This window comes from Desulfocurvibacter africanus subsp. africanus DSM 2603 (assembly GCF_000422545.1).
In the GTDB taxonomy this organism is placed as follows: Bacteria; Desulfobacterota; Desulfovibrionia; order Desulfovibrionales; family Desulfovibrionaceae; genus Desulfocurvibacter; species Desulfocurvibacter africanus.
The window spans coordinates 167,913-224,592 of sequence record NZ_KE383874.1 but is presented as its reverse complement, the minus strand read 5'-3'; the positions used below and the strand labels follow the sequence as shown (position 1 = coordinate 224,592).

Annotated in this window: 56 protein-coding genes (1 of these 56 running past the window's edge); 29 read left to right on the top strand and 27 right to left on the bottom strand. The window is 58.8% G+C overall.

Annotated elements, in window-relative coordinates:
- Positions 1-314 precede the first annotated feature (314 nt).
- Complete coding sequence (locus H585_RS0120480; RefSeq protein ID WP_027369219.1) at positions 315-2,594, top strand: autotransporter family protein; 2,280 nt, start codon at positions 315-317, stop codon at positions 2,592-2,594.
- A 427-nt stretch (positions 2,595-3,021) separates the two neighbouring features.
- On the opposite strand, the gene H585_RS0120475 is transcribed toward H585_RS0120480, so the two are convergent.
- The 13 genes from H585_RS0120475 to H585_RS23350 form a co-directional block, all read right to left on the bottom strand.
- The gene (locus H585_RS0120475; protein ID WP_027369218.1) at positions 3,022-4,179 is read right to left on the bottom strand and encodes a hypothetical protein; all 1,158 of its coding nucleotides are present in this window, start codon (positions 4,177-4,179) and stop codon (positions 3,022-3,024) included.
- A 625-nt stretch (positions 4,180-4,804) separates the two neighbouring features.
- Positions 4,805-5,605, bottom strand: coding sequence for an EFR1 family ferrodoxin (locus H585_RS0120460; protein WP_027369216.1), 801 nt, complete (start codon positions 5,603-5,605; stop codon positions 4,805-4,807).
- Between the two features lie 268 nt (positions 5,606-5,873).
- Positions 5,874-6,626, bottom strand: coding sequence for a hypothetical protein (locus tag H585_RS0120455; RefSeq protein WP_027369215.1), 753 nt, complete (start codon positions 6,624-6,626; stop codon positions 5,874-5,876).
- A complete protein-coding gene (locus H585_RS0120450) occupies positions 6,623-7,141 on the bottom strand; it encodes a hypothetical protein (protein ID WP_027369214.1) in 519 nt (172 codons plus the stop codon). The genes H585_RS0120455 and H585_RS0120450 overlap by 4 nt, the downstream gene beginning before the upstream one ends.
- 280 nt (positions 7,142-7,421) lie before the next feature.
- Positions 7,422-8,297, bottom strand: coding sequence for an NAD(+) diphosphatase (gene nudC / locus H585_RS0120445; protein WP_027369213.1), 876 nt, complete (start codon positions 8,295-8,297; stop codon positions 7,422-7,424).
- Positions 8,298-8,563: 266 nt separating this feature from the next.
- Positions 8,564-9,877, bottom strand: a complete 1,314-nt coding sequence (locus H585_RS0120440) for a TRAP transporter large permease (protein ID WP_027369212.1) — start codon at positions 9,875-9,877, stop codon at positions 8,564-8,566.
- Positions 9,878-10,384 carry a TRAP transporter small permease gene (locus tag H585_RS21945; protein WP_081678729.1) on the bottom strand — a complete coding sequence of 169 codons (507 nt, stop codon included), beginning with the start codon at positions 10,382-10,384 and terminating at the stop codon, positions 9,878-9,880.
- A 201-nt stretch (positions 10,385-10,585) separates the two neighbouring features.
- Positions 10,586-11,632, bottom strand: a complete 1,047-nt coding sequence (locus H585_RS0120430; protein WP_027369211.1) for a TRAP transporter substrate-binding protein — start codon at positions 11,630-11,632, stop codon at positions 10,586-10,588.
- Positions 11,629-12,264, bottom strand: coding sequence for a TetR/AcrR family transcriptional regulator (locus H585_RS0120425; protein WP_027369210.1), 636 nt, complete (start codon positions 12,262-12,264; stop codon positions 11,629-11,631). Before H585_RS0120425 ends, H585_RS0120430 begins: the two co-directional genes overlap by 4 nt.
- 179 nt (positions 12,265-12,443) lie before the next feature.
- A complete protein-coding gene (locus H585_RS0120420) occupies positions 12,444-12,728 on the bottom strand; it encodes a type II toxin-antitoxin system RelE/ParE family toxin (protein ID WP_027369209.1) in 285 nt (94 codons plus the stop codon).
- The gene (locus H585_RS0120415; RefSeq protein WP_027369208.1) at positions 12,718-12,957 is read right to left on the bottom strand and encodes a CopG family ribbon-helix-helix protein; all 240 of its coding nucleotides are present in this window, start codon (positions 12,955-12,957) and stop codon (positions 12,718-12,720) included. The genes H585_RS0120420 and H585_RS0120415 overlap by 11 nt, the downstream gene beginning before the upstream one ends.
- 309 nt (positions 12,958-13,266) lie before the next feature.
- Positions 13,267-13,902 carry a LysE family translocator gene (locus H585_RS0120410; protein ID WP_027369207.1) on the bottom strand — a complete coding sequence of 212 codons (636 nt, stop codon included), beginning with the start codon at positions 13,900-13,902 and terminating at the stop codon, positions 13,267-13,269.
- A 163-nt stretch (positions 13,903-14,065) separates the two neighbouring features.
- The gene (locus H585_RS23350; RefSeq protein ID WP_034628623.1) at positions 14,066-14,260 is read right to left on the bottom strand and encodes a hypothetical protein; all 195 of its coding nucleotides are present in this window, start codon (positions 14,258-14,260) and stop codon (positions 14,066-14,068) included.
- A gap of 668 nt (positions 14,261-14,928) precedes the next feature.
- On the opposite strand from H585_RS23350, the gene H585_RS0120400 reads away from it, so the two are divergent.
- On the top strand, positions 14,929-15,630 hold the full coding sequence (locus tag H585_RS0120400; protein WP_027369206.1) for an outer membrane protein: 702 nt from the start codon (positions 14,929-14,931) through the stop codon (positions 15,628-15,630).
- 229 nt (positions 15,631-15,859) lie between these two features.
- Here H585_RS0120400 and H585_RS0120395 read toward each other — a convergent pair whose 3' ends face one another.
- Positions 15,860-16,906, bottom strand: a complete 1,047-nt coding sequence (locus tag H585_RS0120395) for a virulence RhuM family protein (protein WP_027369205.1) — start codon at positions 16,904-16,906, stop codon at positions 15,860-15,862.
- Between the two features lie 470 nt (positions 16,907-17,376).
- On the opposite strand from H585_RS0120395, the gene H585_RS0120390 reads away from it, so the two are divergent.
- From H585_RS0120390 to H585_RS23785, 3 genes are all read left to right on the top strand, one after another.
- Positions 17,377-18,276: a restriction endonuclease gene (locus tag H585_RS0120390; protein WP_027369204.1), complete on the top strand. Its 900-nt coding sequence runs from the start codon at positions 17,377-17,379 to the stop codon at positions 18,274-18,276.
- Positions 18,277-18,407: 131 nt separating this feature from the next.
- Positions 18,408-19,442: a PDDEXK nuclease domain-containing protein gene (locus H585_RS0120385; RefSeq protein WP_027369203.1), complete on the top strand. Its 1,035-nt coding sequence runs from the start codon at positions 18,408-18,410 to the stop codon at positions 19,440-19,442.
- A 29-nt stretch (positions 19,443-19,471) separates the two neighbouring features.
- Positions 19,472-19,921, top strand: coding sequence for a restriction endonuclease (locus tag H585_RS23785; protein ID WP_027369202.1), 450 nt, complete (start codon positions 19,472-19,474; stop codon positions 19,919-19,921).
- A gap of 167 nt (positions 19,922-20,088) precedes the next feature.
- On the opposite strand, the gene H585_RS21935 is transcribed toward H585_RS23785, so the two are convergent.
- From H585_RS21935 to hsdR, 4 genes are read right to left on the bottom strand one after another with little or no spacing between them, the layout of a single operon-like run.
- Positions 20,089-21,966 carry an AAA family ATPase gene (locus tag H585_RS21935; protein WP_051183250.1) on the bottom strand — a complete coding sequence of 626 codons (1,878 nt, stop codon included), beginning with the start codon at positions 21,964-21,966 and terminating at the stop codon, positions 20,089-20,091.
- A 9-nt stretch (positions 21,967-21,975) separates the two neighbouring features.
- Positions 21,976-23,697 carry a restriction endonuclease subunit S gene (locus tag H585_RS0120370; RefSeq protein ID WP_027369201.1) on the bottom strand — a complete coding sequence of 574 codons (1,722 nt, stop codon included), beginning with the start codon at positions 23,695-23,697 and terminating at the stop codon, positions 21,976-21,978.
- On the bottom strand, positions 23,694-25,160 hold the full coding sequence (locus tag H585_RS0120365) for a type I restriction-modification system subunit M (RefSeq protein WP_027369200.1): 1,467 nt from the start codon (positions 25,158-25,160) through the stop codon (positions 23,694-23,696). Before H585_RS0120365 ends, H585_RS0120370 begins: the two co-directional genes overlap by 4 nt.
- A 24-nt stretch (positions 25,161-25,184) precedes the next feature.
- Complete coding sequence (hsdR, locus tag H585_RS0120360) at positions 25,185-27,563, bottom strand: EcoAI/FtnUII family type I restriction enzme subunit R (RefSeq protein ID WP_027369199.1); 2,379 nt, start codon at positions 27,561-27,563, stop codon at positions 25,185-25,187.
- 471 nt (positions 27,564-28,034) lie between these two features.
- On the opposite strand from hsdR, the gene H585_RS0120350 reads away from it, so the two are divergent.
- The 8 genes from H585_RS0120350 to H585_RS0120315 are packed head-to-tail and all read left to right on the top strand — an operon-like array spanning position 28,035 to position 36,483.
- Positions 28,035-28,883 carry a hypothetical protein gene (locus H585_RS0120350; RefSeq protein WP_027369198.1) on the top strand — a complete coding sequence of 283 codons (849 nt, stop codon included), beginning with the start codon at positions 28,035-28,037 and terminating at the stop codon, positions 28,881-28,883.
- Positions 28,884-29,531, top strand: coding sequence for a phage adaptor protein (locus tag H585_RS0120345; protein ID WP_027369197.1), 648 nt, complete (start codon positions 28,884-28,886; stop codon positions 29,529-29,531).
- Position 29,532: 1 nt separating this feature from the next.
- Positions 29,533-32,127, top strand: a complete 2,595-nt coding sequence (locus H585_RS0120340; protein WP_027369196.1) for a hypothetical protein — start codon at positions 29,533-29,535, stop codon at positions 32,125-32,127.
- 3 nt (positions 32,128-32,130) lie between these two features.
- Positions 32,131-33,735, top strand: coding sequence for a discoidin domain-containing protein (locus tag H585_RS0120335; RefSeq protein WP_027369195.1), 1,605 nt, complete (start codon positions 32,131-32,133; stop codon positions 33,733-33,735).
- A complete protein-coding gene (locus H585_RS0120330) occupies positions 33,735-33,941 on the top strand; it encodes a hypothetical protein (RefSeq protein WP_027369194.1) in 207 nt (68 codons plus the stop codon). The genes H585_RS0120335 and H585_RS0120330 overlap by 1 nt, the downstream gene beginning before the upstream one ends.
- Before the next feature lie 2 nt (positions 33,942-33,943).
- The gene (locus tag H585_RS0120325; protein WP_027369193.1) at positions 33,944-34,366 is read left to right on the top strand and encodes a hypothetical protein; all 423 of its coding nucleotides are present in this window, start codon (positions 33,944-33,946) and stop codon (positions 34,364-34,366) included.
- Entirely contained in the window at positions 34,367-35,068 is a 702-nt protein-coding gene (locus H585_RS0120320; RefSeq protein ID WP_027369192.1) for a hypothetical protein, read from the top strand. It begins immediately after the preceding gene.
- A complete protein-coding gene (locus tag H585_RS0120315) occupies positions 35,068-36,483 on the top strand; it encodes a hypothetical protein (RefSeq protein ID WP_027369191.1) in 1,416 nt (471 codons plus the stop codon). Before H585_RS0120320 ends, H585_RS0120315 begins: the two co-directional genes overlap by 1 nt.
- 5 nt (positions 36,484-36,488) lie before the next feature.
- Here the strand turns inward: H585_RS0120315 and H585_RS0120310 are convergent, their stop codons facing one another.
- Positions 36,489-36,908, bottom strand: coding sequence for a hypothetical protein (locus tag H585_RS0120310; protein WP_027369190.1), 420 nt, complete (start codon positions 36,906-36,908; stop codon positions 36,489-36,491).
- Positions 36,909-36,970: 62 nt separating this feature from the next.
- On the opposite strand from H585_RS0120310, the gene H585_RS0120305 reads away from it, so the two are divergent.
- Both H585_RS0120305 and H585_RS0120300 read left to right on the top strand, forming a co-directional pair.
- Positions 36,971-38,140, top strand: coding sequence for a hypothetical protein (locus H585_RS0120305; RefSeq protein ID WP_027369189.1), 1,170 nt, complete (start codon positions 36,971-36,973; stop codon positions 38,138-38,140).
- A 139-nt stretch (positions 38,141-38,279) separates the two neighbouring features.
- Complete coding sequence (locus H585_RS0120300) at positions 38,280-39,839, top strand: hypothetical protein (RefSeq protein WP_027369188.1); 1,560 nt, start codon at positions 38,280-38,282, stop codon at positions 39,837-39,839.
- Between the two features lie 440 nt (positions 39,840-40,279).
- Here H585_RS0120300 and H585_RS0120290 read toward each other — a convergent pair whose 3' ends face one another.
- Positions 40,280-40,864 carry a hypothetical protein gene (locus H585_RS0120290; RefSeq protein ID WP_027369187.1) on the bottom strand — a complete coding sequence of 195 codons (585 nt, stop codon included), beginning with the start codon at positions 40,862-40,864 and terminating at the stop codon, positions 40,280-40,282.
- 1,061 nt (positions 40,865-41,925) lie between these two features.
- Between H585_RS0120290 and H585_RS0120280 the strand changes: the two genes are divergently transcribed.
- Genes H585_RS0120280 through H585_RS0120265 form a run of 4 tightly spaced genes read left to right on the top strand, consistent with a single transcriptional unit; the run spans position 41,926 to position 44,247 of the window.
- On the top strand, positions 41,926-42,750 hold the full coding sequence (locus H585_RS0120280) for a CsgG/HfaB family protein (RefSeq protein ID WP_244432674.1): 825 nt from the start codon (positions 41,926-41,928) through the stop codon (positions 42,748-42,750).
- A gap of 9 nt (positions 42,751-42,759) precedes the next feature.
- Positions 42,760-43,101 (top strand): hypothetical protein, encoded by a 342-nt coding sequence (locus tag H585_RS21930; protein ID WP_051183248.1) that lies wholly within the window; start codon positions 42,760-42,762, stop codon positions 43,099-43,101.
- Positions 43,098-43,568 carry a DUF4810 domain-containing protein gene (locus H585_RS21925; RefSeq protein WP_051183246.1) on the top strand — a complete coding sequence of 157 codons (471 nt, stop codon included), beginning with the start codon at positions 43,098-43,100 and terminating at the stop codon, positions 43,566-43,568. The genes H585_RS21930 and H585_RS21925 overlap by 4 nt, the downstream gene beginning before the upstream one ends.
- A gap of 19 nt (positions 43,569-43,587) precedes the next feature.
- Positions 43,588-44,247: a GNA1162 family protein gene (locus tag H585_RS0120265; protein WP_476728580.1), complete on the top strand. Its 660-nt coding sequence runs from the start codon at positions 43,588-43,590 to the stop codon at positions 44,245-44,247.
- A gap of 442 nt (positions 44,248-44,689) precedes the next feature.
- On the opposite strand, the gene H585_RS0120260 is transcribed toward H585_RS0120265, so the two are convergent.
- From H585_RS0120260 to H585_RS0120245, 4 genes are all read right to left on the bottom strand, one after another.
- Positions 44,690-45,736: a tyrosine-type recombinase/integrase gene (locus H585_RS0120260; RefSeq protein WP_027369184.1), complete on the bottom strand. Its 1,047-nt coding sequence runs from the start codon at positions 45,734-45,736 to the stop codon at positions 44,690-44,692.
- A complete protein-coding gene (locus H585_RS0120255; protein WP_027369183.1) occupies positions 45,733-45,969 on the bottom strand; it encodes a helix-turn-helix domain-containing protein in 237 nt (78 codons plus the stop codon). The genes H585_RS0120260 and H585_RS0120255 overlap by 4 nt, the downstream gene beginning before the upstream one ends.
- A complete protein-coding gene (locus H585_RS0120250) occupies positions 45,962-46,420 on the bottom strand; it encodes a hypothetical protein (protein ID WP_027369182.1) in 459 nt (152 codons plus the stop codon). Before H585_RS0120250 ends, H585_RS0120255 begins: the two co-directional genes overlap by 8 nt.
- Before the next feature lie 76 nt (positions 46,421-46,496).
- Positions 46,497-46,790: a hypothetical protein gene (locus H585_RS0120245; protein WP_027369181.1), complete on the bottom strand. Its 294-nt coding sequence runs from the start codon at positions 46,788-46,790 to the stop codon at positions 46,497-46,499.
- 86 nt (positions 46,791-46,876) lie between these two features.
- On the opposite strand from H585_RS0120245, the gene H585_RS23195 reads away from it, so the two are divergent.
- The 8 genes from H585_RS23195 (at position 46,877) to H585_RS21915 (ending at position 54,597) form a co-directional block, all read left to right on the top strand.
- Complete coding sequence (locus tag H585_RS23195) at positions 46,877-47,149, top strand: hypothetical protein (RefSeq protein ID WP_138708226.1); 273 nt, start codon at positions 46,877-46,879, stop codon at positions 47,147-47,149.
- A gap of 45 nt (positions 47,150-47,194) precedes the next feature.
- Complete coding sequence (locus tag H585_RS0120235; protein ID WP_034628621.1) at positions 47,195-47,668, top strand: phage regulatory CII family protein; 474 nt, start codon at positions 47,195-47,197, stop codon at positions 47,666-47,668.
- Positions 47,669-47,703: 35 nt separating this feature from the next.
- Positions 47,704-50,463: a toprim domain-containing protein gene (locus H585_RS0120230; protein WP_027369178.1), complete on the top strand. Its 2,760-nt coding sequence runs from the start codon at positions 47,704-47,706 to the stop codon at positions 50,461-50,463.
- Position 50,464: 1 nt separating this feature from the next.
- The gene (locus tag H585_RS0120225; RefSeq protein WP_034628619.1) at positions 50,465-51,052 is read left to right on the top strand and encodes a hypothetical protein; all 588 of its coding nucleotides are present in this window, start codon (positions 50,465-50,467) and stop codon (positions 51,050-51,052) included.
- A gap of 545 nt (positions 51,053-51,597) precedes the next feature.
- Positions 51,598-51,765 (top strand): type II toxin-antitoxin system HicA family toxin, encoded by a 168-nt coding sequence (locus H585_RS0120220; protein ID WP_244432672.1) that lies wholly within the window; start codon positions 51,598-51,600, stop codon positions 51,763-51,765.
- 35 nt (positions 51,766-51,800) lie between these two features.
- Positions 51,801-52,235, top strand: a complete 435-nt coding sequence (locus tag H585_RS21920) for a type II toxin-antitoxin system HicB family antitoxin (RefSeq protein ID WP_051183245.1) — start codon at positions 51,801-51,803, stop codon at positions 52,233-52,235.
- 290 nt (positions 52,236-52,525) lie between these two features.
- Complete coding sequence (locus H585_RS0120210) at positions 52,526-53,617, top strand: nucleoid-associated protein (protein WP_027369175.1); 1,092 nt, start codon at positions 52,526-52,528, stop codon at positions 53,615-53,617.
- Positions 53,614-54,597, top strand: coding sequence for a GTP pyrophosphokinase (locus H585_RS21915; protein ID WP_051183243.1), 984 nt, complete (start codon positions 53,614-53,616; stop codon positions 54,595-54,597). Before H585_RS0120210 ends, H585_RS21915 begins: the two co-directional genes overlap by 4 nt.
- A 40-nt stretch (positions 54,598-54,637) precedes the next feature.
- Here the strand turns inward: H585_RS21915 and H585_RS23190 are convergent, their stop codons facing one another.
- Both H585_RS23190 and H585_RS0120195 read right to left on the bottom strand, forming a co-directional pair.
- A complete protein-coding gene (locus H585_RS23190; RefSeq protein WP_138708225.1) occupies positions 54,638-54,964 on the bottom strand; it encodes a hypothetical protein in 327 nt (108 codons plus the stop codon).
- A gap of 113 nt (positions 54,965-55,077) precedes the next feature.
- Entirely contained in the window at positions 55,078-55,326 is a 249-nt protein-coding gene (locus H585_RS0120195) for a hypothetical protein (protein ID WP_027369173.1), read from the bottom strand.
- A 678-nt stretch (positions 55,327-56,004) separates the two neighbouring features.
- Here H585_RS0120195 and H585_RS0120185 point away from each other — a divergent pair.
- Both H585_RS0120185 and H585_RS0120180 read left to right on the top strand, forming a co-directional pair.
- The gene (locus tag H585_RS0120185; protein ID WP_027369171.1) at positions 56,005-56,394 is read left to right on the top strand and encodes a hypothetical protein; all 390 of its coding nucleotides are present in this window, start codon (positions 56,005-56,007) and stop codon (positions 56,392-56,394) included.
- Positions 56,384-56,584, top strand: a complete 201-nt coding sequence (locus H585_RS0120180; protein WP_027369170.1) for a hypothetical protein — start codon at positions 56,384-56,386, stop codon at positions 56,582-56,584. The genes H585_RS0120185 and H585_RS0120180 overlap by 11 nt, the downstream gene beginning before the upstream one ends.
- Positions 56,585-56,638: 54 nt before the next feature.
- On the opposite strand, the gene H585_RS0120175 is transcribed toward H585_RS0120180, so the two are convergent.
- Positions 56,639-56,680: the 3' portion of a chemotaxis protein CheW gene (locus H585_RS0120175; RefSeq protein ID WP_027369169.1), read on the bottom strand. The gene runs 474 nt beyond the window's last position; the window shows 42 of its 516 coding nt (coding positions 475-516); its start codon lies beyond the right edge, outside the window — the gene reads right to left on this strand; the stop codon is at positions 56,639-56,641.

The following is a 56,680-nucleotide window of genomic DNA, read 5'->3' as shown; positions in this document are numbered from 1 at the left end:
GCCGGCTTCCCTGGCCGGGCGCTCAGGCTCCGAAGCGACCCGGCCTGCCTCCTTGCGCCTGGTATCGGCCTCACGTGCGGAAGAGCGGGAGGGCCAAGCCTTATCCTGTAGGACAAATGTCGGTATATTTTTATCTGGAAGGGTGTTAGGCGTTTTTCCGTTACTGGTAAGCCTCATAAGTCTGCGCTGCATATCGGAAAAGCCGTAGCGTGTGGATCGGTGCACGACTCGGTCCTCTCTTCGTGCGGTGCATGGGCGGGCATCGCTTCGCCACTACGAACCCTTGCGGCCATTCCGGCAGGGGAGGGCTCTTCATGCCCCTGCAGCACGCGTCCTTCCGACGCGGAGCGGCCCGGTCGCGCGAACAAGAGAGGGTAAAACGCATGCAGCATGCATCGATTCGCAGCCTATGCCTCGCCGTGTTAATCCTGTGGGCCGTGTTGCCGCCCCGATGGGCCGCGGCCGAGGACAACCACGGCTACAGGACGACCACCCTGTCCGGCAATGCCGTCAACTACGGGACCATCGCCACCGCGGGCAACGATGAAAATGGCATGCTGGTCGCGAGCGGACAGAGCGCGGTCAATGCCGCCGCAGGCAGCGTCTCCACCACGGGCATGCAGGCCTACGGCATATGGGCACAAAGCTACAGCACGGCGAGCAATTCCGGCAGCATCTCCACCACTGGCTCCTATGCCTACGGCATACGCGTAAGAAGCCACAGCACGGCGAGCAATTCCGGCAGCATCTCCACCACGGGCCTTGATTCCCACGGCCTATTAGCAGGCCAAGACAGCACGGCGAGCAATTCCGGCAGCATCACGACCTCGGGCGAAGGTGCCTTCGGCCTATACGTATCCAACAGCGAGGCCCGCAACTCCGGCAGCATCACGACCTCGGGCGAAAATGCCTCCGGCCTATTCTCATACTACAGCACGGCGAGCAATTCCGGCAGCATCACGACCTCGGGCACGGATGCCCACGGCCTATACGCAAACGACAACAGCACGGTGAGCAATTCCGGCAGCATCTCGACCACGGGCACGAGTGCCTACGCCGTCTATGCGGATAATAATTCCACCGCCATTCTGACCACAGGCACACGCATCCTGAACGGGGACGTGTCCGGGGACAATAGCTCCTCCCTGATCCTGGACGGCAGCGGGGAGGTCGACTTCAACATCACCGGGGCCTGGGCGATGATCCGCAAGACCGGCGGAGGCGCCTGGAGCCTGGCCCGGAACGTGAGCGCGCCGAACGACTTCGAGCTTGCGCAGGGCTCGCTGGTTGTAACCCGGGGCACGGCCTTGAGCGTTGGCGGGAACTACACGCAGGCTGCCGGGACGAGCCTGGTCCTGCCCGGCGGCGTAACGCCCGCCCTGAGCGTGGCGGGCACGGCGAACTTCGGGGGGAACCTGCTGGTGGACCCCTCGGCCGAGGACATCGGCAACACAGTCAGCCTGGTCAGTGCGGCCACTCTGGGCAGCAGCGGCTTCGGCAGCGTGGGCTCATACAACCCGCACTTCCGGCTGACGACCTCCACCACGGGCACGCAGCTGCGGGCCCGCGTCGAGTACGACCCGCAGTACGACTCCGCGGCCCTGGGCCTGGCCTCGACCCTGGCTGCGGGCCGCACATTCACCCTGCTGCCCGCGGCGCGCACGCGCACCCTGCTGGCCCAGGCCGACGACTCGGGCAATACCGGAACCGGCGAGCCCGTGCTGGTGGCCGCCAACGGCTCCCTGAGCGGCCTTTTGTATGGCGGCTCGCGCGTGCAAGAGGGCGGCTTCTACCTGCAGCCAGTGTACAGCCACGCGCGGCGCGAGGCCTATGACGACAGCCCGGGCTACACGGCGGACACGGGCGGGCTGGAGCTTGGCGCCGACACCTTCCTACCCGGCGGCACGCTCGTGGGCGGCTTCGCGGGCTATGCCACGACGGACATCGACCTGACCGGCCCAAGCTTCTCCGAGACGGACCGCGAGGACCAGCGCACGCTGTTCGCCGGCCTCTACGCGGGCCAGGACTTAAGCGGCTGGGTCCTGTCCGGCACGCTCATGGCCGCAGGCACCGACCACGAGACAGAGCGCAACGCGGGCCTGAATGAACGGGCCAGGGCCGACTACGACAGCTGGGCCGCAAGCGTTGACGCGAACCTGGCCTATCCTTTGTACCTCGGCGCCTGGCAGTTGACCCCGGAGGCCGGGCTGTCGGCCCTGTACCTGGACCGGCCGGGCTACAGCGAGCAGGGCGCGACCAACGCGCTTACGTACGCGGACTATGATGAGTGGTTCCTGGACGGCTCCGCGGGCCTGCGCCTGCAGCGCTCCTGGCAGGTGCAAGAGGCCCTGCTGACGCCCTACGCGAGCCTGGCCGTAGTCCAGGCCCTGACCGACAACGACCTGCGCGTCCGCCAGACCATCGCGACAACGGATGCCGAGGTGGTCCAGGACGAGGACGACACGCGCCTGGCCGGCCGCCTGGGCCTGGTCCTGTCCCGTGAGGGCCGGCGCCTGGAGCTGATCTACGCAAACGAGACCAGCGAGCACACCGAGTCCCACGGCCTGCTCGTCAACCTGCGCTTTGAATTCTAGGGCAATTTGCTTTTGAACTGAGACAGGGCGCTGCCTTCTCTTAGAGCGGATTGCTTTTAAGACGCCCGCTCCGGCGTTGACGGCGCAAGTGAATTGCGCCTGCACCGAAGCAAACGGCAAGCCATGCCGAGGCATGGCTTTAGAGCATTTTCAAGATGCCCTAAAGTAGGATTAAATCCTGTTCTGCTCGCCCGAATTGGTCCAGCCTTTTCCCTGACTCCGCAAAGGCCGGCACGCCGGCCGTAGCGGCGAGGCCGACTTTCTGCTTGCTCAGGGGGAACACGGGCTGGGACGTCGGCCTCCCGTTGCGCTATCAAGCCCTACCGGCTGGTGCAGGCTGGTTACTGTTTTCCCGCATGCGCGCCCGTACACGCTTTCGCCTGCACGACGGATGTGCAGCGAAATCCGCAGGATCGGCCCCTCCCGCTCATAGCAGTACACCCGCCAGGCGTTTGAGAATCTCCACCAGGGGAAGCTCTGTCAGCAAAAGCGGCAGGAGCGGGAGAAAGGCGGCCAGGACGAGGACCTTGATCAGGGCCAGGTCCAGAGGCACGACTCGCATGGTCCGGATGTTCTGGAAGGTGGCGTCGAGGTCGGCCAGGGATTGGATGTCCCCGGTTCCCAACAAATCCTCCCGGAGTGGTTGCCCCCGGAGCCATTTCCCTTCGAAACTCAGGGCATATTGGCTGGACAGGGCGCCATACTCCTGCAGCCCCCGGCGCTTGACCGAGGCAAGCCGCGAAATGAAGACGAACAGCGGCAACAGGACCAGGGCGGCATTCAAGATCATAAACACGCTGCCGACTGTCCAGTAGGCCCTGAAGCTCTCGCCGGCATGAAGTATGCGCCCGGCGACGCCTCCTGCGAAGGAACAGGAAAAGGCGAAGACGATCGAAGCAAACGCGGCCTGGCCCTTGGGCAGGAAGCCCAGCCCGCCCATGCGGTCGGGATGGATTGGCTCCAGCCGCAGGCCAAGCCGGGACAAACGCCATAGAAACCTCGCCCAGAGCAGATAGCGCCAGAGCCAGCGCAGCAGAAGAAAACGGTAGACCGGCAGGCTGAGCAGGCTGTGCCACCAGCCTGCGGGCGTGTGCTCAAGCCCGCTTGGCATCAGCAGCATTTTCCAGGTGGACAGCGGCCCGTATAGCTCGGTGCGCGGTTCGAACAGCCCGAGGAGGGCGAGAGCCAGCAGGGCCAGAACCTCGGCCAGCAGGTTTTCCCTGCGGCGCCTGGTCTCGGACACCGCGGCATCGAAAGCCGGCTCGTCCGCCGCCGCGATCAGGTTGTAGTGCGCGAACTGGTCCGCCGTACCCTTGAGCCGCGGCACGATGACCGCCTCGGCTGCCAGCAGCAGGGGCATGACCAGGAGGAACCGGGTCTGGACCACTATGTCCTCCAGGAATGCCACCCGCACGGATTCGCCGAGAAGCGTGCCCTGCAAGGCCGTCAGCAGGGCAAGCGGCAGCCAGCAGAAGGCCAGGATCAGCACGATCCGGGCTCCGACGCCGGACGCGCCGACTTTCCGCAGGACGACCTGGAAGGGGCCGCCGCCGAAGCGGGAGAAACTGTCTGTTTCCGGCCTCATCGTCTCCTCCTCACCGGTCTTCTCAGAGGCCGGTTCCATTCAGTAATTCAGAGCATTTTGCTTTTGAAAATGCTCTGAAGCCAAGCGTCGCAGGGCTTGCCGCTAGCTTCGGCGCAGGCGCAATCCACTTGCGCCGCGGGCGCCGGAGCGGGCGTCATAAAAGCAATCTGTTCCAGGCCATGCGCGCGCGGTGCCATATAGAATGTCCCTCCGTGCTCATCCGCCGGTGAGGAATGGAATTGTAACCCTCGCCTGGAATAGGACCAGTCATAAGTTGAGATTCCCGGCAAAAGCAGCCCCACGGCAACAAAAAAGCCGCCCTCAGGGGCGGCTTTGCTCGTTTTGCTTGTCTTGGCTGATCTTTGCAGATCTGGGCAGCGCTTTTAGAGCATTTTGCTTTTGAAAATGCTCTAAAAGCCATGCGTCGGCATGGCTTGCCGCCGCGTAGGCGTAGGCGCAATTCACTTGCGCCGTCAACGCCGGAGCGGGCGTCTTAAAAGCAATCTGCTCTAGGTCCGGCCGGGCCCAGGCGCAGTGCTGCTGCCTTGGCCTGACCACCCGGCTGATCCTGTTGGCCAGGTTGGAGTCCCTGGCCTGTCAAAAGCATGTTCAAAAGCAAAATGCGCTATAAAAAGCATTCCGACTGCTTGGGTTCCTTGAAAAGGGTAGTCAGCCGTATCGAGGCATCTTTCACCGGGCTTGGCTTCATGCTTCGGGCGCTCTGGGGGCAGCTCTTGATGCAGGCGCAACAGGTGATGCAGATTTCCTGCTGGATCAGCGAACTGTCGTGCGGGTCGACGGCGCCCGTGGGGCAGACCTCCGCGCACAGGCCGCAGTGCGTGCACTGATCATTCACGGCGATGAAATCGACGGTCCACAGCTTCGAATCTCTTGTGTAGGGATAAATGCCGGGCACGTGTACATCAGGGATTTGCGAAATCGAGGCAATGGCTTGCAGCTTCTCACGTATCCGCTGCCCGAACGCCTGTGCATGGCTCAAGTCAGCCTTGTCGGGACGGCCTTGGGCCACCGGCGTCTCGGAACTGGAGAACGAGTGCTCCCCGATGTATGCCGCGCAGGCAATGGGAATGCACCCGCATTGCGTCAGGATGGTTTTCAGTTCGAGCAGGGCGTCCTCATAGGCGCGATTGCCGTAGACCACTACGCAGACCGTGGGGGTATCGTGGGCCTGGAGTGCATTCAGCCATTCCGTCACCAGGGCCGGCACCCTGCCCATGTACACGGGGACCGCGACCACGAGCAGTTCGTTTTCCGAGGTCAGCAGCGGCTGCCTGCGTGCCTCCGGCCTGGTGATGTCGATCGCTTCCAGGCTGCCCGGATTCATGCCCTGCGCAATGGAGCGGGCAACCGCCTGTGTCGTTCCGGTCGGTGAGAAATAAACCAGTTTCACGGATTCCATGTTCATTGCATCTACTCCATTAGGCGTCAGTCCTTGCGTGCATTGCTTCGGAAACATGCTCATGCAGGCCGGCACTGAAAAGAACTCTGATATACTAGCGGCTTGTTGGCAAGCAAGGTATTGCTGCAGGTTGCCTGCAAGGGCGGATCATCCCGCAGGCGCAGGGCTCGATACAGTGTACCGCTGCCCTGGAAATTTAAGCCACGCACAAGACGTGGAGGATCAGGGAGCCCGCTGCCGAAGGCGGGAAATTCCCGTATCTGCCGATTCCTTATCAAAGCGCTGCGATTGCCTGGATGATGGCCTGAATCTTCGGCAAGCGCTCCCGCTGATAAGCGGACGAGCCCATGAGGTGGGCGGCAAGTTCCTCTTCGAGGGTCGGATCGGCCAGAAAACGTCTGCAGTAGTCGCCAAGGCCCTGCTGCAGCACTTGAGGGCTTTGGCTTACTTCATCCAGTAGCTCCTTTCGCCCGTTGAACAGCTCCACGATGTCCTCAAGGTCCTTGCTTATGGTCGGGTCAACGATCCCCCGGTCGAAAAAGGCCTCGAACTTCGATGCCAGGAAAAACGGAGCCCTCGCGTGCCTGATCTCCAGCCCGCATTCCAGGGCCAATGAAGTATGCCCTTGCTGGATGATCATCCCATACCACTTGTTGGTGTGTCCCAGGATATCCGGACTGGTCGGCATGATATCCATGATGATCTTGTCGGGATAGCTCTGGCTCGGGGGGAGCACCCACCTGCAGAGGGGAGCCTGCTTTCCCTCCTCCCATTCTTCGGGTGGCGGCTGCCGAAATCCCAAATCAGCGAGCTGGTGCTGAAGAGTGTAGAAATCCTTTCTGGTCAGGATCTCGATGATCACATCGAGGTCATGGGTGTACCGCACGTCCTTGGGGGTATCTTCCGTGAGCAGGAGGGGCGTAATTGCCCCTCCCAGATAGACGACTTCAGGCAGGACAGGGCCAAGCCTCTGGGCGGATGTCTCGATCTGCGCCCTGATTCGATCGAGGTTTTTGCGGACGATCATGCGGCGCCAAACCTGCGCTCAAGCTCCTTGGAGGCGACCTCGAACTCACGTGCGCTGCCGCTGCGCAGGCTATCCACGAGAGCCAGGACCTCGTACAGCTTCGGGTCCTTTTTGGCAGCGGCCGGGACGCTCTTGTAGAGCGGCTTCACGCTTACACCCTCCATGGAACCTTCCGGGTCCGGCCAGACGTAGGAAGTACCAGCATGGCCCATCTGATTGCTCATGGGCTCAGCCGAGACAGCTGTCGGAATGCCCCGTTGCGGTTTCCCCTCGATCTCCAGGGGAAACGCATACTTCAGGCCATGCTTTAAGAACTCCAATAATCTTAGCTTGTTCGGCCTGCGCAGAGAGCTGCTGTACAGCTTGGATTTCTCGGCGCGCTTCAAGCTGGCATGCACCTCGGACCTGCTCATGAACAGCTCGCCCGAAAGAGAGGTAAACGACCAGTCAGCTATGATTTTCGCATCAGAAGTGGTGAGCTTGAGCAGAACGACGATGTCCTGGGGCTTCAGCATAGGACCTCCTGGACGTCCTGTTCTTTGTTCGCGAATTGCGAATGCCACTCTACCTCACTAATGCCCCATGTCAAATCTTGTTGAGCTTAGGGGCTCGAAAACCTCCCACGCTTAGTGCCAATCGAAAGTTGAAGCCGCCGGCGAGTTGTGGTTCCCCGGATCTCGAACCAGGCACAAGGGACGCAAGGCCTACCTGCGGCTGTTCTCCAGGCTAGAGCATTTGCTTTTGAAAATACTCTGCAAGCCATGTGTCGGCATGGCTTGCCGCCGCGCAGGCGTCTTAAAAGCAATCTGATCTATGGCGGGCGAGTTCGCGCTGGATGAGCCAGCCGGCAATGGACCTGGCGGAGAACGTCAGGGGCAGGGCGTCCAGGGCAAACCAGGCTGCATGCTCCAGCTCGTCATGATCGATGCTGAGCTCACCGGCTGCGTACTGCGCCGTGAATCCGACCATGAGCTGGGACGGGAACGGCCAGCTCTGGCTCCCGGCATAGCAAAGATTCGTGATCCGGATGCCTGTCTCTTCCAGGACCTCCCGGCAGGCGCACTCTTCCAGGCTCTCCGCGAAGTCGCAGAAACCTGACGGAAGGCTGTAGTAGCCCTGCGGCCATTCCCGTTTGCGCACCAGGAGCAGTTCATCGGCGCGGCGCACCAGGACCAGGGTGCAGGGAAAGATGGGCGGGTAGCGCTCGTACCCGCAGGCCGTGCAGCGCTTGCCCCAGGTCCCGGCAAGCCTTTCCGGCTGCCCGCCGCAATGCGGGCACACGTTGCTGTTGCGTTCCCAGCCCAGGATCTGCTGGGCGCGTCCGGCAAGGGTCAGGACATCGTCGGCCAGGGCTTCCCTGGCAAAGAAGTGCAGCAGGGGCGCTGCACGGTAGCCGGAAGGCAGTGGTTGCCTGCCGAGTTCGGCGATGCGCAGGGGTTTGCCGTCCCATGTGCCCATGCGGATGGTCCTGCAGGGCGCCCCGAGGTCATCCGGGAACTGCTCGAACAGGGGGGATGCCTGTCCCGGCGCGCTGCCCAGCACAAGGGCCTCCCCGCTAAACAGGAGCCAGCAGCCCGCCTCGCCCGAGTCAGGGACTGGCGCAGCGGGCTGGAAGCGGTTGCCGAGCACGGAGGAGTTCAGCGGCAACCGGCTTGCATCAGGATATCTCATTGCGTCTCCGGGTTCAGAGCATTTTCAAAAGCAAAATGCTCTAAAAGCAATCTGCTCCAAATTGCAGCGTGAAGAGAAAGGCGGGGATGTTCAAGTGTAGTGCAAGCCGTAGATGGCCGCAACCTGATCTCCCCGCCCGCATATCTGCGAAAGGTTTAGGGCGTTTTGCACAAGAACTGGCATAAACTGGGCAGGGCTTTGCCCTCCCAGACCCTCCCACCAGGGAAATGATTCCCCTGGACCCCCCATTTCAAATGCAATCTGCATTAATACATCAGGCCCGGCAGCAGCAGCACGATCTGCGGGAAGAGCATCATGAGCGCGATGCCGGAGATGATGGCCAGCAGGAAGGGCGTGATGCCCTTGAAGACGGCCTCCAAAGTGACCGACGGCGCGATTTTCTGGCACATGCCGTAGACCACGTATGCGTTGATGCCGACCGGCGGGGTGATGACGCCGATCTGGGTCACGAGCACGATGATCACGCCGAACCAGATGGGGTCGTAGCCCAGGTGCTGCACCACGGGATAGAAAACCGGGATGGTCAGCATGACCAGGGCCAGGGCGTCCATGAAGCAGCCGCCGATCATATAGATGCCCAGGATCAGGGCCATGATGAGCACGTTCGGGAGATCCATGGCCGCGACCCAGCCGGCCACGTCGAAGGGGATGCGCGTCACGGCCAGGAACTTGCCGAAGACCGAGGCGCCGGCAACCAGGAAGAGCACCATGGCCGATGTGCGCAGGGTCTCGTAGAGCGAGTCGGCAAAGGCCTTCCAGCTCAGCTGCCGCTTGAGCAGCGACAGGGCGATGATGCCCAGCACGCCGACGCTGGCGGCCTCCGTGGGCGTGAACAGCCCGAAGAACATGCCGCCGATGACCAGCAGGAAGATGGCCAGGGTGTCGGCCAGGCCCAGCAGGGAGCGCAGGCGCGCCGCAGCATCGCCGCGCTCGCCGCCCCGGCCCAGGTTCGGCCGCAGGCGGCACTGGATGGCGATGGCCACGATGAACAGCAGCGTGAGCACGATGGCGGGCAGGATGCCGGCCACGAACAGGGCTCCGATGGATTGGCCGGTGAGCACGCCGTAGATGATGAGCACGACACTGGGCGGCATGATCATGCCCATGCTGCCGCCCGCGGCAACCGAGCCGGCCGCCAGGGAATCGGCATAGCCGTAGCGCTTCATTTCGGGAATGGCGACCATGGCCATGGTCGCGGCCGTGGCCGGGCTGGAGCCGCAGACCGCGCCGAAGGCGGTGCAGGCCGCCACCGTGGCCATGGCCAGGCCGCCCCGGATATGGCCCAGGAACTGGTACGCGCACTCGTAGAGCCGCTTGCTGATGCCGGAGTTGAAGGCCAGCTGGCCCATGAGGATGAACAGCGGGATGGTCGACAGGGCATAGGACGAGAAGGTGTCGTAGTAGGTGCGCGACAGCATGCTCAGTGCGCCCTGGGGCGAGATGAGCAGGGCGAAGCCCGCGAAGCCGACCAGGGTCATGACGTAGGCCACGGGCATGCGCGTCGTGAACAGGGCCAGCATGGCCACGATGCCGACAATGCCGGCCAGGGTGGGTTCCATCTAGCGGTCCCCCTTGAGCGCCCGCAGCGCGTCGCGCAGCTGGAACAGGGCGAACACCGCGAAGCAGCCCGCCAGGGCGAAAAGCACATAATAAGTGGGCAGGCCCAGGTTCATGGACACCTGGCCGACCGCCCGCTTGTCCAGGCCGTAGGCCCACATCTGCCGCGCGATCTCGCCGAACAGGGCTGCCGAGACAAGACGCGTGCAGAAATCGAGCATCCTGCGGGCGCGCCGTCCCAGCCGCTGGTACACGACCTCCACTCCTATGTGGCTGCCCTGGCTGTGGGCGTAGGGCAGGGAGAAGCCCACGACCAGGGCGGCCAGGATGGAGGTGATCTCCTCGGAGCCGAACAGCGGCGTGTTCATTGCCGCCCGGCCCGCCACATCGAGGCCGGTGACCACGGCCATGCCCATGAGGCATGCCGCGGCCACGACCTTCATGCCGCCCTCAAGGCCGGAAAAGAGCCGGGCCGAGGGCCGGCCGGGGTTCGGAACATGCTCAGTCATCGGGAATCGTCCTTGATGCGTGGTCGAAGTTACGAGCATGGTGCACAAGAGCTGGCAGAAACTGGGCAGGGCTTTGCCCTCCCAGACCCTCCCACCAGGGAAATGATGCCCCTGGACCCCCCATTTCAAATGCAATCTGCTTCAAACCAGAGGCCGGGGAGCTGGCGCCGCCCGGCCTCGCAAGCGTTTGTTACGGAGCGGCTACTGCTGCGCCTTGCGCAAGGCCTGCCTGGCGAAGTTGAGCACGGCCTGGCCGTCGAGGCCCTTGGCCTTGGCCTCCTGGACATACTGGGCCAGCAGCGGCTCGGTGGCCTTGATCCAGCGCTCGGCCTCGCCGTTGTTCAGGGGCAGGACCTTGCCGCCCTTGGACTTGAAGAACTCCATGCCGACCACGTCGCTCGCGTCCCAGGCCTGGGCGTGCTTTTCGGCCCACTCGACGTTGATCGCGGCGATGGCCTGCCGGGCCTTGGGCGAAAGGGATTCCCAGCGTGCCTTGTTCATGACCACGAAGAAGGTCGTGGTGTAGGCCACGGGCTGGGTCTCGGTCATGAAGTGCACGACCTCGGCCATGTTCCAGCCCTTGTTGGTCTCCACCGGGTACATGCCGCCGTTGACCACGCCCTTCTGGATGGCCTGGTAGGAGTCGGGCATGGACATGGCCACGGGCGTGCCGCCCAGGGCCTTGACCAACTGCCCGGAATTGCCGGTGGCGCGCAGCTTGAGCCCCTGCAGGTCCTCGAGCTTGCGGACTTCCTTTTTCGCCGTGTGCAGCAGTCCCGGCCCATGGGCGTGGAAATACATGGGCTGCACGTCATTGAACTCGGCGGGCTTGAAGTGCGCGTAGACTTGATTGGCGACCTGGGTGGCGGCCCAGCCGGACCTGTAGCCCAGGGGCAGGTCCACGGCGGCCATGACCGGGAAGCGCCCGCGGGAATAGCCCAGGACGGAGAAGCCGAGGTCCGACATGCCCTGGACCACGCCGTCGTAGGCCTCTTCGGCCTTGGTCAGGGTGCCGCCGGGGAAGAAGTCGACGGCCACCTCGCCGTTCGTGCGCTTCTCGACCTCCTTGCACCACGCCTCGGCAAGCTGCGACTGCACGTGCGTGGGCGGGAAGAAACAGGAATAGGTCAGGCGCGTCCCGGCCTGGGCAACAGGGGGCAGCGCGGCGCAGAGCGCCATGACGCAAAGAACGCCCAGGGCGGCCAGGGCGGCCAGGGTGGCCAGGGCGGTCGGGCTGGTTCGTTTCATGCCGGTCCTCCGGTCGGTTGAGAGATGGGAGCCTGAGTCGGCGCAAGGCGGCGTACCATGTCCAGGGCCAGGGCCACGGCGGCCTCGCGCACGTCGTGCAGGTCGAGGACCCCGGTCTCAAGGGCATTGTGGACCATGAAGCCCTCGAACAGCGCGGTATTGAGCGCCCCGAGCTTCTCTACGGGAAAGCCGGGCGGGGCAAACGGCCTGATCAGGCGCGCGAAGAGATCCTCGGACAAACGGTGCTGGTCCAGGCGCATGATGCGGCGCAGTTCGGGATCGCGCGCCGCGTGCACGGTGAACTCCAGAAAGACCTTGGCCCAGTTGCGGTCCGCGACCATGTCCTGCAGAAAATCCCAGATGATGCGCATGGCCCCTTCCAGGTCGCCGGCCGTGGCGATGCGCTCGTCCCGGCTGGCGCGGTACTGGGCCAGTTTGCGTTCCACGATCTGCAGGAAGAGCTGGTCCTTGCTCGGCCAGTGGCGATAGAAGCTGCCTTTGGCATAGCCGGCGTGGCGGGTGATCTCGGCTACCGACGTTTCGCGAAAGCCCTTGCGCGCGAAGAGCTCCATGGCCGCGTCCATGAGCTCGACCATGGTCTGGTGAGATTTTTCCTGCTGCTTTGAGCCCATGCGCATGCATCCGCCCGGTGACCGCTGGTCACTCAGTGACCGACGGTCATTTTTATTGCGCAGACATATCCCCTTGGGCCAGGGGCGTCAATTCCTTTGAGATAACGGGGGTAGGGCGAGACGGCCGGCGTGGGGCGTGACGGCCATTGAGGTGACCGGCGTGGGGTGAAACGACCGTTTTATTCCCGCTGCCGACGCTGATGGATGACACGCAGGATCTGCACCTCGCCCTCTCGCACGCGGTAGGCCAGAAAATACGGCAAGCTGGGCAGGACCAGTTCCCTGGTTCCGGGCACTCGCCCGATCCTCCCCCGTTCCGGCGATTGGCCAAGCGTTCCGGCCGCCCCCCAGATGCGGCCGGCCACATCACGGGCCGTGCGCGGATCATCCATGGCGATGAAGGTGGCAATTTCGTCCATGTCGCGCAAGGCCTGACGCAGCCAGCGCACCGGCCTAGCCGGCATTCACGTCCCACTTGGCAAAGGCCTGCTTCACCTCTTCGTCCGAAGCGAAATCCCCGGCATCGGCCTGCCGGACTCCTTCTTCTATGGCGGCAACCTGCCAGCTTTCCTCCTCGACATAGCGCCGGATCGCGTCGGCCACCAGCCACGAGCGGGAGCGGTCCGTAGCCTTGGCCAAGGCCTCGAGCTTGGCTTGGGTTTCGTTATCCAGCCTGGTCGTCACTGTGGGCATAAGCACCTCTATGTATGCAATGTACACATGGCACACAGGTGCGTCAAACCTGGAGATCAGCAGTTCCCAACGGCGCTGCCCACGCGCCCGCGGCAACAAAAAAGCCGCCTCTCGGGCGGCTTTGCTCGTCTCTGCTCGTCTTTGCTGATCGGGGAAGCGCTCTCCAGGTCCGGCCGGGGCTAGGCCAGGCAGCGGTTTTCCTGGTCTCTCGGGCCAGGGCCATGCGCTGCTCTTCGCTGAGGTCGTCCTCGTGGATAAAGGCGCAGTTCCTGAACTCGACCACATTGTCGGGCGTGAACTGGTTGTGCCCTACGCCAGCCCATCCGTCGAAGCGATGAGCTTCACGCCCAGCAGCCCCATGACTCCGCCGGCCAGGCGGTCGATCCAGAGCTTTGCGCGCAGGTAGGCGCAGCGCGGGCCGCTTGCGGACAAGAGCAGGGCCACCACGAAGTACCAGCTGATTTCGATCAGCAGGACGAGCAGCGGCAGCATGAGCGTGACCGTGAGGGACGGATGCTTGGGCAGCAGGGTGGCGAAGATGCTGCCGTAGAACACTGCCGCCTTGGGATTGCTGAGCTGTATGCACAGGGCCGTGCGCAGGGCGCTCCACCATGATCTGTTATTGGCGGCTCCCGTGGGCTGCAGGCACAGGGGCTTTTTGGCCCCGCGCCAGATCGAGATGCCGATGTAGACCAGGTAGGTTCCGCCGGCGAGCTTCAGGGCCACGTACAGCCAGGGAACGCTCTTGAACAGGGCGGTCAGGCCGAGCAGGGCCAGTATGGCCAAGGTGACGGCGCCAAGGCCCATGCCGACTGCGGCGGCGATGCCATTTGCGCGCGACTCGGAGATCGAGATGCGCGCCACGGCCAGGAAGCTAGGTCCTGGGCTCATGGCTGCAAGCAGCACGGCCAACAGAATGCCTGCCAAGGCAAGGATGCTTTCCACGCTGGTCCCTCCCAAAGCGCTTTGTCTGTCTATACGCAGTGACGCCCACTGCGGGCGGCAAGGCGTGAGGTACAATAGAGCATTCTGCTTTTGAAAATGCTCTGCAAGCCGTGCGTCGGCGTAGGCGCAATTCACCTGCGCCGTCAATGCCGGAGCGGGCGTCTTAAAGGCAATCTGCTCTACTGACCAGCTGTTCGACCACCTGCCTGGTGGCCCTGGTCCGATCCTGGCGGTAGGTGAGCCGCGCCTTCTCGGACACCTTCAACTCCTGGCGCTGAGCGGCGTAGTAGCCGCAGGACCGCCCGTAGGCCCAGGCGAACACATCCCGCAGGAGGTCCACCCTTTTCGTCTCGCACACCCCGAGGATGCCGTGGACGCAGGGTGAAATTGTCAGACGAATTGTCAGACGATTTGACAGTTGAATGACAGTGGAATGCCAATGCTCGGCAGCGCCTCAAGTCAGTCCCGCGTCAGCCGCGTCAGGCGCGGCATTCGGAAACGTGTTTTCGATTCCGGGCACTTCTTCTGCGTATAAGTCCGCACGGAGTCAGCATATCGGGTGGCCGCATGGCTTGGGCTGCATGTACAGTGTTAGCATTGCCTGCCAGGGGAGTGGTGAACGGCATTCAGGAGGCAAGCGACAGCTGGCGTATTGGGCAACAGGTGGATCGAAAAACAGCCGGGCAAGCCTCTTCAGGCTGCAAGGCCGGATGGTCTTGGCTGCATCCATGGGCGGCAAATCTCCCAGCAAGATCGCCAATTGGTTTCCGCGCCCACGTGGAGGGACATGGTAGACGGCATTGGGCTGTCGGGTCTGTCTGGTGCATGTGCAATGTTGAACTGATGTCTCTGCACTGCATTCGGCTGGTCAATGCGCTGTATTGTGGCGCGAGTAAAAGTGTGCAGCAGCTGTCGTACGGGCGTTGCTTAGCTTGGTAAAGCATCTGGAATTGTTAACTAAACAATGATCTGCTTTGACAATAAATTTAACAGTCGATATATCCAGATCAAACAGGGAGAATGGCTATGAAACGATATGTGCTGCTGGTCACATCTATGGCCTTGTGCTTTGCTTTGCATGAATCAGCCCTGGCCGAAACACAACAGCTGGGCTTCTATGCCTCGGTAAAGGCCGGTGCGGGCGTCGCGCAGGCGGACGATCTGGATCTCGAAGTTATGGATACCAGTAATACTGTAGATGTCGATGATGAATCTGACGTGGTTCCTGTCGTGGGTCTGGCTTTGGGATGGGACTTCTACAAGTCGTCTGAACTTCCGGTGCGTGTGGAGCTGGAGTACACGCACATGAACGACGCCGACTTCTCATGGCAGGGCGACGTTACCGTGCTCGGGTTTACCACCAACGAGAGGTTTGAGGCCGAGGTGAGCGCGGACGTACTCATGCTCAACGGCTATTACGACTTCCGCAATCGGTCCAGGTTCACGCCCTTCGTACAGGCCGGACTCGGGCTGGCCATCCTAAAGACGGACGTCAAAAGGATCACAGACGGCTTTGATGCAGGTACCGAAAAGGACACGAACGTCAACTTCACGGCCGACATAGGCGCGGGCGTGGGCTTCGCCCTGACGGAGCAGCTGACCCTGGATGCGTCCTACCGCTTCGCCTACCTCGGCCCTGCAGGCGTGGATGTTGAAATAGCTTTTTACAAGGTTGAAGCCGACGTCTGGCGCCACGACATGCTGCTTGGACTCAGATATGCGTTCTAGCCCGACTCCGGATTGCGACACAGCCTAGGCCCGACAGTGTCGGGCCTTTCTTTTTTCCCTCGCCCGCCAGACTCATGCCGCCTTCCCCCACGCTCCGCATGCCTCGCACCCCGCTATCGGCATCATGGGCAGGAAGGGCATTCGCAGTGGCAGGCAGCAGGAGGGAGGGCGCATGAAAGGGGCGAGGAGACGAAATACCCCGTGTCGCCATCCATGCTCGAAGTGCGTTTCATTTGCTCTTTGTTACCGGCAGCCGCTTCGCAACCTCCTCGAGCATCTTCAGGGAATCCTCTTCGCCCTGGGCTTCAAGCTGCGCCCGGCGGCGGGCAGCGAACTGCTCGTACTCGTGATGCGCGTGGAAATCCGCCTCCTCCTTGCTGATCTTCCCGGCATTGCGCAGCACGTCGTATTCGTTGAACTTCAGGAACTCATCGAGCTTGATTTCCCAGTCCTTCAGGAAGACCTGCTTGCGGCGCTTTGCCTGGCCCTCGGCAAAGTCCAGCCACATGACCACGATGCGGTTCAGCTCGGAGATTTCGTCTTCGTGCAGGTAGTTCTTGGCCACGGTGACGTCGGCCTTGCAGACCCTGCTGCCCTTCCAGGTGGTCAGGCCCATGTTGGGTTGCGCGTGGGCGGCGCGCTCGACAATCAGCTCCGCGGCGGTCCGGCCTGTCGCGGCGTGATGCAACTTGTTCTGGATAGTCCTGAAGAAAACCTCCGTTTCCGCGCTCGAGGGCACGTAGTCGCCGGCCAGAGCAAAGATTTCCTTCACCCGCAGATACATGCGACGCTCGCTGGCGCGAATGTCGCGGATGCGCTCGAGCAGCTCATCGAAGTAGTCCGGCACGCCGGAGCCGGGCCTCGGGGGATTCTTCAGGCGCTCGTCATCGAGGGTGAAGCCTTTGACCAGATACTCTTTCAATCGCTCGGTGGCCCAGCGGCGGAACTGGGTTCCGCGAAGGGAACGCACGCGGTAGCCAACGGCAAGGATAGCTTCCAGGCTATAGTGATCAAGGTTGCGGGTGACCTGACGACTGCCCTCCTGTCGAACTATTAGGAATTTCCTAATAGTTGCCTCGGGACGCAACTCCTCGTCCGAATAAAGAGTTTTCAGATGCTCATTGATGGTGGGCACCTTGACCTGAAAGAGTTCCGCCATCAGGGCTTGGGTCAACCACAGCGTGTCATCCTCGAACCGGCACTCCACGCGGGCCTTGCCGTCCTCGGTCTCGTAGAGCAGGAACTCGCCGTTTGGAACAGGGGTGCTTTCGGTCATGATTACAGGCTCCGGATGTTTGTCAGCCGTGGTGCCCTTTGGGTGCGGAAATTATGGAATTCGCCGGTGACGACCAGATCGTAATTGCCCAATGCACATGCGCCGGATCGATATCACCTGAGAACCCTTGTCCTTGTTTGCAGAGTTAATGGCCTACCGTACGGATCGACACAGGGCAAGCCTGGGGCCGCATGGTACATTGGCAGGCTGATTTAAGCCCATCCGGCACTTGCCGTGGAAGCGGGCAGATACATGGACCTGCCTCTACGGAGATTCGCGAAACGCCTGCCGAATACGCCACCGAGACGTGGATGGTATGACGTAGGTGGGTTGTACGGGCGGGTTTCAAACCCGCCCCTACACTGCATATTGACCTTATCCATCCCACGATGCATCTTGCGTGTGCTCCGATATGCCCACAAGGCAACCCGTATGCGGGCCACGCTTTGAATCGTACCCAGGAGAACGCCTTGCCGATCCCAGACTTCCAAACCATCATGCTGCCACTGCTCGAACTGGCCAGTGACGGCAAGGTTCGCTCCATGGCTGAGCACCGCGAAGCCCTTGCCGAGCGTTTCAACCTCACGCCAGCAGAGCGCGAGGAACTCCTGCCCAGCGGGACACAACAGGTCTTTAACAACCGCGTGGCCTGGGCCAGTGTCTACCTGCAGCGGGCCGGGCTGCTTACACGGCCCCGGAGGGGCCACTACCAGATCACCGAGCGCGGCCGGGAAGCCCTCCGGACCAAGCCCCAGCGCATCAACATAGAGTTTCTCCAGCAATACCCGGAATTCAATGCCTTCCGCGAGAAAACCACGGACAAGAAGCCAGTGGAGGAAACCCGGACAGGCGAAACCCCGGAAGAGACCCTGGAGACTGCCTTTCAGCAGATGCGGGGCGGGTTGGCCCTGGAGATTCTTGAGCAGGTCAAATCATGCACGCCGCAGTTCTTCGAGCGACTGGTGGTCGAGCTGCTGGTCGGCATGGGCTACGGCGGCACCATGCATGATGCGGGCATGGCCGTGGGCAAAAGCGGTGACGAGGGCATCGACGGCATCATCAAGGAGGACCGGCTCGGCCTGGACCTGATCTACCTGCAGGCCAAACGCTGGGAGGGCACCGTGGGCAGGCCGGAGGTCCAGAAGTTCGTCGGCGCCCTGCACGGCAAGCATGCCCGCAAGGGCGTGTTCATCACCACAGGCACGTTTGCCCAAGGTGCTGTCGAGTATGCCGCCGGCATCGATTCCAAGGTGGTGCTCATCGATGGCAAGCGCCTTGCGGAGCTGATGATCGAGTTCAATGTGGGCGTGTCGACACGGGCCACGTATCAGGTGAAGCGGATTGACGGGGATTATTTTAATGGGGAGTAGGGAAGGAGGGAGCAACAGGCAGACCATTTTCGTGGCAGCACGAACATGGTCCGGGATCAATTTCCCGACGCCGGGAAATTGATCGGGGCCTTCGGCGGAAACGGGCCAGGATCATGAAAGCGGAGAAAGGAATGAGCGAATTGAAAAAAAACAATCCCGGCCCGGATTACGCGCACCTTCTCGCCGAGGTGAAAGAACGCGTCCGTTCGGCGCAGTACGCGGCGCTGAAAGCGGTCAATACCGAGCTGGTCGGGTTGTACTGGGATATCGGGCGCATGATCGTGGAACGGCAGAGGGATGCCGAACATGGCACAGCCATCGCCGAACAGTTGTCCAATGACCTGCGGACGGAGTTTCCGGGAATCAGCGGTTTTTCCCGGCGCAATGTCTTCTACATGCGGGAGTTTTACCTTCTTTACCGCGACGACAAGCGAGTGCAACCACTGGTTGCACAAATCGGATGGACTCATAACCTGGTGATTTTCCAGCGCTGCAAGGACCCCCTGGAACGTGAATTCTACATCCGCATGACCCGCAAATTCGGCTGGTCCAAGAATGTCCTTATTCACCAGATCGACAACCAGAGCTACGAAAAATCCCTGCTCGGCCAGACCAATTTCGACCAGGCGCTGACGCCCGAGCTGCGCGCCCAGGCCAAGCTGGCGGTGAAGGACGAGTACACTTTCGATTTCCTGGAACTGGGCGAGGAGCACGGCGAACGGGAGCTGGAGCAGGCGCTCATCGCCCGGATCGAAGGCTTCCTGCGGGCCATGGGAGGCATGTTCGCCTTCATGGGCAGTCAGTACCGGCTGGAGGTCGATGGCGAAGAGTTCTTTATCGACCTGCTGCTGTTTCATCGGCGGTTGCGCTGCCTGGTGGCCATCGAGCTGAAAATAGGCAAATTCAGGCCGGAGTTCGTCGGAAAGATGCAGTTTTACCTGACCGCGCTGGACCGGCAGGTCCGGCAGGAGGACGAGAACTCCTCCATCGGCATCATTCTCTGCAAGGAAAAGAGCCGCACCATTGTTGAATATGCCCTGCACGATGCCCGCAAGCCCATCGGCGTGGCGACTTATGAAATCACCAAGACGCTGCCCAAGGAACTGAAAGGACAACTGCCCCAGCCGGAAGAGATCGCAGCCTTGCTGGAGGGGATTGAAGACTGAGCACGCAATCCCTGGAGCCCGGCTGGAAGATGGTCACGTTCGGCGACATCGCGCAGAACGTTGCTGTGCGGGTGGACCCCGCCGATGCCAAAACCGACGTCTATGTCGGGTTGGAGCATCTCGATCCAAGCTCGCTGCACCTGCGCCAGTGGGGTCACCCCTCCGATGTCACCGGGCAAAAATTGGCCTTCAAAAAGGGCGATGTGTTCTTCGGCCGCCGCCGTGCGTATCAGCGCAAGCTCGCCGTGGCGGAGTTCGTCGGCGCCCTGCAAGGCAAGCATGCCCGCAAGGGCGTGTTCATCACCACAGGCACGTTTGCCCAAGGTGCTGTAGAGTATGCCGCCGGCATTGATTCCAAGGTGGTGCTCATCGACGGCAAGCGCCTTGCGGAGCTGATGATCGAGTTCGATGTGGGCGTGTCGACACGGGCCACGTATCAGGTGAAGCGGATTGATAGTGATTACTTTAATGAGGAATAGGGGGGGGGAACGACGAGGTGTGCTTGGCTGGTGGGCAAAAAGGCTAAGGCCAAGAGCGAAGATGGATTGGTATCTAGCCCCAGCTTCATAATCCAAGGTTATTATATCATGTACGCCTTATTTATATTATGAAATAATGTTGATGGGATGGGTAAAACAAAACTGCATTATTTTGTCGGGCTGGTGATGTGTTGAGTCATTAATCCTGACTTTTCCAAGATAAGATTGAACATTGGGCGAAATGGCTCAAAAGAATTTGCGTCAAGCGTTGGTACAACATCTTTGGCAAACTTTACTTTGTGCTTATCTCCTTTGAATTTCACAAGACCTGTTTTAGTATCAACATAAAACCATTGATGTAGTTTACTAACGCTCCAAAAAATGTGCTCTATACAAAAGTAAGGCTTAGGTTTTATCTTTTCAATTGGGTTAGCTTCATCCCAGACCTGAGCTCGTAATTGATTGTTTGGAATTGGCAGAAGAAGCGTATGAGCATTCTTATCCGTGAGTTTTTTGCAAAGTCCCATTTCAATTTCTGTTGTTATATATTCCCCTCCTAGTCCTCTCCAGTCGTCATAAGCATCGTCAAAATCAAAAAGCGCAAAGAAATGTTTATGAGGATATGTATCAAAAATATCTCTACGGCCAAATAGTGATTTAAGGAAGCCTCGGCTAAAAGCATCTTGAACCAGTATCGGTATATCTTCTCTAGGAAAGAGCTTCATGTAGGCTGTGTTTAGAATAAAAACATCAGATAGTCCCTCAACAAATAATATTGGTTTTTGAGAAGATCTGATCACGTTATCGATGAGTAATTTACTTTCGTCCTCTGCGTACTGAATAAAGCTATTTGAAAGCTCATTGATAACTTCCTTCTTTGAGCGTTTGGAACAACATACTTTGGAGTTTTCAATTTGAAAAAGATTAAGGTGAAGTGTCTCAAAACAGCAAAGAGTCGCAGCGCTGTGGCTAGTCATCAGCACGTGGTTGCTTTTAGCGGCTGCCTCCGTAATGCTAAATATCTGTGTTAGGAACTCAAACTGCCATTCAGGATGCAAAAATGCATCTGGTTCATCTAGCAGTGTAATGCAATTACTGTTCTTAAATAATTCGATAATTGAATAGATGTAAACGGATTGAAATTGTCCATCACTAAAGTGAACTATAGATGCATCTAGACCATTGGTTAGTCGGACTGGTACTGAAATCAGTGTCAGCATGCCTAAGGTTTTCAAATTGTCGAACTGGCGAAAAACATCTATTAGATTATCCTTGGCAAATTGTTTTCGAAAGAGCTCAAGGTTTATTGGTATTTGATAGAATCCTTTTGCTTTGTCGTATAAAGTACTATGATTAAACTCACCTTTAACGCAATTGACTAATTTGTCCAAAAAGTGGCGAGTAATGCCTGCGGCGCCCCAGAAATGCGTTGTAGGATCGAAGTCTTCGATTTTGCGGTTCTTTTTTGCAAAAATTGGCCGCTGAAGTACCATAATAACATTAGACGATACATTCTCAATGCCCAGTTTTTTGCAAAGGCACTCTCTTGCTATATTTGTTCCTGGTTGCATCAGAAAAAAAGATAAAAGCATATCTTTATATTCTCGACTAATTCCGATGAAAGGGCGGCTTTCGCTGAATTCAGCATCTTTTATTCGCTTTCTGAATTCTTCTTCATATCTTTTCACTAATTCTGTTATTGTATCATTATGCCCAGAGTAGTAGATTAAGACGTTGTCTGGTAGTGGCGTGTTGCCGATAGTTTTACGTTCGTTGCCATTGATTGTTAATCCGCCATTAGTCCATTCTAAACTAGTCTCTATGTCGTTGATTGTGTAGCTAAGAGTATAATTGAAATCGATGGTTGTTTTACCGTTATCAAATTCATATAGATGCTGAAAAATTTTGATAATAGCTTCAAATAGGTTAGATTTACCGGTTCCATTTTTTCCAACAAAGACATCAATGAAGCTGTTGCTGTCAAAATTTAGAGTGAAATCCGTCAGGTTTTTATACTGGCTGATGTATAATGATTTCAGACGCATGGCATCTTCCTATACCTGTGCCATTACGGCATTGAGCAGTTCGGTCTGTTTACTAGTGGCAGCGTCGATCTGCTGGTCCAGCGAGTCGCACAGGGCCATCAACTGGTCGATCTTCGCGACGATGCGGTGTTGTTCGGGGAGTGGAGGGAGAGGAACAATCGCATCTTGTAGTTTTTTCAAGGTAACACGGGTGATGGCAACCCCCATCATTTCAGCACGCATTTCTTTATAGAAGTATGGTGACCTTAGAGTGAATAAGAGATAACGATTGTCCACCTGCTGAGGTTGCTTCAGCAGCGCAACACTGGAAAGCATAGAAAACGGATCTTTCAGGTTGTTGATAGTGACAACCCCCGTGGTCGCGCCATCTTTAATGTACAAAATATTCCCGTATTCAGGATTGCATCTTGAAAATATTTCCTCATGTATTTCTTTCGTTACATACGTCGCATTGCTAAGAAGCACGCCATCGTCTTTGATGTTCTTTGCAGAAATATATAAGAATTCACCTGTTTCTTTATTTGGCGGTGAATGATGAGTTCCGTCAGTAATTTTTAACATCGCTTCACCCAGCCTCACCCACTCCCAGCCCTGCGGCAGTTGGTAGGGCACTTCCTCTGCCTTAATCGGCGGCAGGGGCTTGGGCTGTTTGATCTTGCCTGCCTTCACCAGCCGCTGTTTTTCAACTTCGATCTCTTTGAGCAGTTCGCTGGCTGGCGGATCGTTGGGGTCCTGAGGGACGAGGCGGCCCATGACGGCGAGTTGGAGAATGGCCTTGCGCAATTCGGCGACGTTCTCCTTGACGGTATAGAGTTCGCCGAAATGCTGTTGGATAAAGCCCCAGGTCGAGCCGTCCGGTGCGTCGAGCAGTTGCTTGATTGCAGTGGCATGGACGGCCAACCTCTTCTCTTCCCTATTTTGGCGCAGCTTTTCCACCTCGTCGCAACGTGCCATCAACTGATCGATCCTGGCGATAATGCGGTGTTGCTCGGGGAGAGGGGGGAGGGCAATCGTTACTTGCTTCACTTTGTCTTGAGAGATGTTCATTTGGCTATCTGCCATGCCCGACTTCATTCTCTCAATTTGATCAGCTCCGTATCCTGTGTTCAAAGCAAGGGCGCAATAAACTGGGAGAATCAGATTTCTATGGATTTTAAGTCGTATAATTTTATCGGAAAGCATTAGCTGTGGGCGGACAGATTTCGCTACGCAGCAGATTCCAACTCGATTCTTGGGACCGGCACGAGTAATCAATATGTCGTCTTCTTCAACTTGAGCATCAGGGCGAGGGGCTAACTTGGCGGGAAGGGCCTTATTTTCATGAGGCCAAAACTGTAAGGTCTGCACAGCTGTCGTTTTAAGTACACCCCATTCACTGTCTTTTGCTGGTTCGTTTTCACATTTTGGGCTCCAGCCAGCATCCATATATGAAATCGCGTTCCCCATACGTACCCACTCCCACCCCTGCGGCAGCTCATAGGGTAATTCCTCCGGCTTTATGGGCGGCAGTAGCGTGGCTTTCTTGATTTTGCCTGTCTTCACCAGCCGCTGTTTTTCCGCTTCGATCTCTTTCAGCAGTTCGCTGGCTAGTGGATCGTTGGGGTTCTGCTCCACCAGCTTGCCCTGGATGGCGAGCTTCAATATCAGCTCGCGCAGCTTGGCGATGCCGTCGGGAGCGGCAAAGGCGGTGTCGAAGTGCTGTTCCAGCAGGTTGCGGGTAGCCTCGGTCATTTCTTGCCTCCCAGGCAGGCCATCAGTTCAGCCTTGAGCGCCTGCTGAGCAGCTTCTAGTTGTTGGACGATCTGCTGGTACTCGGTCATTAGCTCTTCCGGGTCGCGGTGGTTGACCTCCACTTCGTGCGGGTTCTTGCAGTCGAGATTGTAATTGCGCTCGGCCAGTTCTTTGGCCGAGCCTTTCCAGGCGTGTTCTGTGGTCTTACGACCTTTGCGTTCAGCGCCGCCCCACCAGCTTTTTTCCAGATCAAATTCGCCAATGGTCAGCGGGTTACGGCGTGAGTAGGACTTATAGCCATCAGGATAGGGATGTTCGAAGAACCAGACGTCCTTTGTCGGCTCTCCCTTCTCGATGAACAGAATGTTAGTGGCAATGCCGGTATAGGGGCTGAAGACTCCCTTGGGCAGGCGCACGATGGTGTGCAGATTGAATTCTTCCAGCAACTCACGTTTGATATTGGTTTTGGTGCCTTCGCCAAACAGAAATCCGTCAGGCAGCACCACGGCAGCGCGGCCAGTATTGTGCTTCAAAAGATGCATGATCAGCGCCATGAACAGGTCGGCGGTCTCACGGGTCTGGTATTTGCGCGGGAAGTTGTTTTCGATACCGTCTTCTTCCATGCCGCCGAATGGAGGATTGGTGATGATGATGTCCACGCGGTCTCTTGGGCCGTAATCCTTGAGGGGACGGCTAAGGGTATTATCGTGTCGTATGTTGGTAGGGACATCAATATCGTGCAGCATCATATTGGTGACTGCCAACATATGCGGCAGGGATTTTTTTTCCACACCATGGATGCAGGCTTGCAGGGTCCTCAGATCGTCAGGATTTTTGACCTGCTTCTTCAAATGTTCGATAGCGCAGGTGAGAAAGCCGCCAGTACCGCAGGCAGGGTCGAGGATGGATTCACCCAGCTGAGGATTCAGCATATCCACCATGAACTGAGTAACGGCCCGAGGGGTGAAGTATTCGCCTGCGTTTCCAGCGGATTGCAGATCGGCGAGAATCTTCTCGTAAATATCGTTGAATAGGTGGCGGTCCGAGGAGGAGTTAAAGTCCACATCCTCTTCAATGATATTGATTACCTGACGCAGCAGGGTTCCGGACTTCATGTAGTTATAGGCATCTTCAAATACAGCCCCGACCACCTTGCCTTGGGGAGAAATGCCGGCAGCGGTGGCGAGTTTCTTCAGGGCTGGGAACAGGTCGTTGTTGACGAAGTCAATCAGTTCCTCGCCAGTGATGCCCTCTGGATTCTTGGCCCAGTTGGACCAGCGGAAACGGCTCTGCAGTGGAGATTTATACCCCCGCATGGTGAGCTGCCATTCCTGCTCTTTGTCGTCGAATATCTTCAAAAACAGCAGCCAGACCATTTGACTGATACGCTGAGCGTCGCCATCGACGCCGACATCCTTGCGCATGATGTCCTGAATGGATTTGATCAAAGTTGTTATGGACATGGGCTGGTTGTCTCCAATTCCTTATTACGATGCGCTGTAGAGCGCTTGTTCCAGATCGCGCACGGCCTGCTGATACTGACCCAGACCGCCAAAGGCACGGATGATTTCCATGGGCGTGCCTAATGCATTGAATGGCGAGATGGTCAGGATCTGCGTTTCTTCGATGTGCTCGACCCCTTCGTCAGCATACTTATCCAGCAGGGCTTCCAGCACGCGGCGGGCCTGTTCACCATAACGGGTGAAGTAGTTGTTCTTCTTGACCTGTTCGGCTCGCTCTTTGCGGGTGAGAGGCGGCATATCCCAGGCGATGTGACAGATCAAATCGAAAGGATCGCAGTCGCGGCCGATCTCGTCGGCCAAGGCATCGAAGAAGATTCCTTCATTGGCCAGCTCTTCGATGATGGCCTGCTTCTTTTCAGCGCTGCTCCATCGACGAAGAAAGTCATCCAGCGAGGTGAATTCCTTGGCCAGCGTCTTGCGGGTATAATCCTTTAGGGATTCAGTGATCAGCTTGCCGTCGGCGTCGAAATACTGGACTCGCTCTGAGGCCACTTTAACTTCGACGTTGGCGACAACGTAGCGCCGTACCCCCGCATACTCTTCATCAGGACCAGGTTCGGCCATGATCGTCTGACCGCCGTCTCCTCCCGCTTCGGGATAACTGGAGCCTTCTGCGGGGGCGCAGTCTTCACGCATATCCGGTGGTACGGGTGAATCGTCGGGGTGTTCGGGCGTGTAGACCTGCACCGGATCGCCGTCGAAATCAGGGTCCGCAAAGAGTTCGGTAGCCTTTTTGAAATCGATGATGGTGAAGTAGAATTTCTCGTAATCCTCGTTGATACGGGTGCCGCGTCCAATGATCTGCTTGAATTCGGTCATTGACTGGATGCGCTGGTCCAGCACGATCAGTTTGCAAGTTTGGGCATCGACGCCCGTAGTCATCAGCTTGGAGGTGGTAGCAATGACCGGGTACTTACTTTCGGGGAAGATGAAGTTATCAAGCTCGGCCTTGCCCTCATCGTTGTCACCGGTAATACGCATGACGTACTTGCTATTCTGGGCTGCCAGATCGCTATTCTCGTTGACCAGCTGTTGGCGCATGCGCTCAGCGTGGTCGATGTTTTCGCAGAAGACGATGGTCTTATCGAAGCGGTTGGTTTGTCTAAGGAACTCGCTGACTTTTTTGGCCACGAGCCGGGTGCGCTTTTCCAAAACTAGGGTTCTGTCAAAATCCTTCTGGTTGTAAATGCGATCTTCGATTTCGTTACCGTGCTTATCCAGCATACCTGTGTCAGGACGCCAACCGGTCAGGTCCTTATCCAGATCAATGCGTACCACTTTGTATGGGGCAAGGAAGCCGTCATCGATCCCTTGTTTGAGCGAATAGGTGTAGAGGGGCTCGCCAAAGTAATCGATATTGGAAATTTCCTTGGTCTCTTTCGGCGTGGCGGTCAGGCCAATCTGGGTGGCCGAGGAAAAGTATTCGAGGATTTCACGCCAAGCTGAATCGGCGGCAGCACTGCCTCGGTGGCATTCATCAATAATGATCAGATCGAAAAAGTTGGGACTGAATTGTTTGTAGATGTTCCTTTCTTCTTCGGTGCCCGTGACAGCCTGGTAAAGCGATAAGTAGATTTCATAGGATTTGTTGGCCTGCCGCTTCTGGATCTTGGTCATCGCCGAAGCAAACGGCTTGAAATCATTGGTCATGGTCTGGTCGACCAGGATGTTGCGATCGGCTAAAAACAGAATTCTTTTCTTTGCCTTGGCCTTCCAGAGCCTCCAGATGACTTGAAAGGCGGTGAAGGTCTTGCCCGTCCCGGTGGCCATGACCAGTAGGATGCGATTCTGGCCACGCGCGATGGCCTCAATAGTCTTGTTGATGGCCAGTAGCTGATAATAGCGCGGCATCTTATCGCTGCCGTCGCTGAAGTAATCCTGAGTGACCAGACTATTCTGTTCTTCGTTCAGCCCACGTTGCCTTGCCCACCCTTGCCAAAGAGTCTCTGGGCAAGGGAATTCATGCAGGTGGAGCTCTCGTTCGATTATCCCATCCGTTGCGATCTTGTTATGAAATAGAAAACCATCACCATTGGAGCTGAATACGAACGGAACCTGAAGCAGTTCAGCATAATCAAGACCTTGCTGCATGCCGTCGCCTACAGAATGGTTGTTATCCTTTGCTTCAATGATGGCGATCGGGATATTCGGCTTATAGAACAGGACATAGTCTGCGCGCTTGTGCTTGGCGCGAGTATGAAGCTTGCCACGAACAATGACTCTACCTTTGGTCAGAGGGAACTCTTCTCGTATCTGAGCCGCAATATCCCATCCGGCCTGCTCCAGGGCCGGAGTGATGAATTTGGTGCAGATGTCGCGTTCGGATAGCTTTTTTTTATTCACACTGCATATCCTTCTGCCAGAGTATACTTAGCCGGCTGGTCATTATACCCGGCAGTCAGCATCTCTCTATCCCCATGATCTAGGCTCGATTGGCATGAATTCTCTTTGCAGCATATCGCCAGGACTGGCTTAGTTTTTTATGGGGTTGACGGCAAGTTCTTGATTGATGGTGGCATAGCGGTAGCCTGGGCTGAACATTTCCAGCCTTCTCCAGGTCGATCTATTTCTATCCAATCGTCTCCACGGGTGCTGCATTGTCTAACCATGAGGATTGGTTTTTCATGCGAGGGAATGAGTAGCGAAAGCCCCCCACATTCCCCGCATATCCTGCACCCCCTCCTCATCATCTCCGCTCCCTCCGGCTATCCTTCCCAGCCAGTAAGGACCGCAAGGAGCGAGCATGTCCGACATCATTTGCCTTTCCTCTTCCTGCCTTTCTCCTGACTCTTCCTCCCCTCGGAGCCCCCAGCCATGACCGAGGCCGAGATCATCCGCCGCGTGCGCAAGGGCATCCGCGAGCCGAGCCCGCGCCTGGTCAGCGACGAGGACATCCGCGAGGTCATCACCGAGGCGGTGCGTTCCCTGGCCCTGGAAATGATGTTTATCGACCGGCGTTATTTCACGCGCGCCAGGGTCGTGTCCTCGAACACGCACGTGTTCGTCTTTCCCGCGGACGCGCAGTCCATCCTGCGCGTGTGGGCCATGCAGGAGAAGGCCAGGGCCGTGGCCGGGGCGAACGGCGAGGGCGAGCCCATCACGCTGACCATTCCGGGGCACGGCTTTACGGACAACGAGACAGTCGAGGTGCAGGACGTGGGCGGCAACACGGCCGCCAACGGCACCTGGCAGGTCGAGAACGCGACAGCGGACACCTTCGGCCTGCGCGGGGCCGTGGGCAACGCGGCCTACACCGTGGGCGGCAAGGCCTTCCGCTCGCCCAAACGCATTGACCTGTTGCCGGTCGCGCACATCGAGGACACGACCGCTACAGGCCGCTGGCGCTGGTATCCGCGCGGCGACGCGATTGTGCTCGATGCGAACCAGTTCGCCCATGACCTGTACGTCGAGTACCTGCCGACCGTGGAGAGCCTGGCCCTTACCGACATCCCCGGCCTCTACCATCCGGGCATCGCGGGCTACTGCGTATCCGAGCTGCTGGTCATCCCGGCCCAGGACGACCCGGCCTATGCGGACCTGAGCGCCTCCTACAGCCGCAACGCCGAGGTCTGGAACAGGGCGCTGGAGACCCTGCGCACCCATTTCAGGCCCGCGCCGCAGCCGAACATGCCCCGCGACGTCATGGGCTGGGGAGCGGTTTAGATGAGCGTCATCACCCTTGCCGGCTCGCAGACCAGGAGCAGCAGCCTGGCCTCGGACATCATCCGGCGCGTGCGCCAGAAGCTCAACGAATCCTCGGCCCACTTCTGGAGCGACGAGGAGCTGTTGCAGTGGATCAACGAGGGCTGCCTGGACATAGCGGCCAAGACGCTGTGCGTGGGCGCAAGCGAAGAGATCATGCTGGCGGCCGACACGCTTGAGTACGCGCTGACAAGCCCGCACCTGACGGCCATCGCTGCGGTCTACGACAACCGCAAGGGCCTCATGCGCGGCGACCCGCGCCAGGTGGGCCATGTGCGCGACGTAGGCGAGCCCGTGCACTGGTATCCCTGGGACGGCTTTGTCGGGGTCTATCCGGTCCCGGCAGGGGGCTCTCCCGCCATCGGCAGGCGGGTGCGGATCTACCTGGTGGACATGCCGGCCCAGCTCGCGGCTGCGGACCCTATCCCCACCCCGGCCATCTTCGACGGCCCGCTGGTCAACTACGTGTGCGCCGAGGCCTGGTTCAAGGACGACAAGGCCGGCAAGGGCAGCTACCGCCTGAGCCTGTATGAGGGCGTGATCGCTCAGTTCCGGGCCGACTTCGGGGACAGGGGCAGGGACAGGCCGGCCGACCTGGGGAGCAAATAGCATGGCCGAGCAGCTAGCTGGCGGGCCGGGCGGGCCCGTCTTGCCTGACGGGCAGCTCGAAACCGCGCAGTTCACCTTTCACGGCCAGTGGATGCCGGACGAGAACACGGCGCTCATCGGGCTGAAGAATTTCCGCACGCTGCAGAACCTGCGCTACACGAACACATCCATCGAGGGCGTGCAGGGCTATACCAAAATCAACGCGGTTCCCCTGGCCAACACCAGGATCCTCAACGGCGTGCAGCTGGTCACGGACCGCGACGTATCTTCCTGGGTGCTTGTGCAGGCCGAGGACGCTTCGGGCGGCAAGCGGATCTTCGCCAACCGCACGCCCATCCCGGAGCCGGGCGAGTTCGAGGCCGCGGCGCTGTACAGCGAGGCGGACGGCGCTGGGCTGGCCAGGTTCAGCGAGGCTCCGGGCGGCAACATCGCCCTGTGCGACGGCAAGGAAAGTTTGATCTGGGGCGGCGAGGAGATGCGCTGCGCCGGCTTCTTCACGGTCTCGGACGCGGCCGGCGCAAACCCCAAGGACTACAGCGAGGCTGTCAACGACACGCTGGCTACTGCCGGCCACTTCGCACCGATCGGCGCGCAGCGTTTCTTCCTGGCCATGTCCACGCGCCCGCTCAAGGGCATCAACGTCAAGCTGCGCACGACCAACCCGACATCGTCCCTGCTGGCGGCCAAGGTCTGGACCGGCGCCGCGTTTTCGGCCGTGTCCGGCCTGGTGGACAACACGGCCGCTGACGGCAAGGCCCTGGCCCGGGACGGCAAGGTCTGCTTCGATTCGACCGTGAGCACGGCGCGGCCGTACCATTTCCAGGGCCTGTACCTGTACGCCTACCTGTTCGAGCTGTCCGCGGGCTCGGCCGAGATCCACAACGTGAGCCTCGACGCGCCCATGCAGCCCATGGTGGACATCTGGGACGGCGTGTACCGCGAGCCGGTCGTGTTCCAGGCCAGCCGCGCCGGCGTCTACGAGGACTTCACGGCCGAGGTCAACTACGAGTCGAACATCTACGACCCCATTGCGGCCAAGCTTGGCGGGCTGGTCGCCACGGACCATGTAGTGATCATGTTCGAGGAGCGCATGAGCGCGATCAAGTTCAAGCTGATCGCCGGCAAGGTCAACACCACGGCCCTGGCGCTCACGGTCAAATACTGGGACGGCTCGGCCTGGCAAGCGGTGTCCGGCCTGACCGACGGAACCAGGGACAGCGCCGGCAGCAAAAGCGCGAACCAGTCCGGCACCATGTCCTGGCAGGCCCCGGACGAGGGCAGCGAATTCCCCACCACGCTGTTCGGCGTTACCGGCTGGGCCTACAGGCTGTCCTGGTCGAGCACGCTCACGGCCGGCACGGAGCACGACGGAACCCAGGTCGACCTGGTCACCGGCATTCCGGCCCAGGCCAAGGTGCGGGCCTACAAGTTCGCGGCCATGTTCGGCGGGCGGGTCATGCTCTGCGGCCACACCGAGGGCAAGGAGGGCAACCGGGTCGATTTCAGCCTGCCCAACGCGGCCGACGTGTTCAACGGCGAGCTGTCCAGCCAGGGCGGCAAGCAGTCGCTCTATTTCGGCGGCACCACGGACCTCGTGGCCGGCTGCCAGCTCTACAACCGCTTCGGCTCGAACATCTTTTCCATCTTCCTGGCCCTGAAAAAGGGCGAGACCTTCCTGCTGCACGGCGACAACCCCGAGGACTTCAAGATTTACCACGTCAACCCTGCCATCGGCTGCGTGGCCCCGCTCACGCTGGCCACTGCGGACATAGGTTTCGAGGGCGCGGAAGGCGTGACCAGGCAGGTGGCCATCTGGCTCAGCCATGCCGGGCTGGTATCCTTCGACGGCGCGGCCCTGCTGGAGATCAAGGGCATCGGCCGCTACTTCAAGAGCGGACCCTGGCAGGTCAACAGGAGCGCCCTGGAAAATGCCCGCGGCTGGTACGATTCGCAGCACCGCGAATACAACCTGCTTTTGCCCGTGGGTGCCGGTGTGACCGAGTGCAACACCTGGCTGGTCCATGACCTGGAGCGCAAGCGCTGGTTCGAGAAGGTGCCGCCGGCCGGGAAATTCCCGCAGTCGGGCTTCCAGGTCATCGACCAGGCCGGCGTGCGCTGCATCTACGCGGGCCGTCATGACGGCCGCCTCATGCGCCTGGAGGACGGGGCCAGCTGGGACGGTGAAAAGCTGAACCAGATCTGCGAGACCGGCGACGCCTGGCTGGACGACAACATCTTCCACGAGACGCGGGTGCGCAGGCTCAAGCTCATTGCCCGCGCCATCACCGAGCAGCATACCGTGCGCGTGTCGCACCTGGCCAACGCCGTGGTGACCGGCATCGACGTGGCCTTTGCCGACACGGACGACGACCAGTGGACCAATACCGAGGACGAATCCCGGGTGCGCGACATCACCCCGGCCCTGGACCTGTCCCTGGGCCAGGCCAGCGCCGAGATCGTGCAGGCCATCACCAGCACCAATTTTCTCGGCCGCACGCACCGCTTCAGGTTCGAGGTGTCCACCATGAGCCAACACAAGGCCTTCCAGCCCATCGGCTGGGGCTTAGAGCACCGCCGCGAGCGGACAGGAGTCTAGTCCATGGCCAAGCATTACGCGGCAACGAGTCTGACCGGCGGCGGCTCCGGCGCCCTGGACAAGATCAACGGCGCGCTGCTGAGCGACGGCGACACGGCCCGCGTGACCATCAAGGATACGGGCCGGACCTGGTTCTTTCATCTGGACGCCCAGAGCGGCTTGGCCGAGTCGCCCCCGGAGATCATCGCGCCGGACTCGGGCGCCGAGGCCAAGCGCTGGATTCTGTCCAGGCTGGCTGTGGACGCCAGCACGCTGGGCACGGCCGCGGTCAACGACATGGCCAGCAGCGAGGAGGGCCGGGCCGGCCAGGCCTCGGACAAGGTCATGAGCCCGGCCGCGTCCAAGGCGGCCTTTGACTCCTGGGTGGCGGGCAAGACCAGCCTGCCGCGCCAGGCCATCCTGACCGGCAAGGTCGCGGACGGCCTGCCGGCCTTCCTGAGCGTGTCGGGCAACGACGTGCAGGTCCTGGCCAGCGAGGCCGAACCGCTCATCCTCAGCTTCGCGGCCGGCTTCGAGGCCCAGGGCGGCATCGACTATTTCGCCAGGCTCACGGACCACCGGACCATCGCCAACAGCGCCCTGGCCCGTGGCGTGCGCAACTACGTGTTCGCCGAGCGCGACCCGGACACGGGCGCGGTGAGCTGCGGCGTGACCGACGTGCCTCCGGAGTACAACTGGAAGCGGGAGGGCATGGACATCCTCACGGCGCACACGACCTATGCCGGCGCCTACGGGACCATCAGCGCGAGCAGCGAGCACAACGCGACCTGGCCGGCCTGGAAGGCCGTGGACCGGCTGACCAACGTCTCCGGCACGGCCTGGATTACGGTCAGCGGCACGACCACGGGCTGGCTGCGTTACGTGCTGGGCACACCCAAGCCCCTGGCGGGCTACAAGCTGTGCGGTCGCAACTCCGTGCTTGCCGCAAACTCCGAGCCCAAGGACTGGACCGTCAGGGTCGGCGCCGACGCCGTGCCGGACGTGCTGGCGGATACGCGCAGCGGCCAGACAGCCTGGACGGCCAACGAGTACCGGACCTTCATGCTGCCTGCGCCCCTGGTCTGCCAGTCCTTCGAACTGAACATTGCCGCCAACGCCGGCTACACGACCTACACCCAGATCGACGAGTTCGTGCCGCTGTTCAGCGAGGATTTCTTCGACCTGAACAACTACACCATGCACGGCCCGGACGGGAGCCTGCGCCAGCGCGTGTACCTGGGCTTTGCCGACGTGAGCGCGGCAGGCGTGGTCACAACGGCCCGCGGGTACGCCCTGGGGGACTTGGCCGTGCGCAACGTGAACAACGGGGCCAACCTGGCCGCGAACCTGCGCTACGTGGAGGAGAACCCCTTTGGCGCGGGCGCGCCGGTGCAGGTAGGCGTGGACATCTATGTGGCCGGCGACTGGGGCGACCCGCACTGGAACGTCTACTATGAAGGCGGCTGGAGCGTGCGCGGCGTGAAGGCCAGCTCCTTTCGCCAGAACATCCTCGTGGTGGCTGGTCTGTCGGGGCTGTGCCTGGGCGGCGTCTACTCGGGCTCGCCGTTCACCAACGGCACGTCCATCACCTCCGCGCCTGCACGCATCAAGTGCCGGAGGGCCTTCTGATGCCCGTGCCCAGCCATACGCCCAAGGCCTCGGCCTGGCAGACGTTTCTGGCCACGGGCCGGACCGATGTGGCCCCGGCCATCCGCACCAAGTCCGACGGGGACTGCGAGTCGCACGAAGCTGACCGAGGCAGGCCGGAGCCCAGGCGCCGGCCGCACGTATCCGAAGCCCAGCAGCGCGCCCTTGCGCGCGCAAGGGGGAAGTAGCCATGTCCATGGAGAACCCGCGCTATCAGCGGTTGCAGCAGCGTCTGGCCACGCTCCGGCCCGAGCAGCGCGCCATCCTGTCCACGGCGCAGAACGAGCTGACTGGTCAAGTCGCGGAGGACGACGCCCGCAACGAGCTGCAGGGCCGCAAGACGGCCATGCAGGAGCAGGGGCGCGAGCAGGGCCTTGGCCTGCAGCGGGACAGCCTGGCGCTGAACCAGGAGATCAGCCGCGGCCAGCTTGACTTGGGGCGCGACCAATTCAGCGCCGGCAAGAAAGACCTGCGCCGGGCCGAGCTGCTCGGCCTGGCCAACATGGGCATATCAGGAGGCCTCGGCTACCTCGATAAACAGCGGGCAGAGGCCGAGGACGCCAGGGTGGCGGCCAGGGCCAGGAAACTGCTCAGTGCAATGGAGGGATTCTAAATGATTACGCAGGGCGGAGCCGTAACAAACCGGCGCATCCATCAAAGCGAACTTCCGGCCATCCAGGCCAGGGCGCAGCTCCTGCCGTACTACCAGCAGCAGAAGCGCGACCAGGCCTACCAGGACAAGACCTACGAACTGCAACGGCAGGGGCAGGACCAGACTGCCCAACATGCCCGCGAGAGCCTGGACCTGCAGCGCGACCAGGCCGACATGCAGAACAAGCAGGCCGACAAGGCTGCGCGCGCGGCACGTATGCAACTGGGCATGGAGACGGGCCTAGGGATCGGCCGGCTGACGGATGATGGGGGGGCGAGCAACGCAACGACGAGCAGTTCAACGCCGATCAACGCAGGCGCGCTGACGTCCGATGAGGCTACCAGCCAGGCCAACAATCTGGCCGACTCTATCACGAGCCAGGGGGCCGCAAGCGAGCCCGGCTTCTGGGGCAAGACCGGCAACGCTCTGACCAGCGGCAACACCTGGGCCTCGACGGCCTTCGGAGCGTTGGCCGGCCCGGAATTGGGTGATGCTGCCCTGAAGGGTACGGGCATGGGTAAGCGTGAGCGGCGCATGGCTGGAGGTGCATTGGCGGGCGGTGTGGCCGGTTATCTTTCCAGCGGAGGCGACTTTTCCGGCGGCGGAGATCTTTACACGACTGCACTGAGCGCGGGCTTAAGCTCGCTTGGAGGGCTTTTCTAATGGTCCCACGTCCCACAACCGGAGCAAGGGCCCTCGGCCCCATCACGACCAGGTCCGCCCAGGGCATTGCCACGACCGGCCGCTATGCCGCCAATCAGGGCGCGGCCAAGGTCATTTCGCCCTATGATGATCCGTATGCTTACCAGGACTCGTCGCCGCTGCAGGAGCCAGCGCCGGTGCGGACTCCGGTCAGGACGACGCCCGAGCGCGACCCGAATGCGGACGACGGCAGCACCTATGCCCCGGCGAATGTGGACAAGGAAGCCATGCTGAGCCCGGAGACGCAGCAGCAGGTGATTGACGCGGCAAAGGATTTTGTCGGCAACAGGTTCAAGGACGCGGCAATACAAGGCGGGACCGTCAGCACGGCCGCGACCATGGCCGGACTCCCGTCCAACGTCTCAATCGGCGCAGGGTTGGCCACTGGGGCAAATGCCCTTACGAGCCTTAGCCCCATGGGCTTGGCTATCGGCTATGGCCTGCCGGCCCTGAATGAGTTCGCGCCAATGGGCGTGGCTCACCTCAACAGGTCCTGGGACATCGACACATTTGAGGACGAGTTTGGGGTGGAAGTTGGTCCGGATATGGAATTCGACGCGTCAAAACTGTCGCCAGAAAGGCGGCTGGCGGCAGAAGACAGAATGTCCGGCATTAAGGGGACGTTCAATAACCTTAAGCGCCCGCTTACCGAGCAAATTGCCGAAACCGCTCCCGTGCAGGCCGCCAAGCTCTTTGCAAGAGACTGGATCATCAACCCGGTGAACAGGTACCTGATAGACCCGGCACTGGAAGCGGTAGGCCTGCGGGACACGGATGAAGAGAATTCCCAGAAGGTTAGGAACTCCATGGACGCCAGGGCGGCGGCCCAGGCCAGGCGCGAAATTAACCAGTCGCTAGGCTTCGCGCAGCCCATGGACGACCCAGGACTCCAGCAGAGCTTTGATGCGTGGGACACGCCCCAGCACATGCGGATGAGCTTCGATGTCCCGATGGACGCGCCCCAAGACCAGCGCATGAGCTTCGACCGGCCCGCCGAAAGCATCGCCGAGACTGCCATGGATGAGGCGGGCAGATCACCGGACTTTGCACAGTCTGACTACAGCTATAACCCCCAGATGAGCCGCGAGCAGAACATGGAGGCCATGGCGCAGCAGGAGAGGGAGACGGAGGATAAGGCGCAGGAGAGGGAACAGAAGGAAAAGGAGGTAGATAAGTTAAAGGCAAAGGCCAAAGCCAGAACGCCGAACTCGCATGAGATGTCAGGCCTTGGCAGCAAGGGCCATATGTCCACCGGAGGAGGCGCAGACGGCGACGGGCTTGGAGCACAGAAGGGGGCGAGGAGCGGGTCGAACCCTGGCGGCTTTGGGGCAAGCAGCGGCGGCAGCGCCGGGCAAGGCTTCGGCCAGGGCTGGTAGCCCCGTTAGTCTTTTATGACCTTCAAACTGTAAACGGTCGTTATATGGTCAAACTCGGGCGATTCAAAGTCGGCTGCGATCTTGTAGCCGCCCGGCACCCAGGCCCCGAAATAGGAGGTGCGCTCGCCCACGACCTCCCCATTCTTGAGGAGCAGAAGACAGAAGTTCCCGTTACGGGGGGACCAAGCCCCAAGCGGGGCCGCATGCCCAGTCATGGAGTATGTGTTCTCGCCGGTACGCGTGATATTGTACTTGAAGTTGAAGTGCTCAAGGTAGATTTTGGCATATCCAGCCTGCCCAACAGTCAGAGACATGGGCGCGAACTCTATGCCACGCACCTTAACAATCTGCCCAACATACTTCGGCCCGCACGCCGACACAGCAACCATCACCAGCACGAGCAGCAGGGCGAAGCGGATACGCATGGCTTTAGGCTCCTTTCCAAGCCGCATACCATGGTAACAATTGATAATCCAGAGGTACGCTCATGAGCGAGTACGTTCAGCAACTCAACAATATCAGCCAAACCCTGCGCGATGGCATTGGGGCCATAGCCCGTGACCGCCTGAACCGCAGCGTGATGGACCTGGAAGATACCAGGCTCGATTACGGGCTGGCCAAGGACAAGCGCGAGTGGGACGTACGCGCCCCAGGGCTGGAGCTTGAGAGCCAGAAGGCGCAGGGCGAGCTTGATCGGCTGAATGCTCCCGTGCGCTTCACGGACGACGCGCCCACGCCCTGGGCCCAGGAGCACTTCGTATGGCGGCCGGACCCGGAAGCGGCGAAGATGAAGAACACCAGCTTTACGTCTTCACCCGGGGCCATGGGAAACCGCACGGCCAGTCGGGGAGGCTTTGGCGCAGAGGGCGAGCAGGCCTGGCCCGGCGTGCCGGGCGGACAGCCGGGACAGAAGATCGAGCCCATGCTGCTCAGCAAGGTCGAGAGCCTGTACGGGGCCAAGCTCGACACGCGGCAGGGCAGCCCCACGTATGGCATATACATAAAGCCTGACGGGGCACCGCTGACGCACAGGGAGCGGGAAGGCAAGCGCGAGCAACTCACGCGCCTGATCGCCGCGAACACCAGCGCCTACAAGGTCGTGCGTGACCGGGAAGAGGCGCTGGAAGGCGAGATCCAGACTCTCTCGGCCAGGATCGCGCAGGGCAGGGGCGACCCGGCCAAGCTGAAGCAGGAGCTTGCCAGGAAAGAGGCCCAGCTCCGGAAAGTCGGCCAGTGGCGGAACGATCCGAAGGCGCAGATGGCCACCTTGCGCGAACAGTACGACATGTACGTTGCCTGGGGCGACCCCGAGGCCATGAAGGGCGCCGAGCGCGTGGCCGGGCAGATGGAGAAATTGCAGGCCGCCATGGTCGCCGAGGACGAGGCCCTCCAGCGCTGGAGGGTCGAGCAGGCCCGGTCCGCCGGCCCCGGTTCGCGGCCCGTATCAGATGTCGAGCTTGCGGGCGAGGTCCGGCAGGCTCCGCAGTCGCAGGAACAGGGCCAAGTGCAGCCTCCCGTGCAGCCGGCGATGCAATCGGGGCAGGCCAAGCAGCCTCCGGCTTGGATGCCGGCCGGCGCACAGCAGGCCCCCGATGGCCAGTGGTACGTGCAGCATGCAGGCACGGGGCAGTATTTCAGGGTCGACCGCACGGGTTAGAGCATTTTGCTTTTGAAAATGCTCTGCAAGCCATGCCTCGGCATGGCTTGCCGCCGCGCGCAGGCGCAATTCACTTGCGCCGCGGGCGCCGGAGCGGGCGTCTTAAAAGCAATCTGCTCCAGAACCAGAGGAGAACAGCATGAGCAGCACATCCAAGCCGCCTTACGGGCATCGCGGCGGCAAGCCCATTGAAGACGTCCCTCTGCTGTCCGGCGGCAAGCCCATTGAAGACGTCCCTCTGCTGTCCGGCAGCAAGCCCGTGGAAGACGTTCCCGCGCAGTCCGGCGGCACGGCCGCGCTCGGCTACACGCTCACGGCCGTCAACTCCAATCCCTTTGCCGGGCCCAGGCCCTCGGGCCTCAGGCCGCCCGGCGCATTCCTTTCCGCGCCTCCGGAGCCTGTTCCGATCCACAAGCCGAGGCCGGTGGTCCCTGCCCTGTTCGTCGAGGGCGACACGACCCTGAAAGACTACGGACTCCTGTTGGCCATGGGCCTGGACGATTTAGCTCAGTTCGGCGGGCGTAACCTGAAGTGGATGGGCTTTGAGGATGCCGGGCAGGCGGTTGAGGAACTCTATGCCCAGCGCAAGGAGCAGGCCGCCTCCGGGCTGAGCCCGGCCATGCGCAGGGAGATGTCCAAGCAATTTTTGGAGAAGGATGAGGACGCGCCGTTCGGCTACAGGCCAGGCCCCGGAGCCACGTCCGCACCGAAGATCCTGGGCGCGATTGTGCAATCCGCACCGCAGCTCCTGGCTGGCGGGGGCGCCAGCCTGGCGCTCAAGGGGATGCTTATCGCCCGGGGCCTGGGCCCGCGATTGGCCACCCTGATCGGCAGTGCGCTCGGCGAGGGCGTCATGGACGGCGCTTTGGCCAAGAAGAAGACCGAGGATACCATAATGAACGCAGACATCGGATATCTGTCGCTGACGCCGGAGTACCGGGACGAGTACGCCAGGCTCGGCAACCTGCCCGAAGTCGAGCGGCAGCAGGCCGCCAGGCGAGCCGTCGCCACCAAGGCCGGCAACCGGGTCGGGCTGCTGAACGGCGGCATATCGGCCCTGACGGGCGGCATGGCGACCAGTGCGGCGACCCGGCTGACCGCCGGAAAGGCGGGCCAGAGCGCGGGCGGCAAGGTCCTCGGGTACGGCCTGGAAACGCTTCCGCAGCTGCCCAAGGGCGCCAGCGGGCAGTACATGCTCAATCAGGCCGAGCGCCAATACGCCGATCCCGACAAGGACATTTTCGACGGTGTGGGCGAAGCCGCGGCCGAGGGAACCCTTGGCGCAATGACCTGGGGCAGGGCCAGCTTCGAAAGTGGCGGGGCCGGGCGGTCCAGGGCGCAGGCGGGGAAAAAGTCGCCGGCGCAGCCGCAGGCGGTCCAGGTCCGGCCCGGGCAGGCCGAAGCGCAGACGCTTCCGGCCAGGCCGGCGCCGTTCGAAACGAGCGCGTCCCTGACCCCGCAGGCAAAATACAAGGATTTCGCCGGCACAAGGATCGTGCCCGCGCCCACGCATGAGCAGATGCTGTCCGCCTTACGCCGGGACGTGCGCAGCGACGTGGATGCCCTGTTCAGGCAAAACCAGGAGCTCGCTCCGGCGGAGCAGGGCGGCCGGCTCGGCCAGCCTGCACCCTCCCCGTCCGTCCGCCAGCCCGCGGGCTACAGGCTGACCCAGGTCGAGCATGACCCGTTTGCCGAGTGACCGTTACGGGCCGCGGGCTCCGTCGCGGCATGCCCGGGCGCAGGTGGCAAAAGGCCCAGCCGGGACCGGCTCATAGACTTGAGCCTCGGCGTGCGGACTGCGGGACGATGTGCACGTTCAGGACCTTCTCCGCATGGGCCTTGGCCGCCTCAAGGTCGACCTTTCGAAGCATCCGTTCAACTGCGGCCCCCCGGATCACGATGAGGGTCCGGAACACACCGGGTCCTCTTCCTAATAATCGGTGGACACTCGTTGTACATTAAAAGAGATAAAATCGGTCGGCATGTCAGAACTAGAGCATTTTGCTTTTGAAAATGCTCTGCAAGCCATGCGTCGGCATGGCTTGCCGCTAGCTTCGGCGTAGGCGCAATTCACTTGCGCCGTTAACGCCGGAGCGGGCGTCTTAAAAGCAATCTGCGCTAATAATCTTCTCGTTTTATCTATTTAACAAATCCATTCACAAATTCTAGCAGTATAGGAGATAACTCATTTGCATATTGGCTAAAAGTATATGTAATGATTTGAGTTGTTGAATCCCTGTCAATATAGACGTGGTAGTAGTAGGTAAAGCCTATGTCATGTACTTTTGCTTCAATTCTGAAGAATTCGAACATTTTCCCATTTACCTTACGCATTTCTTTTTGGGTCATTCGTGCTGATGCATCAACTTTTTTAGTATAGAATAAAACAGCATCATTAACTGCAGCGTACGTGAGTTGGATTGGCTCAGAAGTGATCAAGGCATAAACTTTTCCGTTGGCATGATTGAACATATAATCCTGGTCACGGTTGGCTGTATGCTCTGCTGGGTACCATTTTGCATTATCGTAGTACATTTTGTACTTGACTTGCTTTCCTTTAACAAATGCCTTCGGGGAACCTTCTGTGGATAAATATGACCATTGGCCGTTGTTGTGCAGGAGTACAGTCTTGCCATCTTCTGAATATGCCTTCATGTCGGCATGGGCAGTCATCTGGAAAGAGAGTATTGCAACGAAAAACAAGAACGCTACAAAACGGCGCATAGAATTTCCCCCTGTGGTTTATGTATTGTCAGCATCTTTTGCAAGCTTGCAAATAATGTCAAGGCAAATTGCGACGAACGTCTTCGGGGGTATCTATGTGAATTTCAGTTATCACGGTTGCTCAAGGTGCGGTTTCATCGGCCGCTACCTGGTGTGCGGGCCAGGAAGTAGCAACCGCATTGATTGCCCCGTCGCATTCGCCACGTCCCCCACACGTGGTCCCTGGAGCAGGTTGCACATGAGCCGGCGGTTACTAGAGCATTTTGCTTTTGAAAATGCTCTGGATGTCGGCGCCGAGGATGCTCTGCATTTCGGAGTACAGCGGGTCCAGCCTGTGGCCGAACTCGATATGGGATCAGTTTTATGTAGTGAGGTCATAAGGGCAAAGGCCCGGCGCGAGCCGGGCATCCAATAAAGGAGTGAGCCTGACATTGGGATTCACTCCAAATAAGCGGCGAACCATATTTCGACTATGTATTTCCAGGTGAGCTAGAAGGACCGCAGAATCAACCGGTTACACGAAAGATCTTTGACAAACCTATTCAAAAACTGTAGGCGGTTTTTAAAAAATACCATTCTATTAACGGAAAACTGTGCAGGCTTGTAGAAAATGTAATATCAGCTTATAGAATAGGCATTCAAGACATCAATCCTGCGGCTATTCTTTAGTTTGACTCGGCATGGATTTTTTCGCCTGATAGGTGGCGACAAACCAAATGCTTGTTGAAGTTTCAGCAATATACATCACTAAGCTAGTGAGCAGAAGACTGCAGAGCTGTAAACCTTAATCGTTCAGTTTTGGCTGTTGGACTTCAAGCTTTTATTATGGGAGTGGCAATATAGCGAGCATGCTATATATTGATAAACGTTATCTTAAATGTATGACAATGGATAATCTTCGGAGGTGTGCTTTGCTGCGAGTAGTAGTGTCACTCTTTGCAGTTATGCTTCTTGTCTCCGGGTGTGCCACTACGGAGCGCCCGAAAGCAAAGCGTGTGGAGGGAGCTCCGGCCGCTGTAAGTCCTACGGTGGAGCAGGCCGCCACATTCGACAAGAGAGGAGTGAAACGCAAGGTGGCCATCGGTCGTTTCACCAACGAGAGTAAATACGGGCAGAGTTTCTTCCTCGATAAGGAGTCCAAGGATCGCCTGGGCAAGCAGGCCGTGGACATACTGTCGACAAAGTTGGTGGCCACGGAAAAGTTTATTCTCATCGAGCGCGCTGATCTCGATAAAATTCAGAAGGAGCTTGGGATCGGAGGTAAGGGTGAGTACCGCAACATGGCAGACTACCTGATCCTCGGATCCGTCACCGAATTCGGCCGCAAGGACGTAGGCGACGTAGGCGTGTTTAGTCGTACCAAGCGGCAGATGGCTTTTGCCAAAGTTCATATCCGCCTCGTCGAAGTGTCTACCGGGCAAATTGTCTACTCCGAGGAAGGCAGTGGTGAGGTCTATTCCGAGGCTGGCAGTGTATTTGGGGTGGGGACCCGTGCCGGATATGATACGACCCTAAATGATAAAGCTATCGAGGCCGCCATCACCAATGTCGCCTCAAATATCATCGAGAACCTGCTGGAACGCCCCTGGAAGGGATACATCCTCGCCCGTAACGCGGGGCAGTACCTCATTTCAGGAGGCAAGACCCAAAATATCAAGGCTGGCGACGTATTCGAGGTTGTGGCCGAAGGCCAGAAGGTTCGTAACCCTCAAACCAATGCAGTGATCACGTTGCCCGGCGAAGTCATAGGGCGCCTTCGCGTGACCGCGACCTTTGGCGAGACAGCAGAGAACGAAGTCTCGGCATGCGAGCTCCTCAATGGCTCGCTGACGACGTGGGATGCGACGCAGAACTACGAGAAACTCTTTATACGTGAAGCGCGCTAGGGAGTGAGCATGCTCAAAACCTCGTTACGAATAATCTTTGTTTTTGCATTTCTCACGATACTCGTGGGATGCGCCGCTCGAGAAGGCGTGGTGCAGGTCGATAGCAAGGCCTATTTCTGGTTCACCGGCAATACCATGGGGGCCGTGGCGCGCCTGAACGACCTTGCCCCCATCACACTCGGCAGGGCGAGCGGAGCAAAGGATTGGACCACTACCCCGAAGACCAAAGACACGATCTATGAGGTAGCACCTGGCCGCTACACGGTGATCGTCGAGCGGGATGGTGCCGTAGTCGTAAATCGCACCGTACTCGTAGGCTCCGGTATGACCAAGGAGATCACTGTACCATGAGTAAACTGAAACTCTTTTCCGCGATCATTCTTCTCATGGTGCTTGCTTGTGGCGGATGTGCAAACCAGAACAGGCACTACTACATGGGCGAATACTCCTCCACTCTCTATGCCTGTCGCAAGAACCCGACTCCCGAGGAGCAGGCGAAGCACGTCCAGGAACTTCAGAACATTATCGCGAAATCGGAACAGCGTAACCTGCGCGTACCCCCCGGCATCTATGCCGAACTTGGCTATATCCACCTTAAAGCCGGAGAAATGGCGGAAGCCCGTAACTACTTCGAGGCGGAAAATCGCCTCTACCCGGAATCCAAGGTGTTTACTACAAATCTTCTGGCCTGGGCCGAGGATACACTAGGTAAGCCTAAAGAAAAGGAAGCTCCGGCAGTTAAGGGAGTGATCACTCCGGTCGATGCCATCGTGGAGAATCCTGGTCTTAGGGCCGGAGAGGGGGTGGTTTATGAATAGGTGGCCGAATATCTTGGTCATGTTCATTGCCCTCGCCATACTCGGCGGGTGCGCAAGGCAGGCAACAAAGGCGGAACTCTTTCCGCTCATGTACGAGCAAAAGCCGCGCAGCATCGTAATACTGCCGCCCATTAACGAGTCGACGGCGGCAGACGCCCCGACATACTATTCGACGACCGTCCAGGAGCCGCTCGTATATACCGGGTTCTACGTGCTGCCCTACGAAATATCGACTGATATCCTGCACAACGAAGGCATCACCGACGGTGAGCAACTCTATGATATGCCGCTAAACATGTTCAAGGAGTACTTCGGCGCTGATGCGGTTCTGTTCACCAGAATCAAGAAGTGGGACACAGCCTACCTGGTCATCGCTTCGACATTAACCGTCGAAGTAGAGTGCGAACTCAAGTCTTCGATCAGCGGGGAAAAGCTCTGGAATTACTCTGGAACCGTGGTGATCGACCTTTCGGGGGGAAGCTACGGCGGAGATCCCCTCAGCCTTATCGTGAAGGTCGTGGCGACGGCCGTGAGCACCGCTGTCGCCGACTATGTGCCCTATGCCAGGCAGGCCAACTACATGGCTCTCTCTGCCATGCCTTACGGGCCTTACCATCCGAAATACGAGAAGGATGCAGGAGAGAAGATTTTCATACAGGACAGTCACAAGAAAAAGTAGGTTGGTCGTGTGCCTGGTGCAGCGGGCAGGGCCTTATCTGAGTCCCTACCCGCTGCACCAGGGGAATACATTAGAGCATTTTGCTTTTGAAAATGCTCTGCAAGCCGTGCGTCGGCATGGCTTGCCGCCGCGCGCAGGCGCAATTCATTTGCGCCGTCGGCGCCGGAGCGGACGTCTCAAAGGCAATCTGCTCTAAACGACGTCGCAGGCTTCCCTCAGAAATCAAAAACGGCCCGCAAGCTGAAAGCCTGCGGGCCGTTGGCAATTCGTGGTCGGGGCGGAGAGATTTGAACTCCCGGCATCCTGCTCCCAAAGAAGAAGCACTCCCATACGCCCATTGAAATTACTAGCAATTCCGTTATGCGGGTTTGCGAAAAGCACCCTCAGAGGCCACTAGATTGCCCCCTTGTATGTCCCCCTGTATGCCCTTGCGTATGCCCCGCTAATCCTTGTCAGCTATTATGCCGAGGCGTGGTCGAGTGCGGATGGCGCGTCCCATCTCGCCCTGCAGGAGATGGTAGTAGTTCTGCTGGGTTGTCGTGATGGTGGAGTGCCCGAGAATTCTGGAGACGGCGGCCAGGTCCGCGCCGCCGGCGAGCATTGATGACGCGAAGAGGTGGCGAATGTCATACATCCGCACCTTGTATTTGATCCCCGCCTTTTCGGCCGCTCTATGCAAGGCCTTTTGCAAGCGTCCGATCCGTCGCCCCTGATACTCGATGACGTAATCACTCTGAGCCTTCTGGCGCATCACGGCCAGCCTGTCCCGGAACTCCGGGGTTATGGGGATGATGCGATTGGAACCAAGCGTCTTGGTTCCCCGGACATGGACATGGCATGCCACGAAATCAATGTCGGACCAGCGAAGGGCGAATAACTCCGAAGGACCAGGGCGGGTGCCCAGTTCCCACTCGACCTCAATGGCCCAGGCCAGGTGTGGCATAGCGCAGGCCAAGAGGCGGCCGAGGTCCTCAACGGTGAGGTGCAGATCTCGCCGGCGCTCTCTTGTCTTGCGCCATTTGGCCAGGGGGTTGTTTGCAGTGAGGCCGTGCTCAATGCCGAAACGGAACAGAGCCTTGAGATAGCCAAGATAGCGCTGTCGGGTCGCCAGTGTACGCTTGCCCCATTGGGCCTCCATGAAGCCGATGACATCCGGGTAGGTAATGGCATCCACCGGCTTATAGGTAAGCGCTGGGAGGACGTAGTTGTTCAGTAGGCGAGTGACCTCTTGAAGCCACCTCTGTGATGCGCCGCGCGTTTTTCGTTCGGTTATGTAGATCTGCGCCAAGGCATCCAGGTGCATGCGCTCCTTGCCGACCACCAGCGGCTGCTTGCCTTGCGTCTTGATGAGTTTGATTTCAGCATCCCGTGTCCTGGCCTTCTGCTCGCCGTCCGACCCAACACCAAAATATTCCCGGCGAGGGATCTTCTCGCCGGGAACCCGGTACTGCACAAACCACGTGCCGTTCTTTTTCTGGTGGACGCTCATAATGTAACGGGAGTGAAACCCTCACGATACGGCGTGACAATGCGAGTAGGGGACCTGAATATGTTGGGGTCTTCCATGAACGCATCAAGATCCGCCTTGCGGAAGCGGTTCAGCTTCGGTCCGTACTTGGGGATTTGCCCTTTTAGGACGTAGTCGCGGAAGGCGGTCTTGCCAAATCCAACATAGGCCGCGGCCTGCTTGAAGTTGAAATAGCCCGGCTCGACCTCACGCATGGCCTGTCTCCGTGCGCTCCACCTCCCTGGCCAGCTCCGGATGGCGCAAGGCGCGCTCCATAGCGTTGGCCAGGCCGACGCCGAAGACAAGCCCCGTGGCGTATCCTCCCGCGCGGCGTGGGACCAGGAAGCGGATGAAAATGCCCTCGGCGACCGAAGGGCAACGGGCTTGGCATTGGTCCAAAGCCATGGCCACGACATCGCAAATGTCTCCGGTGACGTGCAGCTCTCGCTTGAGCATGTCCGTCGTCACGCCTATCCAATCCATGGTCGCGGCGATCTCTTCGATATCCAGATCCGCGAGGAGTGCGGACAAAGCCAAGCCTGGGACGTTGGGGCTGATGACGGCCGCCGACATGACGGACGTCACGATGATGTTGTGCGCGTGCAGCTCTGCGGGAAGGGTGTTTTGCGGGCGAAACAGATCGACCTGCTTGAGGGACGAAGCCATAGGCACCTCCTGGTTGAAGGGCCATGGTAGGGATTTTTACCCTTTTATTCAATCCTGAATGGTCGCAAAATACCCGCTATGCCTCGGAGGGGTCCTCCGTGAGCATGCCCCTGTTCTTGGCGGCTTGGGATAAGTTCCAAACCAGGCTCGGGAAGTCTGTGCCCAAGGCCTCGGCCATGCGATAGGCCTCGCCCAGGGTGACCTTGCGCGCCGGGCGCTGCTCCGATCCCCGACAGCTCCGCCAAAGCCTGGCGCCGGCCGTCTCGCCAAATACGCGCCGTCCGAATTCCGAATGGGGCATGCCAAGATCCTCGACCCGCTCCGCGATGAGGGTGACGAAAGCCCGCTCGAAAATATCTGCTTTGTTCATCGCATTTATATATGGGACGTTTTGCCCTAGGCGCAAGTCAAAAAACCCCCTTGACCAATGCGGGGAATTTACCCTATGACTTTCGCATGAACAGAGCGACACAATTTCACCTCCAGCGGCTTGTCCGGTTGTACGGCTCTTGGAGCCAGGTCGCCAGGTCTCTTGGCCTGGATATCCGCAACCTGCGTCGTAATCGGCGCGTTCTCAGACCTCCAACCAAGCGCTTGCTGGACATGGCCGGCAAGCGCCTCATTCTGCGTCAGCTCCTGCACGAGCTGACCCGCTCCGGAGCAGTAACGCCAGCGCAGCTCCGGGGAGCCTGGGAACAGGTCTCCCGAAGAAACGACCCTAGCAACTAGCCAGACAGTCTTCCACGCCTGTGGCACCGAAAAGGAGCGGACACAATGACCGATCTCGACGCACGTCCTTTGCACCATCTCGATGCGATAGACGCATTCAAGCTCGCAGTGCAGCAAAGCGGCAAGGGGCTTCCTGACATCGCCAAGGGCATGGGCTGGTCGCATTCGTTGGCGCGGCGGGTCTTCTCAGCCGAAAAGTTCTTCCCATCCTATCCCGACCTTCCAAAGTTCTGCGCTGTTGTCGGTAACCTCACCATCATCCATTGGTTGCTTTCCAAGGCGACATTCTACGGCATTGACGAAGCGCGCCAGGACCTGGACTGCAACGCGCTCCTGCGGCGGGTGAACGACATCTTCGCCGAGGTCGGGGATGTCGCGGAAGAGGCGCGCAAATCCGTGGCCGACAACAGGCTTGAGACCATGGAGTTGCGCCGCCTCATCCAGGAGCTTTCGGACGTGCTGCAGCGGGGCATGGCCCTTGTCGGCGATCTTCGGGAAATGGAACGAGCCCATGCCTAGGGCCATGGGCTTGGCGCTAGGGCGGGAGGAGAGCAATGCAGTATAGCGACATCACTCCAGACGAGATTGTCCGCGCGTTATTGGCCGAGCCGAGCTATCAGTTCCAGCGGAACGGCGAGTACCTGCGCAAGGGGATCTGCCCTGGATGCGGCAAGCGGACCGTGTACGTCGGCATCAAGCATCCGTGGGTACTGCGTTGCGAGCGCCTCAACAAATGCGGCTTCGAGGAAACCACGCGCCAGGCTCTGCCTTCCATCTTCGCTGACTTCGCCAAGCGTTACCCGCCCACGCAGGAAAATCGAGACGCCACGGCGGACGCCTACTTGGCCCTGGACCGGGGCTTCGACCTGTCCAAGATCCGGGGCTGGTACGAGCAGGCCGCCTACCAGATTCCCAACACCACCGAGTATATTCCCACCGTGCGCTTCTACATCGATGAGATGCGCACGCGCTGGTGGGAGCGCTTCCTCGGGCGTAATGGCAAGGACGGGCAGAAGGCGCACTTCGGCGGCCAGCGCAAGGAGGACGGCACGCTGTTCCAGGGCGATTCCTGGGCGCCTCCCGGCCAGGAGCTTGCGGACGGCGAGCGCTGCTTCATCGTGGAGGGCATCTTCCACGCCATCGCCCTGCACCACTGCGGCATAAAGGCCGTGGCCGCCTTCTCCTGTAATCACTTCCCGAGCCAGATCGTAGAGCAGCACAAAGGGAAAGGAATTCGCTGGGTCGTGGCCCTGGACTCAGACAAGGCCGGAACGGGCTGGGCCAAGAAGCATCACAAGCGGCTCAAGGAAATGAACGAGCTGGCCAGCGTCTGCCTGCCGCCGGAAGGCAAGGATTGGGACGATCTCTACCGCGCCGGCCGCATCGACAAGGATTCCATCGGCACCTGGCTTTATCATGGCCGGCTCATGCTGGCCGAGTCGGTGGAGGAAAAGGCCTACCACTACTACGTGCGCAACCGGCGCATGTCCTTCATCATCGACTTCGGCAACGCCCTGTATTCCATCAAGCTCGAGTCAGCCTTCGAGAAGGATCTCGCCGTGGCCTCGGCCGAGCACGCCGGCGAAAGCGAGCCCCAGGAGCAAGGCAAAGGCAAGAAGAAGGGGCAGGGCAAGGCCCAGGAAGACGAAGAGCGCGCTAGCCCCATCGAGGACGTGCTCAACTCGCCTGTAGGACGCCAGCTCTTTGCCAGCGCCTGCTGCATCGACCAGATTTCCAACGTCCGGCCGCAGTTCCTGTACATGGAGCGCGACGACATCATGGACGAGCAGCGCTATATGTTCAGCATCGCTTACGCCAACGGCCAGGCCGATGACCTCATCGCCATGGAGGGCTCGGCCATCACCAGCCCGGACGCCTTCCACAAGGCACTGCTCAACCGTTCCCGGGGCGGCACCTTCGACGGCGACATGCGCCAGCTCAAGATCCTGCGCGATCGTTGGCTCAATTCGCGCCTGACCACGGTCAGCGCCTTGCCCTTCGTGGGCTATGACCGGGAGTGCAAGGCCTGGATCTTCCAGGATCACGCCTGGCACAACGGCCGTCGAATCCCGCTCAACAAGCACGGCTATTTCGACATCGGCCGCAAAGGCATCAAGACCGTCCTCAATGGCGTCTACATCCACACGGACGGCAAGTTCGATCCAAGCTGGATCAAGAATTTCGCCACGGCCTTTCACTGGCAGGGGATGGCCACGCTGGCCTTCTGGCTGGGCTCGCTGTTCGTCCAGCAGATCCGGGCCGTCCATAAGACGTTTCCCTTCCTGGAGCTCACCGGCGAGCCTGGCGCCGGCAAGTCCACTATCCTGGAGTTCTTGTGGAAGTGCGTCGGCCGCGAGGATTATGAAGGCCTCGATTTGCTCAAAGCCACGGTGGCCGGTCGGCGTCGCGCCTTTTCGCAAGTCAGCAATCTGCCCGTGGTCATCATCGAATCAGACCGCGACAACGGGGACAAGGACACCATCAAGCAGAAGCAGTTCGGCTTTGATGAGGTGAAGCCGTTCTACAACGGCCGCGGCACCGGTACCTTGGGCGTAGCCAGGCGCTCCAACGACGTGGACGAGCCCCAATTCCAGGCCTCCTTGCTCATCTCACAGAATGCGGAAGTGGACGGCTCCGAGGCGCTTCTGCAGCGAATCGTCCACTGCCACGCAGACAAGCGGCACCACAAGAACGGCACCAGGGAGATCGCCCGCTGGTTCGAGCGCCAGACATCGGCGGACGTGGGGGGATTCCTGGGCGCGGCCCTTTCGCAGGAACGTCAGATCCTGGAGGCCTATCAGCAGGCCTTTGAAACGCTGGAAGCGCAGTACACCGGCATCAAGAACGAGCGCGTGCTCAAGAACCACGCGCAGATCGCCGCCTGCGGCCATGCCCTCAAGGTCATCTTCGGCGATGCCATGACCGACTACCTGACCGAAGGCCTGACCGAATACCTGCTCATCCGGGCCAAGACGCGCGAGCAGCGCTTGGCAACCGACCATCCTGTAGTGGAGCAGTTCTGGGAAACCTACGATTACTTGAACAGCAAAATGGCCGGCGGAGCCTTCGACAATGATCCGCTCAACCATGAGAGCAAGCCTGGGCTCATCGCCATCAACTTCAACCAGTACATCGAGGCCTGCCGCAACCATGGCCAGTTGACGCCGGATCTTCAGATGTTGCGGAAGCTGCTTCCTGGAAGCAATGCCCGCCGCTTTGTGGCTTCAAATCGCTGCGTGTACTCGAAGCATGCAAAGAAAACCATGAAGTGCTGGCTATTCCACGATCAAAACGCCCCCAAACAGGAGGATTGAAATGTCCGTTGATGAATCGTTTCCCCCAATGACTCCAGCCGTGATCACAGTGCAGAAGCTACAGGATCTGGTGGCCATCTGGGCCATGCTTGCTGGTATGCCCCGCGCGGCGCTCCTGGAGCAGCTCAAGGCCAGGCATGACATCAGCGACATCGAGACAGCTGTTCCGGAAGCACTGCAGGCTGCCGGGGTGTACGTGCTGCGCCAGAACGACGCATTGCTCCTCAAGGGCCGACAGGTGAGCCGCGATGCAGTGCGGGAGTACCAGACCTATATGCAGGGCGAGCCCGAGGAGCCGGAAGCGGTAACGGCCTTTTGGCAACAGTATGAACAACTTAATGCCAAGCTTGGGCCGAACGGAGAACGGGGTTGGCTCAATCATTCCAAGAATCCTGGGCAAATCGCCATCAACTTTAACCAGTTCATCGAAGCTTGCCGCCGCCATTGCCAGTTGGCGCCGGACATGCCTTCGCTCCGGAAGCAGCTTCCAGAGAGCTATCCCCGGCGTTTTGTCGCCGCCAATCGCGGCGTGTATTCGAAGCACGCCAAGAAGAACATGCGTTGCTGGGTGTTCCAACTACCTTCATGAGGGAAGTCATTGGAGTAGCCCCTATTCTGGAAGGCCTCATGCATTTTGCTGGGGCCTTCCTTTTTGTGGCCACAGCCCACTCGTCCGGCAGTGCCTCCATACGCACGCGCATCACACGCACGCGCGTGCGCGTTGACGCTCGGAAAATTTTCCAGCGAAGGGGGGCATCGGGTTGGGGTGTGGACGGTTAACATATTGAAAATACATAATTTTTGAGTTTAATAGAGGGTTTGAGAGAGGTTTAAACCAAACCTCATTTTTAAACCACCTCTAAACTGCTTTGAGTTTCACAACTGCTCTAGATAATTGAACAAAAAATAGTGGGAAAAATGACTAAACCTCTGTCTGGTGGCAATAAATATACTATTAAATCAATAAGATAACTGTAGGCCAGAAAGCCTTTAAACCGCTTACACCGGTTACCGACGACCCACCCCTTCCCGCCTATTTGGACCCTGTTTTGCCCATCTTAATGCGCATAGTGCGCATCGCTCATTGACGTCTATGCGCATTATGCGTATTAGGAACCCATGTCGAGCAGGGAAGTGATCAAGAAGCTGGAAGAGGCCGGATTTCAGACGGTCGGCAAGCGCGGCAGTCACCAGAAGATGCGGCACCCGGATGGGAGGACAACCATCGTTCCCCACCCCAAGAAGGATCTCCCGCTTGGCACCCTGCGAAGCATCGAAAGGCAATCGAAGGTATCACTCTAAGCGGAGGGGATTTTCCTCCCAAAAGAGGTAAGCATATGTTGTATCCCATCATCATTCATAAGGACGAGGGCACGGCCTACGGCATTACAGTCCCCGACTTTCCAGGCTGCTACACTGCCGGCGATACGCTGGAAGAGGCGCTCGGCAACGTGCAGGAGGCCATCGAACTTTTCATGGAAGGGGAGGAGATGGCTCCTCCGGCCGCTTCTCAGTTGGAAGACGTGCTGACCTCGGAGGACGCCCAGGGCGGGGCGGTGCTTCTGGTGGACGTTGATATGTCCTTCTTGGAAAAGAAGGCCGTGCCCGTGAACATCACCATGCCCGTATATGTCCGCAATACCATTGATCGCGCGGCCAAGGCGCGGGGCATGAGCCGTTCCGCTTTTATCGTGGAAAGCGCCCTGCGTGCCGCTGGCCGTCCTGGCGGACGTGCTGGAGGCGAGAATAACACCGGAGCACGTAGCGCATAACGCCAAGCCGGTTAGCCCATCAACAGCGGCCCGCCTCTGATAAAGAGGCGGGCCGCTTGCGTTCTCACATCAAGAGATACTTGCTATCGTAGTCACGATGGGGCACATAACCCCAACGACAAAAAAATAGGGAGACATGCATGAACACCTCCCTGGATTTAGCGCAATGATCCGGGATGGCTCTATCCAGGTGCGTACACTGGATGAACTTATCCGTGTTTGCGACGATTTGGTTGCCTTATCAAATTGATTTAGTTGTGCTTCGATCTCGAAATGACAGGAGTAACGGCATGCATTTCACGAACTTGAAGATTGAGAGGCTCATAGTTCATGAGGTGTTTGAGCGGAAGACAAAAGATGAGTGCATTCCTCCTCGGTATGGAAATATGTTGATATCGCTTACCCCAGCAGCAATGCAAGCAATTGAAGACCGTATTGCTGATGCTATGGGTCGTTCATCTCAATGTGTGGAAATGCGGATTAACAAAATACATGACGAGAGCTTGCTAGGAGTTTGCAGGCGTTTGTTGGTTGCTACGAATGGTGATTTTGTTCCAGAATCAGCAAGGGTAGCCGACTTGTTGGCGGATGCTCAGAAGGCAACAAACATTCCGGGTGGCATTATCGTGGTCATCACTGGCACGGTTGGCAATCCAGGAAGGAAAGCGCTCATAGTAATAAAGGCGGAAGCTCAAGATGGTTTCTCGCGGATAAAGCAGAGCGATGGCTCAATCAATCTCCATTTCCTTGAAGAATTGTTCCTTACTCCCAAGGCAAGATTGTATAAGATAGGAGCTTTTGTGGAAAATGGGGATCAATCTTCAGGAGATAATTTAGCAGATAGCTATAAGGCTTTCGTTTTTGATCACAACATGACATCGAAGGATCGCGATAAGGCCGCTGTGTATTTTTATGATGGCTTTCTTGGCTGTGCTTTCCTTCAATCCTGTGCAAGAACTACGAAAGAATTCTATAGTTATACGTCAAAGTTTATTGATTCCCTCGATGTGCCAGAGGAGCAGAAAGTAGAATATAAGACGGCCTTGTACGTTTATTTAAAAACAGATAGGGCAGCAAAAATTCAAGTTGACACGTTTGCCAGTAGTTATCTTGGAGAGCCAAGGCTTCAGGATGCTTATAGAAGCCACATGATGGATAAAGGATTTCCCATGACAGCGGTGGCAAAGGATTTGTCGGACATACAGTCTCATCTAAAGCAGCGTAGACTGCGATTTCGCTCAAATATCAGGCTTACTGCCCCTGCGGATAGTTTTAAGGAGTTGGTCACTGTTGAGGTCATCGATGCGCCTGATGGGCAAGAAAGCAAATCTCCGCAATGGACTGTGCTTACCATTCGTGATCGTATCATGAGGGAAGAATGACAGAGGCAGAGTTTCTAACCCGCTGGCGATCTGAGAGGCAGATCTATGAATCCTGGGGCAGCTTTGTCACGGATACGATATTAAAGGACTTGAGTGCTCATATAGCGCCAAGGAAAGTTAACTACTTTCTCAAAGTGCCTTCAGAGCCCAGGCTGAAAGAGGATAAATCACTTTTGGATAAGGCGTTCTATCGGAAAAAGCCTTATATAAACCCATATGATGAAATCACTGACAAAGTGGGTGTTCGGTTTGTAGTTTTACTTGAATCAGATATTGAAATTGTAAAATCGATTATCAAAAAGAACTCAGTCTGGGAGACAACTCTCGCAAGGGATTTCTTGGATGAGCGGAAGAAGAGCCCCGAGGCTTTTGGATATCAATCGGTTCATTATGAACTGAGGCCTGTGGATATGATCTTACATGGGGAGGCTGCGATTCCTCCAACTGTCCCATGCGAGGTTCAGATACGTACATTATTACAACATGCATATAGTGAGCTTACCCACGATACAACTTATAAGCCTAATACTGCTGCCTCTCCGCTCGTCAAGCGCTATTGTGCGCGGAGCATGGCACTGATAGAAGCAGCGGATGACCTTTTTCTGCGCGTAGCGGATGAGATCAAAAAGGCGGGCGAACCCGTGGACAAGGCTATGGAGCTTCTTCTCAAAGTATATCAAGAGCGAGTGCCAAGGTCGCCTGATCCTGGGCCGGTCAATGCTCTCATTATCGATGCTTTTAAAGAGCTTCTGGCTGACAAATGGGAGGTGCGCTTCAACCGCTTCCTTGATGAAAATGAGTATCTCCTGGATAAGCTTGGTAAGCATGCAGAGGAAAAACACCTCTTTCGTCAGCCAGCCGCCCTTCTGGTCTATTTTTTTGCGTATACTTGCCAAAGCCAAACGAGTGACTTGTGGCCATTACCCCTCAGGGAATTGCGCCCCTTCTACGCCGATCAGAGTATACGTCCGCCTCAATAAATTCTTAAGACAGAAAGCCCTCTGCTGGTGAGAGGTAAGCTTAATCATCTTTATGCATCACGTCCTTCATGTGTATGCATTCTTCACAAAAGAGCCCATCGAGATCATCCCGTCGCGCATAGGCAGTTGGAATATCTCCAATATAAATCGTATCGCCACAACCATGCGCTTCACATTTTGGCTCAAGGTGTGGTTTGATAAAGGTTTCATAGACTTCGCTCTGTTTAGGGCTAAGTCTTTCAAGTCCGCTATCAGAAATGATCTTCTTAGCGATACCAACTGCTGTTTCATGAGAAATCTCGCCGTTATCAAGTAGGCACTGCAAAGCTGTTACAAGCTCATCGTCGTAGCTCGGTGTTCCGTCCATATTTGCTCCGTTTGATTTTCTATTTCGGACTTGCGATATTTATAAATAGATTTGCAAGGACGCCGCGGCGGATGCGGTCAAATGCTTGCATCCGCCGCGGCATCCTCGAAAGATTATCTTTTCTTGTTGGACTGAGATAGCACCGACCCGGCGAGGGTCTTCGTCGTATCGCTGTACTTATCGCTCTTCAAAGCCTTGGAAGCGATGTCTTCAAGATCAGCGCCAGTTTGTTTGTCCTTGCTGGCTTGGGAAAGCACAGATCCTGCTAACCTCTTCTGAATTTTAGATGCATCCTCATCTCTAAGCGTCTTTGAAGCCAAGCTTGAAAGATCCGGACTCGATTTCTTTTTGTTCCCGGCCATGACGATACTCCTTGCGTGGTTTGCTGGCTGTTTGCGAAGGACATGCGCCACAACTTCATGCATAAACGTAACAAAGCATAGTGTGAGTCTATATATGGATCTCTTGACACGCCTCCCACCCCTAGGTCAATATGCCCCCAGGAGCCTCTAAACTCCTTGTCCGTGGACGGTCCCACGCCCGTCAGTTCGTGGTTTTTTTGTGCCCAATGAGGCACAGTCTCTTCGCGCATTCATGTCGGGTGTGGGCTAATACAATACCCTTCGGGGGAATATGCCCGCCGCTCCACGGCGGTTTAGAGCACCCGGCACCTTCTTTATCGGAGGGGGCCAATCTAAAGATCCGTGGAGGCCTCTCATGTCCAACTCTTTCCCTGTCTCTTCCTCTCCACCTCGCCTGCGCCTCTCCCGGGCATCCCACTTCTGCGGAGGCATGACCCCGCTGGCCCAGCTCGTCGCCTGGCTTGCCTGCCGGGGCGAAAGCGAAGCCGCCTGCGCATTGCGTCGTCTGCCCCTGCCTCCATCCTGCCGCGTTGCCTGGACCATTGCCGACCAAAGCCTTCAAGTCACGGCTCGGGTTGCCGTTCCTGGGAAAATGGAGGTACAGCCCTCCGTTGCGCCCAGCCTTGGCAATGCGGCGGAAGGCCGTCCGGCAACCGCAATCCCTGCGGAGGCGGCGGCATGAGCACCCATGAAGAGCCCACGTATCCGGACGCCATCGCCGTCGTCGCCGGACTGGACCGCCTGATTCGAGACATGGCCGATCTGAGGGCCGAAACCATTGCCGTTGGCTGGCACCCGTTGTTGCCCGACCTGGACAAGATCGCTGCGGCCGCCAAGGACGTGGCCGGCAACCTGCGCCAGGACGTGCGCTGGGCCGGCCGAATATCGGCCTACAGCCTGGACGGGATGGCCACGCTGCAAGGCAAGCTCGCTCGGTTGGCCGCCGAACTCGCTGGCATCGGCGCGGGACGGCAGGACGCCATCCATCGTCAACTCGTCTGGCTGGCGGGCGATGTGGAGCGCATGCGCGCTGCTCTCGCGCGGGAGGAGAAGCAACATGGAAGTTGACCCCCTAGTCCGCATCTACTCGCACGCGGAAGCCTTGCGCACGCTGGCCGAGCAGCTACCGGAAGAGCAAGGCGGCTTGGCCCTGATCCTGAACCTGCTTGGCGATGATCTGGACCGTTGCGGCGCGGAGTTGGATGACAAGTGGAAGCCTGGGAAACGGGAAGCGGCGGCGGTTAAGGTCGAGCATTAAAGATCGAACAAATAGGCCGCGCAGGAGCATAAGCTCCTGCGCGGCCTTCATGCTTTATGCTGGGCAATCCGCCAGTTCTTGGAGGGGGCTTGCGGC

Coding starts and splice junctions, on each gene's coding strand:
- H585_RS0120480 (WP_027369219.1), top strand. CDS start 315: ATGCCCCTGCAGCACGCGTCCTTCCGACGCGGAGCGGCCCGGTCGCGC.
- H585_RS0120475 (WP_027369218.1), bottom strand. CDS start 4,179: ATGAGGCCGGAAACAGACAGTTTCTCCCGCTTCGGCGGCGGCCCCTTC.
- H585_RS0120460 (WP_027369216.1), bottom strand. CDS start 5,605: ATGAACATGGAATCCGTGAAACTGGTTTATTTCTCACCGACCGGAACG.
- H585_RS0120455 (WP_027369215.1), bottom strand. CDS start 6,626: ATGATCGTCCGCAAAAACCTCGATCGAATCAGGGCGCAGATCGAGACA.
- H585_RS0120450 (WP_027369214.1), bottom strand. CDS start 7,141: ATGCTGAAGCCCCAGGACATCGTCGTTCTGCTCAAGCTCACCACTTCT.
- nudC (WP_027369213.1), bottom strand. CDS start 8,297: ATGAGATATCCTGATGCAAGCCGGTTGCCGCTGAACTCCTCCGTGCTC.
- H585_RS0120440 (WP_027369212.1), bottom strand. CDS start 9,877: ATGGAACCCACCCTGGCCGGCATTGTCGGCATCGTGGCCATGCTGGCC.
- H585_RS21945 (WP_081678729.1), bottom strand. CDS start 10,384: ATGACTGAGCATGTTCCGAACCCCGGCCGGCCCTCGGCCCGGCTCTTT.
- H585_RS0120430 (WP_027369211.1), bottom strand. CDS start 11,632: ATGAAACGAACCAGCCCGACCGCCCTGGCCACCCTGGCCGCCCTGGCC.
- H585_RS0120425 (WP_027369210.1), bottom strand. CDS start 12,264: ATGGGCTCAAAGCAGCAGGAAAAATCTCACCAGACCATGGTCGAGCTC.
- H585_RS0120420 (WP_027369209.1), bottom strand. CDS start 12,728: ATGCCGGCTAGGCCGGTGCGCTGGCTGCGTCAGGCCTTGCGCGACATG.
- H585_RS0120415 (WP_027369208.1), bottom strand. CDS start 12,957: ATGCCCACAGTGACGACCAGGCTGGATAACGAAACCCAAGCCAAGCTC.
- H585_RS0120400 (WP_027369206.1), top strand. CDS start 14,929: ATGAAACGATATGTGCTGCTGGTCACATCTATGGCCTTGTGCTTTGCT.
- H585_RS0120395 (WP_027369205.1), bottom strand. CDS start 16,906: ATGACCGAAAGCACCCCTGTTCCAAACGGCGAGTTCCTGCTCTACGAG.
- H585_RS0120385 (WP_027369203.1), top strand. CDS start 18,408: ATGAGCGAATTGAAAAAAAACAATCCCGGCCCGGATTACGCGCACCTT.
- H585_RS23785 (WP_027369202.1), top strand. CDS start 19,472: ATGGTCACGTTCGGCGACATCGCGCAGAACGTTGCTGTGCGGGTGGAC.
- H585_RS21935 (WP_051183250.1), bottom strand. CDS start 21,966: ATGCGTCTGAAATCATTATACATCAGCCAGTATAAAAACCTGACGGAT.
- H585_RS0120370 (WP_027369201.1), bottom strand. CDS start 23,697: ATGACCGAGGCTACCCGCAACCTGCTGGAACAGCACTTCGACACCGCC.
- H585_RS0120365 (WP_027369200.1), bottom strand. CDS start 25,160: ATGTCCATAACAACTTTGATCAAATCCATTCAGGACATCATGCGCAAG.
- H585_RS0120350 (WP_027369198.1), top strand. CDS start 28,035: ATGACCGAGGCCGAGATCATCCGCCGCGTGCGCAAGGGCATCCGCGAG.
- H585_RS0120345 (WP_027369197.1), top strand. CDS start 28,884: ATGAGCGTCATCACCCTTGCCGGCTCGCAGACCAGGAGCAGCAGCCTG.
- H585_RS0120340 (WP_027369196.1), top strand. CDS start 29,533: ATGGCCGAGCAGCTAGCTGGCGGGCCGGGCGGGCCCGTCTTGCCTGAC.
- H585_RS0120335 (WP_027369195.1), top strand. CDS start 32,131: ATGGCCAAGCATTACGCGGCAACGAGTCTGACCGGCGGCGGCTCCGGC.
- H585_RS0120330 (WP_027369194.1), top strand. CDS start 33,735: ATGCCCGTGCCCAGCCATACGCCCAAGGCCTCGGCCTGGCAGACGTTT.
- H585_RS0120325 (WP_027369193.1), top strand. CDS start 33,944: ATGTCCATGGAGAACCCGCGCTATCAGCGGTTGCAGCAGCGTCTGGCC.
- H585_RS0120320 (WP_027369192.1), top strand. CDS start 34,367: ATGATTACGCAGGGCGGAGCCGTAACAAACCGGCGCATCCATCAAAGC.
- H585_RS0120315 (WP_027369191.1), top strand. CDS start 35,068: ATGGTCCCACGTCCCACAACCGGAGCAAGGGCCCTCGGCCCCATCACG.
- H585_RS0120310 (WP_027369190.1), bottom strand. CDS start 36,908: ATGCGTATCCGCTTCGCCCTGCTGCTCGTGCTGGTGATGGTTGCTGTG.
- H585_RS0120305 (WP_027369189.1), top strand. CDS start 36,971: ATGAGCGAGTACGTTCAGCAACTCAACAATATCAGCCAAACCCTGCGC.
- H585_RS0120300 (WP_027369188.1), top strand. CDS start 38,280: ATGAGCAGCACATCCAAGCCGCCTTACGGGCATCGCGGCGGCAAGCCC.
- H585_RS0120290 (WP_027369187.1), bottom strand. CDS start 40,864: ATGCGCCGTTTTGTAGCGTTCTTGTTTTTCGTTGCAATACTCTCTTTC.
- H585_RS21930 (WP_051183248.1), top strand. CDS start 42,760: ATGCTCAAAACCTCGTTACGAATAATCTTTGTTTTTGCATTTCTCACG.
- H585_RS21925 (WP_051183246.1), top strand. CDS start 43,098: ATGAGTAAACTGAAACTCTTTTCCGCGATCATTCTTCTCATGGTGCTT.
- H585_RS0120265 (WP_476728580.1), top strand. CDS start 43,588: ATGTTCATTGCCCTCGCCATACTCGGCGGGTGCGCAAGGCAGGCAACA.
- H585_RS0120260 (WP_027369184.1), bottom strand. CDS start 45,736: ATGAGCGTCCACCAGAAAAAGAACGGCACGTGGTTTGTGCAGTACCGG.
- H585_RS0120255 (WP_027369183.1), bottom strand. CDS start 45,969: ATGCGTGAGGTCGAGCCGGGCTATTTCAACTTCAAGCAGGCCGCGGCC.
- H585_RS0120250 (WP_027369182.1), bottom strand. CDS start 46,420: ATGGCTTCGTCCCTCAAGCAGGTCGATCTGTTTCGCCCGCAAAACACC.
- H585_RS0120245 (WP_027369181.1), bottom strand. CDS start 46,790: ATGAACAAAGCAGATATTTTCGAGCGGGCTTTCGTCACCCTCATCGCG.
- H585_RS23195 (WP_138708226.1), top strand. CDS start 46,877: ATGAACAGAGCGACACAATTTCACCTCCAGCGGCTTGTCCGGTTGTAC.
- H585_RS0120235 (WP_034628621.1), top strand. CDS start 47,195: ATGACCGATCTCGACGCACGTCCTTTGCACCATCTCGATGCGATAGAC.
- H585_RS0120230 (WP_027369178.1), top strand. CDS start 47,704: ATGCAGTATAGCGACATCACTCCAGACGAGATTGTCCGCGCGTTATTG.
- H585_RS0120225 (WP_034628619.1), top strand. CDS start 50,465: ATGTCCGTTGATGAATCGTTTCCCCCAATGACTCCAGCCGTGATCACA.
- H585_RS21920 (WP_051183245.1), top strand. CDS start 51,801: ATGTTGTATCCCATCATCATTCATAAGGACGAGGGCACGGCCTACGGC.
- H585_RS0120210 (WP_027369175.1), top strand. CDS start 52,526: ATGCATTTCACGAACTTGAAGATTGAGAGGCTCATAGTTCATGAGGTG.
- H585_RS21915 (WP_051183243.1), top strand. CDS start 53,614: ATGACAGAGGCAGAGTTTCTAACCCGCTGGCGATCTGAGAGGCAGATC.
- H585_RS23190 (WP_138708225.1), bottom strand. CDS start 54,964: ATGGACGGAACACCGAGCTACGACGATGAGCTTGTAACAGCTTTGCAG.
- H585_RS0120195 (WP_027369173.1), bottom strand. CDS start 55,326: ATGGCCGGGAACAAAAAGAAATCGAGTCCGGATCTTTCAAGCTTGGCT.
- H585_RS0120185 (WP_027369171.1), top strand. CDS start 56,005: ATGAGCACCCATGAAGAGCCCACGTATCCGGACGCCATCGCCGTCGTC.
- H585_RS0120180 (WP_027369170.1), top strand. CDS start 56,384: ATGGAAGTTGACCCCCTAGTCCGCATCTACTCGCACGCGGAAGCCTTG.